Genomic DNA, 48,771 nt, shown 5'->3' with positions numbered 1-48,771 from the left:
GAACGCCGAGCTGGCCGCTGCCGCCGAAGCGGCGCAGAAAAAGCAGGATGAGACCACCCGTGCGCTGTCGGCGCAGATTGCCGCGCTGAACAAGCAGCGCGCGGAAAGAGAAGGCCAGCAGAAAACCGCGCTTGATGCGCTGACCAAAAAGAACGCCGAGCTGGCCGCCGCCGCCGCAACCGCGCAGAAAGAATATGATGTTTCAGTCGCTGCTTTAAACGATAAAAATAAAAAATTACAGTCTACGCTCGATAGCCTGGCTATCAAGCAAAGTGATTTAAGCCTTGCGGATAAAAGTCATAAAAATGCCTATGCGCTCGGCGTTTTCTACCTTACCCAGGCGCTATCCGATGTGAATAAAATGGCCGACAATAATGTCAAGCTGGCGCCTTCAGCGTTGGTTTCCGGGTTTAACGACGCTTATAATAAAAAACTCAAAATTAAAGAAAATGAAATAGAAAGTATCGTTAACATGCTTAACGAACAACTATCGTCTAAGTACGTCGATATTGAAAAAAGAATCATGGCTAAAATCAAAAACAAGAAATATGAGATTTTGCCTAATGGTGTCTATTTTGTGGTTGATAAAAAAGGAAAGGAGTCGTACAAGTCGAATGAGACTTTGTCTATGAATATCCTTGAGAAGAAGCTTGATGGTACGCCGATACTCAATACGATGAATTCAAAGATGGTTTACGATAAGCAAATCGATCCGCTAATGGCCAAAGTACTATCATCCGGATTAAAAGGCGGAACGGTCACGCTATATGGACAGGCCGGCTCGCTGTATAGCAGCACGCCAGCGGACCTGAACCCGGATACCTTAATCTCCATTACCTTCGAACTCATTCCCTGAGCGATCGATAGCGGCTCCCCGCCGACTTGCGTATCCGCAAAGCCATCGCCCGCATACCAGGGGGGGGGCAGTCAGATGTCCGGGACGGACATCATGGCTGCAACTATCGCCTGGCGGGCAGAATATTGCCCATCGCGCTTTCAACCGATCGCTTCCGGCAGCAGCCAATCCAGCTGCATGAGGTTTGACTCAAAGGCGGTGACGCCCGAGGCCTCCCCCGGCGTAATGCGCCGCTTCGTCATACGGGGCGAGGTGTGAAAAGCAGCATATTACCATTCTCAACGAGTATGAAGACGTAACTGCGATCCTGTCCCTTTCCCAATGAATCCCGAATTGATATCTGCCAGATATTATTTGTGAATTTTATATTAATCTTGCCAGTCATTAATTATAACCATATTAATACCCAGAGCTGGGCGGCTTACAGCCTGTAAACCATAAAAAAATAATTTATTTCACACTTCGCCATTCGCGATTTTTTCAGTGTCAGGAGTGATCTTTATTTCCGCTGCACATTGATTTGCATCAATCAACTCTGTCTATTCAGATATGAATTTAATTCATATTCCTCTGCCAGGTATACACTCAGCCTTTATTGTAAGCAAAAGGTTGTTATTACATACCGGCTTTGTTTGTCTGATGCGTTTCATTTTTACATTTGCCTTAAGATGTCTGAGGAAAGTCTTATAATGGACTTTGGGGCCGGCAGGTTGATATTTTTTGGCGCTTTGCTCTACTATATCCTGGTCATCACACGCCGTTATCTTTAACACATTATTCCTCACGGGAAGGGACCCCTATGGCTGATACGTTCCAGAATGAGGTGCCCAGGGCACGCATTTTCAGAAAAGAGTTCGAAAAAATCCTGAAAGACCCGGCGCTGACGCAGGAATTACGCGACGAAATCAGCGCGCTGGCCCCGAAATAAACGGCGTGCGTTATTTAATGGATTAACCGGGAATATGCTGGACGCGCAGGTGGCTGATTCCGTGGCCCGAATGGCGCTGGCAGCCGGCCCCGCGCTGACCGGAGAGGAGATGTACTGATGGCCAATGTTTATACTCTGATTTCAGTCTGTCAGGCCGCTGCTGATGCGCTGGCGGTACAAACGCAACAACGTCTGCTGTTGTGGAATAACTGGCTGCAGCCGCTGTCAGCCGATAAACCCGCGGGGGACGATCCCGGCTACGATGATGATTTCCAGCAGATGCGCGAAGAGGTGAACAAGATCACCGGTGCGGATAGCGATCTGATTTGTAGGTTGGCCGAAAAACTGCTCACCACCGTGACCAAAGATATTCGCGTTGCCTCATATTACGCGTGGGCGCGGCTGCACCGGGATGGCGAAAGCGGTCTGGCGGACGGACTGGAACTGCTGGCCGGGCTGATGCAGGGTTTTGGCGAGCAGCTGCACCCGCTGCGGGAGCGCAGCCGAAGGGCCGCATTTGACTGGCTCGCCGGACAGCGGATGCTTGACAGCCTGTCGCTGTACCCCGAGGCCGGCAGTACTGATGCCTTGCGTATCAGCGGCGCATTATTGCTGATGGAGCAGGCGCAGGAGGGGACTGTCCCCGATGCGCTGTGCGGCGTCCTCGAGACCCGTCTGTTGAAGTCGGGCGGGCCGGATGCCGTCGTGCCGCAGAATGTCAGCGATGTTTCGCCCTCTCAGGCAAACAACTATACGCCGGCGCTGAGCCCTATCACCTCCGGCCAGGAACTGCTGACGCAGGCGCGTATCCTGGCGAAATATCTCGGTGACCAGCCGGAGGGCTGGCTGGCCGCTCACCATCTGATGAAAAGCATCCGCCACGACACGCTATATCAGCTGCCGCCGCTATCAGCAGAAGGCAGAACCCGTATTGAACCGCCGAAGCCGGACCAGCGGGCATTGCTGAAGCGGTTGTATCTCCAGCAGAGTTGGACAGAACTGCTGGAACAGGCTGACGGGATGTTTTCTCGTGGCGCGAATCATCTGTGGCTGGACCTGCAGTGGTATATCCACCAGGCTCTGCTGAAGGCAGGGCGGGAAGCGGAAGCCGCTATTATTCAGAACGACCTGAAAGGGCTGCTGTCCCGGCTGACGGGGCTGGAAGGACTGGCATTTAACGACGGCACGCCGTTTGCCGATGAGGTCACGCTGAACTGGATACAACAGCAGGTGCTGGAGAACGCCGCAGGCTGGCGGGATGATACTGCCGCCAGCGCCGCTACCGCATCCGGCGATGACGATATTCTGCTGCTGGAGCCGGAGGCCCTCGCGGTTGCCGACAGCGACGGCCCGGAGGCGGCGCTGGCCTGGCTGCAGAACCGCCCGGGTATCACCAGCGTGCGCAGCCGCTGGCTGCTGCGCCTGCTGATGGCGCGTATTGCCGAGCAGACCGGCAAAAATGAGCTGGCGCAACACCTGCTGGCGGAACTGGGCGCGGATGCTGCCGGAATTCCGCTGGCACAATGGGAGACAGGTCTGCTGTTCGAAGTCAAAGCCCGCCACCTCAGGCTGCTACGCCTGAAGGCCGGGCGCAGTGAAACCGACAAAAACCGCCAGCAGTCTGCTATGGACCGCCTGCTTGCCGAGCTGATTGCCATCGATCCCGCCCGTGCCGCAGTGCTGTGCGCTTAATCTGTTTACGAAAAATAAGGTGGCGGGAGCGGCGATGAAAAAAAAGAGAATGCCGCTCAGCGCATATCTCACAACGTATTAAAAGTTAACGGGGGCGATAACGTGTCGGCCAGAGAACGTTTTTTTAAGAAAGTGCAGCAGAACTCCGATAGCACACCGCCCGGCAATAAATCCGCTGAGGCGGAAATTCAGGCATTCCGCCGCCGGATGGATGCGCTGGTGCAGCAAATCAGCCAGTGGTTTGCGGGGTCCGGCATTGAGGTCATTCTATCAACAAAGCATATTCATGATCTGAGCACGATCGGCTATAGCCTGAACAGCGGTATATGCCGTTATGACATCACCACAATCCGGCTACAGAACGGCGATCGTCACGTCAGCATAGTACCTGAACAGCTCTGTCGAGGTGTGGAAACGGGCTGCATGACAATGCGGGTTAATGCTCCTGGAATCACTCAGCTGTTTTACCTGAGCATGGCGCCGGAAACGGGCTGGTTTATCCGCCGCGAACATCAGAGCGAAAAAGAGAATGCCATCATGACGGAAGAGCTCTTTTTCCATGCCGTTGATTGCCTTGCCTGAATAGTCGCAGCGGTTTCTCATATTGTGCAGGCAACCGTTGCCTGACCCATTACAGATATTCGGGCTGTCTGCTCTGAAGGCTTCATGCTTGTGCTTTCAGCCGCAATGAGCCTCTTAATGAGTTTTACCATTTTAGGACCCGCGTTTTTTGGCTCTTTCTCCTGGAGCCCAAAAAGGCACCACAAGGCTGCGGTCCTCAGTCATTCCCGCCAGACCGATATAGACACAAAAAAGCCCGCAGGGCTTGCGCCGTGCGGGCTCTTAGGACTTCATCGGATGACTCTGGTAATCACCGATGGAGAATTTTGGTGGGCTGGCGGAATCTGAATTGGTTTTTTAATCCATTGAATTTACTTTGGTAACTACTAGTTCAACTTTTTGCTGGTGCCTATTTGGGTGCCTAAAAGTTTTTCTCCCTTTGATGAGAAAAATGAGACGAGATAGTGACTGTGCGTGATGATATCTAGTTGAGTCGTCACACTGAAAAACAGACTTGACCTGCTCACCGTTGTGTAACAGACCACAACTTAAGTTGACCCTCAACTGTTGTGACAACGACTGTGATTTCCTCTCCTCGATAAGAGCGGACCAGCCAACCCCAACTCTAGCCGCTATGTGCCAAAAGTAGACATTGATAACATTGGGATATGTTAATTGATAGGGAGCAGGCCAATAGCGATTTCTGATGACTTATTCCCTTGTGGGCTGGATTCGTGAGCCGTTCTCGCCAGCCTTATTTGCCTGGAGGGAGAGGCTGGAAGATCAGGCGCGTCGCCCGGGCCCTCACAGGTTTGAACCTGAATGCGCTCCAACGTATTGATTTAACATTGGGCAACTGCGAATCCCGCAAGGATCTGCCAGCCACGCGCCTGAAATTCCTGAAACTAACGCTTAAGTACATTCCCCTCTGATTCAGCAGGCCGCAGCAAGTGTTTTTTTGAATCCGGATCTCATCCATTCGGGATAGCCCTGCCAGGCATCAAAACATGGCGTGCGGTAAATACCTGTTACTGATGGCGATGAAATTCTTAGCATCTCAGGTTTTGCGCCCGACTCAATTGGGAGTAAAGTGTCTTAAAATGATACAAAAAATATTGACTACCTTGTCTGAGGGATGGTGAATGGACGCCTGTATTCGCATTTACAGCGCTGAAGACGATGTTCGGGAGAGAGCGCTGGCTCACGACAACGCTCGGGATATTTATGCTCATGACTGCGGACAGTTGCCTTTTGGCACGCTTGACCCCAGAGCATTCGAATTAATCGTCCGGGATTTATTTGATGAGAAAAAGGTTGAGGCGACCTGGGACTGGTATGACACGGCCTTTCGGATAAATGATGGATCCGATAACGGCATCGACGTTCAACTGATGAAAGACCGAGTGATTGTGGGCATCGTGCAATGTAAACGTTACAGTTCGAAAGCGTTTACCATGCCAGAAGTTCGCGATGAGTGGATAAAAATCTGCCTTCGCAGTCTGTTGATAAGAGATTTGCTTCCTCCTGACGGTCTGCCATTTCGCTATATTCTCGTAGTTTCTGATAACGTTAATGGCGAAACACAGCAGTATTTCCAGCAAAACCCTACTGCGCTGGCCGATTTTATCGGCCGAAAAACGGATTACCTCAAAGCACTGGTTGCCGTCCGGAACAAATATGCGTTGCTCAGAAAATCCCCGCTACTTAAGGAAAAAACTGGACAGGCATTATATGACATGGTGCATCCGCAGTTTGAGCGACTGAATATTGAGCTTTACACCCGTGAATCGCTCTCGCCACTTGTGCGTGCGTCCGACAACCTCATGGGCATTTATTTTCGCCGTGAAGTGTATTTTTCTCAAAAGAGCGTTCTGGATTTTTTCCGGGAAGTGTATCCGGAGGGCGCTACCGCGTCGGATGTACGCGCAATGCATGCGGAAAACGTTTATACCCATTATGGAAATGAAAACCTGTTATCTGCAGGGCGGTTAAACGCATTTATTTTTCCGGCGGGCGAAAGACTTCCTGTGCGTATGTTGGGGGATTTCCTAAAAGAGAAAATGCCCGAGGTGGCCGGAAACTATCCGATCATGCTGGTCTGCCCCGCGAATGCTTTTGACCCTGCTGACCAGTACTCCATTGATGCGCTTATCAGTGACTGTCAGGGCACCGTTATCTTACAGGCAGGCTGTGGCATCGTGCCCGGTACTGTGCTAAACACCTGGAAAAACGACGGCTGGCTTTGTGCTGACAGCGTGGGTCTTTTCCCGGAAAGGGCTCAGTATCAGGCGGGCTGGTGCTGGGTAAGGTCCGGAGCGGGCGATATTCACCGCTATATTTTACTTGAAACCTGCGACTGCGATGACACGCTGAGATATGCAGGGCGCGCGCTCCGCCTAGCTTTTAATGATGTCAATCTCTGGCCCGTGCTGAACACCGATTATTACATTCCGGCCGGTTCTTCCGGCACGGTACTTGATGACCGTCTATCTCTGAGCATTGCTGATGACGGTCGCCAGCGGCCCAACGTTCTTCTGGTCTCATCATCCTGTGCGCTGACGCAGGAGCGTTTTAATGCACAAATCCGTCGTTTTGAGAACCTGCGTCAGAAGCGTTTTCTGGGGGTCATTCTCTGCCATCAGTCACAGGTAGAGATTACGGATGGCATACGTAATGCCTCCGGCATTTATCCTGCCAGTGCATGTAGTGATCTTTTGCACGCCGATAACGGGCCGATACCAGCCCTGTTAATTCGGGATAAGGGCGTGACCTGTGCAATGTTCTGCCTTCGGCTTAATTCGGCGGGCGATGAATTTATCGCGACATCCTGTTACCTATGGCAATGGCACAAAGGGTGTTTTTACGAGGTAGAGGATGGTATACAACTTGAGCTTCAGCGAGTGCTGCTGGATCCGTTCACCGATCCCCCTCAATGCCTTGTGCAGGAGGGGGTGAATGCATTTCGCCACGCGCTGGTGACCTGTAACCCTCCTTATGCCGGCTATTTTGTTCATTATGCACTGAGCGGGCCTAAGTCCTATGTCTATCCGCAGGTGAACACATTTCTTCAGCAGCGCCGGGGCATGCGTAAAGTGATCAGAGCGCTCAGCTATCTTTCCATGCACCCCAGCGTCAGCTGGAATGGTAATCATGCCGTGACTGGTCATCTTTTATGGAACAGTGAGGGGACAACACCTGAGTCCGTGATGGGATGGTTGCCTGATGAAATGAGTGACACGCAGGTTGATGCCATACTGACCCGATGGATACAGGATGGGGGGCAGCATTGCGATCTGAGCGTGTTTGCTGATGTGGAAGATGACCTGCCTTCATACGGTCGTTCAATTCGACAGGACCTGACCCGTGCCAATATTGCTGAACCCTCGGCGGAGGCGGACTCCTTCGCTGTGCCACGTTCTACGCGTAGAGCTTGGCTTTTCCCTCTTAATCCTCTACTCAGCCGGACGCGAAATGACGATCCGGCTGAGCTTGAGCGCTATCTGAGCAATTTATGGACGGTAAAAAATGGATAGTCTAATTGCTGAATTTGAAACAAAAGCAGCCTTTGCCGGATTCTTCAGGAAAACACTGCCAGCAGAATACCTTGATGGTTTGTCTGAAGGCAGTCTTTACTGGGAATCCGAATATGCATGTATGCTGCTGTGGCCTTTGAACGCGAAACCTGACCAGATGCAAAGAGAATTGATCGTCAGCGAAAGGATTGCGGACGCTATGGCCCGGACTCGTGAAGGCACGGGTAGGGTCATTGATGCAAGCGTGATATATGCGATGCCGTCAGTTCACTGTGTCCCTGACGGCATGATTACAGATATTGAGCAGAATACCCGTCTGGTCAGAAAGCATTTCGTGTGGATGGAAAACGGGGAGTGGAAACGCACCGGTCGTGTCACCATGCTGGGTCTTGCCCCACTGGAGCAGCGGAGGTTATCTACCGAAGATCTGAGAGTTACCAGCAGCACGCAGGCTCTTCTGGCTGAGTTTGAGTCAGGAAATTCTCCGCGAGCTATCGCCCTGAACCATGGACGTCAGTGGGAGAGTGGCGATGTATAATCTTCAGATATTAAACGTGACGATTAGCCGGTTTCGGGGCATACCCGGAGAGGTGACTATTCCGCTTCACACGGGGCTGACCGTTATTTATGCCGCAAATGGTACGGGAAAAAGCACGCTTTGTCAGGCGGTGGAGTGGTTACTGACGGGCACATTACCGGACGTTTCAGAAAGTTCGCTGACCTGTAAGTGGGGGGATGGAGAAACCTTTGTTGCCGCAGACTGCATTATCAGTGGTCAGCAGTACCGGCTAAAGCGCTCGCTGAAGGGACTGGAGAAGTCCGACGGACAGGTCATCACTCAATGCAACGATCTGTCTCTTCTTAAGCTGCTCTCTCCGGAGGAAATTGGTGCGGGCAAAAACCGTCCCCAGTCGGTCCTGACAAAGCAGACCTGGCTTCGCAATAGCCGGTGGCTTTATTCAAATGCTTTATCCCTGCTGGTGGATGAATCGCAAGCCGATCAGCGTTCACAGGTCTTTGCCAACATACTGGGTTACGGACATCTCATACCGCTACAGCAGTCCATCAGCAGTTATCTCCAGTATCTGCCCGGTGTCAGCCAACTGACACAGCGGCTGGACCGTCTCCGGGAAGAGCTCCGCGCCGTCAATGAGGCTGAAAAAGCAAATGAACCTGCGTCAGATGCGGCTGAGCTGATTTCGCAGCTTGCAGTCAGCCTGGATTCCGGGCAGGACAGGTCAAATCATGAAACTTTCCTTCAACGTGCGCAAACGGATATAGCGAAATACAGACGTGAGGCGGAAAATTATGGAGCCATCTGTCTTGATGTGTCAGCCCGGTGGGAAGCCTTTGAGCATGCATCAGGAGAGGAGCAGCAGTTACGCACCCTAATCCTTGAGCATCGCACCGCATGGCAGGATGCCAACCAGAAGCATCAGCGTGCCGGGGAGCAAAAGCTGCGTGACGACGGTCAGGTTCGGGAACTGGAAACGCGACTAAAATGGATAGCTGCGCAAGGCTCTCCGGCGCAGGATTATGCTCAGATAATGCAGCAGGCGGGCGTCAGCGCAAATCTCCGTTTCACAGATATGCAGCTGCTTGAAAACTATTTTGAAAAGGGTATCCCGTCAGGCGCGTTACAGAGCTATCACGAAGAACTGAGTCGCTACCTGGAGGTGGCGCGCAGCGTGTATGTTTCAGGACAGGCTCGTGAGGAATGGCAGTCTCGTATCAGGCGCGTGTCGAGGGATGAGGTGGTTGCTTTACGTGTTAAAGCACAACAGGCAGCGGATGAACTTAAGCGGATGACATCCTCGGTCAGGGCGTTGGATGATCAGACTGCTGAACTGCACGCACTGGGATTGCAGCTTGTCAGTCAGGTACAGGGGAGCTGTTGCCCGCTCTGCACGCATGACTGGGTTAAAAATGAACGTTTATTAACTGCGTTAAGTACTGCCCGCGACAGGCTTTCCCCTGAAGCACAGGCGCTGAATGTGCAGCTTGAGAAAATGCGCAGTGATTATGCGGGCATGGAAGAGACGCTCAGGGAAAAGGAAGGCTTATTGCGTGATGCAGACGCCTTTTCAGCATCCCTTGCCGCAGCGGAGAGCAAGCTCAGTGAGGCATTCAGGGCGCATTGCAATGTTGTCTTTTTTGAGGAGAGCGGAATAACCTCATCGTCACCCGAACAGTTATCTCAGTTTATCGCTCACTTGGACCTGTCAGCACGTTATGCGGCATTCAGGGAGAGGCTACTTGCCGCGGAAGCATTTCTAAAGACGGATACAGACGCAGTGGTCGAATTATCCGTCTACGACCGGTGCCAGTCTATGCAGTCTTCGCTGGCGAAGATGAAGGATGATACTAACATCGCCCTCCGGACGGCGCGGCTGGCGCAGCAGGTATCCGAAATGAGGCTGAAGCAGACTGGGGAAGACGTCTCTAAAAGCCTGCAACAAATAACGGCCACAGAAGAGCAGCTTGTTGCCGTTCTTGCTAAGCTTCAGTTCATCCAGACTCAGTGGAGAAAAATCAGTGATGCAGACCTGACAAAAGCGAATCTGCTCCAGTGTGAAGAGGTGCATGCAGGCATGCAGAACCGCCTGAATCACTTGGAGATGCTATATGCACTGGCTCAGACGGCCGTGGATCGGCACAGGACTATTACTCGCGCGGGAACGCTTCGCACCAGCATTGAGACGCTTGAGCGCAGGCTAGGCGAACACACACGCAGAAAACGGGAAGGTGAGCAGGCCCGTGATGAGCTAGCATCCGAAATCGAACGTCTGACCAGCCTCAGCCTTAAGAATCTCATCGAACCTGCTTCGGAGATGTTTTCACGAATGCATGCCAATGAAGTTTACGACGGACTGAAGGTGGCAAAGGATGGCAAGCTGAGATGGCGGGCTCTGACAGGTGACAAAGCGGATGATGAACTTATTACGCAGGATTATTTCAGTCAGGGGCAGCGGCAGGATCTTGCACTGTCCCTGTATCTTGCCAGAGCAAGGACCCTTGGCGGCACCTTCTTTCTTGATGAGCCTGTCGCTCACCTGGATGATATGAACCGGGTGGCCATGACGGATATTTTCAGGATGCTGACGATGCAGGAGAAGGGCCTTGGGTTAGTGCTGACGACGGCAAGCGACCCGCTGAGGCGCCATTTGAGACAAAAATTCTCGGCCCTCTCAGGCGATCGTGCATTGCTGACCATTATCACCATGAACGGTAACCCTCGTCAGGGCGTCTCCTTTGACATTGAGCAGTATTAACACTGAGCGTAAACGTCTGGCCTGTGAGGTGCAGGGGGAATGACCGGCAGGCGGTCCGGGCGCATTTTCTTGCGCGGATAGCCTTTCGCCATCTGGAACCCTGCGTGAGCAACCTGAGCGATGTCTTTTTCCTCCTGAAGCTGCTCCGCAATATTTATCTGCCTGGTGCCTCAATACTCCGGCAGCCGTTTCGCAGGTACGGCGTTAATCCATGGATATCTCAACGCTTCTGGCAAGATCATGGCAAACTGCGTCAACGGGTAATGAATCCGTTCGCTCTGCGAGGGATACCGCCATCTTAGCGAACATCTGTTTCAACTAATGGAGAACTGATAAAAGCGCCAGTCTTTGTACTAGTACCTGAGGGGCTGATCGCTGACGGTGTTGGCGTCAACGATCAGGGCTAACGTCATTATTTCCCTCCGCTGAATCTGCCACCTGTGATGTCAGTAACGGTTTTATATCCCTTGCGGGTCATCAGCCCGGTAGCCTTCCGGGCTCGGAGCATATCAAGGCTGCCGATAAACGGAGACTGCTCTGTCACGCTGAAGCCGTGACGGTCAGTACGCACCAGGTCGTACTTTTCCACGATAAAATTTACAGCGTCACACAGTGAGATTCCCGCATCAATGTGTTTCTGGATCACACTGTCGTTGCCAAACGGTGTGTCGTTGAGGGTAAGGCCGTAGTGTTGCTTCAGCAGATACTCCAGTATTTTTTGCCAGATTTCGACTGATGACAGACGTGACGATGCCGCCCGTTGAGGGGACAGGGGTTGTATTTGCATGGTTTGCGCTCTTTGTTGGCTGGTTTGACTAAGGAAAAGCGTTTGGGATTTATGCGGTTAGTGCAGATTTCGGATAAATTACGATGTACAGATAGCCACAGGAGCCGAGCGTATCAGCCTCACATATCAGCCCTTTTGCGTGGAGCGTGATGCAGCGCTGAATGTGGGGCGTGAGTTCGCTGCTGGCCAGCATGAGTTCCATCTGCTTCATCAGTACCGGAAATGCCTGGTCCAGATGGCGTAAATCTGCGTCATTAAATGTCCCGGTAATGCTGGCGCGGTCAGCAAGGTAATGCAGGTGGTTACCCTCCTGTACCAGCCGGGCACCCAAACACGGCGTGATGTTGCGTCTGAGGCCCCACCAGGGTTCCGCGATATTATGGTTGATTACACGGGTTGCTTTCTGCATGTAAGTACTCCTTAACGGTGAGTTAATTCAGGGTGACGCTGCGCAGGATCACATACGGACCGTTGCGGTCCTGTCGGCGTTCAGCAAACACGGCCAGCACACCCCGGATATCCTGCACTTCCCTGCCGTGGTAATGGCAGATACTGCCGGACCATTTATATTTCCCGGTACAGAAGCGAAACAGCCGGGACTCAGAATGCTGGCGGTATATCGCCATTGCCTGACGTTTACTGATGATTTTCATCGTTATTCTCTCCCTAAAGCCAGCCACGCTCGGCAAACGAGACGATGTCCATGTCTCCCACGACAAGGTGGTCCAGCAGGCAGATATCCACGAGTCTAAGTGCCTGTTTCAGATGGTCAGTGATAAGTCGGTCAGCATGGCCGGGTTCCGCATAACCTGACGGGTGATTGTGTGAAAGCACGATGGCAGCCGCGTTGTATTTCAGTGCTGCCTTTATCACTTCACGGGGATGTACCTGTGTATGGTTGATGGTGCCGGTAAAGAGCGTTTCATGAGCAATAAGACGATGCTGGTTATCGAGGAAGAGCGCCATGAAGACTTCACGCTCCAGCGTGGTGAGCTGCAGACGGAGCCAGTCGCGGACCACCTGGCTGGAGGTGAATGCCTCGCCGGGTTCGCGTAACTGGCGTTCCAGCAGGGTCAGTGCGCGTCTGATGGTGCGCTGTGCGGCGGGAGATATTCCTCCGCGGTCAGGGGGACACGTGGTGGTATTCATTTGCTTTTCCTGTCTGTTGACGTATCCGGGACGGATGTGTTGTACAGCTTCACGGCAACGACGAACTCGTCGTTCAGGGATTCAAACCATGACCAGATATGGAAGAGAGGGGTACCCTTCGGGAAATGCAGGAAGGGTTCGTCGGTCACAAGGTTACCGTCCTCATCCCTGACCGTTGTTTTCCCCAGCGCATCCCACAGGGCATTCAGGTGAGACAGTTCATACGGCATGGCGGGACGCTCAGTCGATAATGCGCATGATGGCATTACATTCCGGGTGATGCAGTGCATAGTCACGCAGACGCCAGTAATGTTCCGTCATGGCGTCGCATTCTGTGCGGCACGCGTGATGACTGTAAGCGATAAGACAAACTGCAATCCCGGCGGCTTCGGCGCTCATATCTGCGGCGTTGTCATTCCTGGTGTTGAACAGCGACCAGAAGGCATCGCTGTCCGTTTCCGGAGCCATGAAAGCCCCGCCGTTGCTGAGAGTATAAAAATTCCAGATACCGCCGCTGTAGTCAGCGCAGAACCGGTCCATCCACGCAAAGACCTGCGGTTCAAGGGTTATCCACTGCGGGATATTGCCAAAGTGCTGCGGCCAGAATTCCACTCGTTGTTCGTCCGGTACGGGCGTGGCTGTCAGTGCCGGTTCAGAACCATCATCGCCAGCCTGCAGAGGTCGCTGATTGTCATCGTTAATATTAATAATGTCGGTCATGTTAATTTTCCTTATGCATGGAGATGTCGAATGGAGGTCCCGGGCCGGGGATTGATTTCGGTGGCGGGGCACGTGTGATTACCTGCCCAACAGATTCAGCATGTTCTCCGCCATCACCCAGAGCGCGCGGTTTAATTTAACGTCGCCATCAATCCCGTTTACTGCGCGGGTGTGGGTACGTTTACCCTGCGCGGTACGGCCACTTAGCCCGCCTTTCAGCAGGTTTTCCTGAATGCGCTGGTAAGTGGTCCACAGGTCATCGCTCTCGTCCTGCCAGCGGCGGGGTGCAAGGATTTGCGATTCAGTCACTGGCTGGAACTCTTCCCCAAAACGGTATGTCAGCGCCGCTGTAGCCAGTGCATGTTGTGCGGGTGACGGGAGTTGCAGGGCCTGCATGGCGTCACGTTTTTCTTCCACCCGGTCAAAGACGCTGAGAACCTCATAGGCCCCCTCAATCACCTTCCCGACAACATCGCCCCTGTGTGGCACGCGGATCTCGCCAAACGACTGTCCGCAGACGAGAGAATTGGTGCAGACACTCCGGAATATTCCCGGCAGCAACTGAAAACTCGATGCGCCATCGTGAGAATTCAGAATGATGATTTCCGGCACCTGCTGGCCGTTTATCTGACCGGCACGACGCAGGCGCAGCATATGCTTTGTATGTTCCCGTCGGCTCTGGTCGCGCACTCGTGACTGACAGGCAAAGAATGGCTGGAACCCTTCGCGTTTAAGGTTCTCCAGCAGGGTGATTGTGGGTATGTAGGTGTACTTTTCGCTTCTGGAGTCGTGCTTGTCTTCCCCGAAGACGCTGGGGACATGCTGCATCAGTTCTTCGCGGGTTAAGGGACGGTCGCGGCGAATCTGGTTCACCCGGCCAAAACGGCTGGCTAATCGCATAGTTGATTCCTCATCTGATTAATCTGAAGGCATAAAAGCAAAAGTCCCTGCTCCGTGAGGAGGCAGGGGCTGGATGTGTTGTTCTCAATGAACGGATCGGTCGGGCGGGACTACAGCGTATCCAGAATCTTCAGTATCTGCGCCATCAGGGCGGTGATAAGTGCAGTGACCAGCAACGTGACCGCTTCCCGGGCTGTATCAATACTGCTGTCATCGTATCCTGCCTGACGCAGGCGAATTTCAATAAACTGCCGGGCCTGATGGCCGCCGCACCAGGTCAGTGCCTGGGCCAGGGCCATCACCAGCATTTTCAGAAAGGTCATAGGGTTTGCTCCGGACTGCCTGGCGGCAGCCCTCTGGTGGAGTGAAGATTTATTTGAGGAAGCTGATACAGGAAAGTGGCTCAGTGGTAGGTGTAACGCCATCCCCCCTTGTCAGTGGTGACGACGACTTCTGAAGCAACGCAGTTATTATAAAAATTTACTTTGACGGACTCCCCGTAGCGCAAGGAGGCGGGCAGAATAGTTTCCTTATTGCTGGAATATAGGTACTTCTGGTTATCAATACGACAGTTACCCCGGTTCACATCTATCTTTTCAACTTTGATACTATCATCCAGCGAGGTGACCACGACCGTAACATAGCGTGTTCCGGCAGGGTGGACCTGGTTACTGGTCTCCACTTTGATGGTCGGCGCTGGCTCTGCCAGCGTATGAGCTGAGAGTGCAAGCAGTGCGGGTACCAGCATGTATTTAAATTTCATAATCTGTTCCTTTTAAAAATAACGTAATCAACAGGCGTTAAATTCAGATGCAGGCTACAGTGCATCTTTACCCACGCAGCCGTGGGTTCCGAATGCCGGTAGTACCTTAGCCGCCCCGGCCAGCGTGAATGTGGCAGTCTTAACACCGTCTCCGGTTACTGAGACCTGTTTACCATTACGTAACTGAGCCCAGGCCAGTGCCAGGTTATTACCGCCCACGCGACTGCCAGATTCGCTGATATCGATGGGGGTTCCACCGTCGATACTGACCTGAAGGCTTTTATCTTCATCCATACTGACCTGATGCCCGCTGGCGTCAGTAAATATGACCGTGGCCGGTTGCGAGCCATAATCCTCGCAACTCAGAGACAGTTGTGACTGACCTTTTCCTTTGATAACAAACTCTGATACACCCTGTCCCCAACCCCGGGTCCAGGTCCCCTGACTGCCAGATGCCAGCGCCATAACCGGCAGCAGACTGCCAGCCAATACCAGGATGCTGAGTGATACATTTTTCAAGACGAACTCCTTCTGTTAGTAAAACTGCGGTGCTGACGAATGAACATGCGGGTTCATTCCCGGATGAGCCTGCTGATGTACTGAAAATGCGGCAGGGCCTGAATAAATCGCGGGTCTTCAAAAATTCGCCGGATATGATTGTTTCTGGTGAAGCCCCCGATGGTCATAACCACATCGGTGATGGCTGAAAGGGTAAATACCTGAATCCGCTCGCCAGTTATTGCCGTCAGGTACCACTCGCCTTCCAGACAGATAAGCCGGTAAGGGGCAACGGCGGACTGATGGTGTCCGTGGTGCAGAAAATGAATGCGGCGACTGCTGATGATGGCTTGGATAATGACCTGAAAACCGCCAAACAACGCCGGAGCCTGACGGGGTGGCGTATTCCAGATAATGCAGGGGGAGTCTTGGCCGCTGTCGAGCAAGACCGACAACAATTTAGGGTCAAGTGCCGGAAAGTAATGTGCCACCTGGGTTATCTGGGCAAAGCGGATAATGTCGCAGTTAGTGCGAAAGGGGCCCCGTGCATCCCGCAGGCGAAAATTACCCCCGGAATATTGCGTGTCGATATAGCGCAGGCGTTCACGCAGGTCGCGCTGCACGGTACGCTCAGAGACGCCAAACTCCTGAGCAAGTTGCCTGACACTGAGCGTTTCTCCCATAAAGAGGCGGCTGACCAGTATGGCGAGACGGCTTGCCAGGCGGTCATAGCGTTGTTTCTGTTCAGACATGAGGGATGCTTCCTGCGCAAATAGCAGCCCTGTCGGGCTGGTGGTTAAGTAAAAAGATGTTAACGGGAAAGGTGCTGCTGTCTCAGCCAGGACACGATGATGCATGCGGGTATCGTGACCCGATAAGCCGGACCGGTGATGTCGGAAATCATCCACGCTGAACTCAGGGCGATGGCAAGAGGACCAGCCAGAACGGAAAGAGCACGTGAAGCGACCACAACAGTTCCCCAAGTGGCAATGCCGCCCAGGGAGGTGATGACACTAGCAGACAACATCGTTGCCAGCTCGAGCGCAGCCAGCGAGGAAGTCCGGATGGCGGCCTGAACGGCGATAAGAATGAGTTGTGGCGTGGGGTTTGTCAGATCCAGATGCATATTGTGGGAGAAAGCAGCCAGCTCTTCTGGTGACATCTGATCCAAGCTTTTTTCCAGAACCTTCATCAACAGAGCAAGCTCAATGGTTTCGGTAGTACTTTTCTGGTTGTAATTCACATCAAGCTTGTCACAGACATCAACGAGAATTTCCCGATAGGTCACGCCTTGCCCCAGCCGGACCAGACTCGCCAGGGTATTCGCGCCGTAACGCTGAAGCTCAGCGGCTATCAGTTGCCAGTAGCGGCGATGGTCTGGTGCCAGCAGACGAAACTCCGGGGTTCCGGTAAGACTCTCTGTCCAACGAGTGTCGCCGTCTCGTGGGTCAGTGGTCAGGATGGAAATCAGCAATTGCAGTTCTTCATTGCTGCATTGGCCCAGCAGATTCAAATCAGGGTCATTACGGTAGACAGCCATTATCTATCCTCAGTCAGTGTGATGTGAGGTCACACTGTAAAAGGGGCTATTGCACGGACGTGTCGTCAGAAATGGTTAATATATGCTCTATGGAAAGATATACGGACAGGGTGTGGCTGGAAAAATATGGGAGGAACCAAACAGCTATAACGATTTTTATCGTGCCTGAGTGTTATCAATATAACGATAATGGCTAGTGAGTTTGTTTTTTTTTGCTGCTTTAGGGTGATTATATATTTCCCAAATATTAATGAGCTTACATTTGTTTCTTTTGCTGCGTGTTGTTTCGTAGTATTAGGTAATCGATGCCTTCCACTTTGATGGCTAACGACAATTTTAATTTTAGTACTATAGTTTATTTATGGAGAAGTGATTGAAGTATAAAAGAGAGGTCTTGCTGAGTAAGGCTTCAGGAAGGTATCCGTTTGGAACGTAATAGGAAAGGTGGCAAAGTGTATGATGATGCCACCTTTCTAATATGTTAAATCTGACCTCTTTGTGTTAACAATAGGCCGGTTTTGTCCATTTTTCAGTTGAAAGAAAGCCGGATTTAGCTGACTTTAGCTGTCCCAGGTAAGGTGCCAGATGCTAGTACGCAACTTACCATTAGAAGTGATGTGGTATGATTAAAACCCCATGTTTGTCCAAAGGCGGCACTGTGAAAAATGAATTGTAAAATAAAATACATGACTCCTGATTGTGTAAGTCTATTTGGAAATAACGGGATACATACCGTTCCAGAATGTTTTGATAATAATCATGGTTTAATTTTTCTTTATTCCTAGCTCGTTCAATTATGTCTTCGTGCAGACTTGAAAATACCTCAATTAAGTCATCCTTATCCCCATTTAACATGGCATGAAAAGCAGCAGCAGCAAATAACTCATTTGCAGGACCTGCAGACAGCCAGTGACTGCTTTCAATAGAATTAATGGACTCCCTCAAACGCCAGAGACCCAAGCGCATTGCCTGATCGTTTAAAAGTTTCAGTAATGGTGGATAAGCATAAATGTCCGTACCAAACAGCCTGCGTGGTACACTCAGATCTGCAAAGGTCACATGTTTTACAGAGGCTAGCGCTTCCTGTATTTCATCCTGACCATATTGCATCGTGAGCGCCTTTAATAACGTCGATTTTACAGGCAGGGGAGAACCTGCCGCTTTTATGCCGCTGAACGTTCCTCGGGTTTTGCTCACGGGAATAGTGTCCTTCATCATTCTGTTAATCAACGCAGGGGCAATAATGATGTTATCCGCTGTATTGGCCCCCCCTTTGGAATTCGGATATATGTGACATAACTCCAGCTCCAGCCAGGGTATCAGGCGTTTAATAACCTGCCCCTGTGAATCAATAACCCTTTGCCCATTTAGAGTATTGTAAGCTTTCTGGTAGTCTGCTTTGCGCTGGTACAACCGGATGAGATCAGCAATGTCATCAGGGCTGGTGATACTTCCCAGCCCGAGGGGATTATTCTTTAGCTTGGACTCCACGTTGATCCAGTAAGAATGTTTTACCAGACTGACAATGGCATCGTCATCTATGAGCCTTCTATCTTTATTACGATGCCCAATACAACAATACCGTTGATTGCGAGTACCAGACAGGCTAATACCACAGGGCGGGTACTGACACGTCAGATTCCACCTTTGCGCTCTTTTAGCTGCATTAGAAAGCTTACCCTGATAATGTACAGAACATAAGCGGAATTTACGCTCATCAGGTAATTCACCAATTGAGAGCGTACAGTTATTTCTTTTACAAATAGCCATAATAAGACTCTTATCACAGTTAATCATGTTGCATGATAAATAAATAGCCACTCATTAATCATGATCATAATTGATGGTATTTTTTAATATATCGTTAGTAATTAAGATGTTTATGTCTCAAATGAATCTGAAATATACTAGTGGTTTAATAATAAATTAATTGTTAGTGCTCTTTTTATCACGTGGCATTGCTAAGTGGGCAGCAGATAATGCTGCATTTATGGTTGTTCGGCAATAGTAGTTGATGATGCCAGATGACGTTTCAGCAACCACTCATCCAGTTCAGACTCAAGCCAGCCGACAGATTGCATGCCTAGGCGACGTTGTTTAGGGAATGTGGCGTCATATCGTGGTGACTTGGGGTTAATCCAGTCGTAGATGGTAGAACGGGCTACGCCTATCTTGTTGACAACACTAGACATACGCAGGATTTTAATGTGTTGAGTGTTCATACCGATTTGTTCCTTGTTGGCCCTGTATGGATGGGGCTAACTTTACCGAGAGGGCAAAATGGGATCCAGATATGTACCAAAAGTAAAAAAAAACTGTGGAATGTGACGTTTTAAGAGAGGTTGGGATGACAGACGATAGTGTTCTGGATGGCATTTTTGATTCAGTAAAGAGCGAAGCTGAGCGTTTTATATCGTGCTACAGCGGTAGTGATGATGTCAGTAGTTACAATGAACTCCGTGACCGGTGCGAGAGTAAAGCAAAAGAAAAAATTAATAAATTCAAGGAGGAAGGCTGCCACATCCTGGATGATGATTTTGAATGCATGCTTTACGATGCTAATTTTTCTGCACAATGGAATGGAAAGTTTGGAACGTATCTTGCCATTGCATTCTTCTTTTACCACTGGGGGCAGTATTGTTATTCCTCTGGGCACCGGCGTGAAGGATTGCTATTTATGGCAAGAGCAGCTGGTTGTGGTGGAGTTTGGCAGGGGGCTGGGCTATACGCTGACCGTGTAGAGACTGCTGAATTGGCGTTAAAGAAAAAGCAAGATCATGGAAAGAAGGGAGGAGAGGCTACTGGCTTGGCTTTAGCACCCGCACGGGATGAGTTGAAGCGGTTGCTTAAAATAAACTGCCCGGCAGAAGGATGGAAAACTAAAACTGCAGCAATCGGTGCCGTTGTAGATCAACTTGAGGTTTTTGTTAAAAAACACAAAATAAATTTGAAAACCGATAATCTTGATAATGCCATATTAACATGGTGTAAGAGATATGATGATTTACGAGACGTATTGGAGAGTTCTTTAAAAAAGAACATGAAAAATAACCGCGTGGATTGATTTTACCCATATGGACATTGGCATTGTGGTGAAGGAGTACATTTAAACAGCCGAAACCGGTAAGTATCCACCTATAAGCAACTCGCTTTTAAAGATGGAATCAATGCCGCCTTCACAGAAGGCGGCATTTTAACTAAACTATAACTTAACATCATCGTATGTTTTCTACCCAACGAGCCGCATTCCTTTTATCCCCACCTCAATGATAGTTCCGCGATCTGCAGCCATCACGAAGTCAGCCCACCATTGCATCATAGGTCGCCGCTGTTCCAGATAATCGCTGCGATTATAAGCGCGACGAACCTCATTCTTATCTACGTGGGCCAGTGCAGCTTCAATAACATCAGGCGGAAAGCCTTGCTCGTTGAGGGCTGTACTGGCAATAGATCTAAGACCGTGTGAAACGAGCACCCCACCAAAACCTGCGCGTTTCAGCGATGCGTTAACTGTCTGGCTGTTCATCGGCTGGTTTGGCTTGATGCGGCTAGGAAAGATAAATTCTCGATTTCCACTCAACGGCTTCATCATCTCCAGTATTGCAATTGCTTCATCTGACAATGGAACAGTATGGTCGCGGTTCATTTTCATGCGTGCTGCAGGAATCTTCCACTCCCGCGCTTCTATGTCTACTTCTTCCCAGCGAGCTTCAGCCGCTTCGGCAGGGCGGGTAATAGTAAGAAGTTGCCACATGAACAGGCTGCGTGTGGAAAGGCTAATGCTGGCTGTTCGCATTGTCTGCATCAGTTGAGGTAGCTGATCCGGTCGAATACTGGGCATGTTCTTTTTCTGAGGCTTCTCGAAGGCTTTACCGATATTAACGCTGGGAACAGCATCAATCAGCCCTGTGTTTTGTGCATAGATCATGACCTCATTAATGCGTTGGCACAGGCGACGAACGGTTTCCAGTGCTCCTCTGGCCTGAACCGGTTGGACGGCCTGAACCAGCGTGTGAGCTTTAATATCTGTAACGCTAACGTCGCCAATTGCAGGAAAGACATCTCTTTCAAGAGAGCGCCAGATATCGTCGGCATAGTCCTCGGTTACGCTGGCTTTCTTCACATTCCACCATCGTTCAGCTACGAGCTGGAAAGTATTGGTTTTGGCTTCCAGCGAACTGCGAAGTTGTTCTTGCTGATGCTCCTGAGGATCGATTTGTTTTGCCAGGAGAGAGCGGGATTCTGCTCGATAGCTTCGAGCATCTGCAAGCGTAACTGCCGGGTAGGGGCCTATGCTCTTCTTCGCACGCTTCTTGGTGACAGGGCGAATGTAGCGAAATTGCCAGATTTTACTTCCGCTGGATTTGATCAGTAGCTCAAGGCCATCGCCATCATAGAGCACATAGTCCGCGTCCTTGGGTTTGGCAGATTCGATTTCCTTAACGGAGAGAGGTTTGGTTTGTCTTGCCATTGCCGGGTTTCCATAGTTTTAGGCACCTCAAAAACAATAAAGCTTTATGAGGTGCCTAACAAGGTGCCTAAAAGGTTCGGATTTAATTAGTTGGCTTCAGACTTCGCGGGACAAATTGAGGGCACAAAAAAGCCCGCAGGGCTTGCGCCGTGCGGGCTCTTAGGACTTCATCGGATGACTCTGGTAATCACCGATGGAGAATTTTGGTGGAGCTGGCGGGAGTTGAACCCGCGTCCGAAATTCCTACATCCTCGGTACTACATGCTTAGTCTGTCTTTACATTCGCCTGGCACCTGCGGACGGACACGCCACTACCAGACTAGCCTGATTAGTTTTAACGCTTCAACCCCAGGCAGGGCTTCCACGCGATCTCTTTTGGGTTTGACCTCTCTTTGATCCCCGTCTTAAGAGCGGAAGCTAGGGAGAGAGGGCTCAGAGCAGGTTATTAAGCTGCTAAAGCGTAGTTTTCGTCGTTTGCGACTATTTTTTTGCGGCTTTTTACGAGGCCAACCGCCCCTCGGCATGCACCTTGGGTTTCGCAAATCCCGTCGAATCCAGAATCAGCCCCAATGTGTACGGTGAGTATAACAGATTTATGAATGTGCTTACCAGTCCTCGTTTTGAGGATTATGGCGTCAGGTTGGGTGAAAAATCAGCATCAACAACGATATAGCATCAGGGCCAGCAAAACTGACCCTGACAGGAAGGGGAATTAACGACCGGCGTGTTTCATAATTCGGGCTTTATCTACCGCCCACTCGCGGTCTTTGATATCGGTACGCTTGTCGTGCTGTTTCTTACCTTTCGCTACGCCGATTTTGACTTTGCACCAGGCATTCTTCCAGTACAGAGAAAGAGCAACCACGGTGTAACCTTCGCGGTTGATGCGCCCGTACAGGGTATCCAGTTCGCGCTGGTTGAGCAGAAGCTTACGGGTACGCGTCGGGTCGCAAACGTAATGAGTGGAAGCAACGGCCATTGGCGTAAAGTTGGCGCCAAACAGATAGGCTTCGCCATCTTTTAAAATGACATAGCTATCGCCAATGTTGGCTTTACCTGCGCGGAGAGATTTTACTTCCCATCCCTGCAGGGCAAGACCAGCCTCGTATTCATCTTCGATAAAGTATTCATGACGAGCGCGTTTATTCAGCGCAATGGTGGCTGATCCAGGTTTGTGGGCTTTTTTCTTAGTCATAGTATCCTGAAGTCATCGTCTTAAAACAGTCGTACCTCAATCTTCCCGCGAGGCGTAATGGGCTATCTTAGCACGAGTTGCGGTACAGCGTTTTTTTTAGCAGCAGATAAATGATATTATTTACACCGTGTTTATATGTGGAACCTGCTATGCCTCAGATTAGCCGTACCGCCCTGGTGCCGTTCAGTGCGGAACAGATGTACCAACTGGTAAATGATGTGAAGTCCTACCCTGATTTTCTGCCGGGCTGCACCGGTAGCCGGGTTCTGGAGCTCGGTCCGACGCAAATGACCGCGGCGGTTGACGTCTCCAAAGCGGGTATCAGCAAGACCTTCACAACGCGAAATACGCTGACCAGTAACCAAAGTATTCTGATGAGTCTGGTCGATGGTCCGTTCAAAAAGCTGATTGGCGGCTGGAAGTTTATTCCCTTAAGCCCGGAAGCGTGCAAAATTGAGTTCCATCTCGATTTTGAATTCACTAATAAGCTGATTGAAATGGCCTTTGGTCGCATTTTCAAAGAGCTGGCCATGAATATGGTGCAGGCGTTCACGACCCGCGCTAAAGAGGTCTACAGTGTCGGCTAAAATCGTGGTTGAAGTGGCCTACGCATTGCCGGAAAAGCAGTATCTGCAAAGCGTTAAGCTGGAGGAGGGCGCGACGGTCGAGCAGGCGATCGTGGCCAGCGGCCTTCTGGCGCTGCGTGATGATATCGATCTGACGAAGAACAAAGTGGGGATTTATAGCCGCCCGGCTAAGCTTCACGATCGGGTCCACGATGGCGATCGGGTAGAAATCTATCGGCCGCTGATTGCTGACCCAAAAGAGCTGCGTCGCCAGCGGGCAGAGAAAAGCGCCGGAAAGTAACCGTTTCGCACGAAGATGCAGATATAAAAAAAGCGCTCATTGAGCGCTTTTTGCGTATTGATAGCTTTACTCCGCCGTCAGGGCAGGTTTGTTATCAATGTTGGTCAGCACACCGCTGCTGTTGAAGGTCAGGGTAAGCGTCTGCTGGGTAACTTTCTCATGCCCAGGCTGCTGACGGAAAACGTAGAACCAGGTATTGGTGCCAAACGGATCCGACATCATCGGGGTACCAAGAGCATAGGCAACCTGTTGTTGCGTCATGCCGACGCGGATTTTTGCTACATCGGTTGGTGCCAGATAGTTACCTTGGTTGATGTCAGGACGGTAAACCACTCGTTCCAGAGTGGAACAGCCTGCGGTCAACATAAGAAGAACCGCTGCGGCAGCAGTCAGCATTTTACAGCGCATAGTGATTTGATTCCTTTTTGGGCCCGAGCAGTACGTGGCTCATCTGTAATATGCCGATGATAATAGACCTTTGCCCGGTTGGGAACCTTCGGCTGCAGGTCTGTCGGCAATTTGCTGTTCACTATGACTCTGTGAAAATCAAAAAGTTTACGCGGCGAGCAACTCTTTCGCGTTTGCCAGGGTGTTACGAGTGACTTCACTACCGCCCAGCAGTCGGGCCAGTTCCTGCAAACGAGCGCGTTTATCCAGAGGGTGCATATGCGTCTCGGTCATTTCACCGTCGGTTTCCTTGCAGACGAAGAAATGGTGATGTCCGCAACCGGCAACCTGCGGTAAGTGGGTAACGCACATCACCTGGGTTGATTCACCCAATTGACGCAGCAGCTTACCGACGACCGCCGCCGTAGGGCCGCTGATGCCGACGTCCACTTCATCGAAAATCAGCGCCGGAGTTTCCATCTTACGCGCGGTGATGACCTGAATCGCCAGCGCAATACGAGACAGCTCGCCGCCGGAGGCAACTTTAGCAATCGGCTGCAGCGGTTGACCCGGGTTAGTGGTGACGCGGAATTCGATATGGTCTGCGCCTTCAGCCGTAAGATGGCGCTCATCAAACGCGACATCAATGGAGAACACCCCATGCGGCATCGAAAGTGAGTGCATACTCTCCGTAATGAGCTGAGTCAGCTCATCGGCGCTATTTTGGCGTAAGGCATGCAGCTGTTTCGCTGTATCCAGCGCCAGCTGATGATGCTCCACAACCCTCTGGCTGAGTGATTCCAGAGAACCCGCGCTATCATCCAGCATACGCTGTTCTTCCAGCAGTGACTGGTAAAGGTCAGGAAGCTCTTCGGGCGTAATTTGATGCTTCCGCGCGAGGGCAATTTGCCGGGAGATACGCTGTTCCAGCTCAAACAGGCGGTTCGGATCGAGATCGAGGCGGTCATGATAATGGCGCAGTTCGTCCGTGGCTTCGCTAAGCTGAATAGACGCTTCTTCGAGCATATCGAGTACTCCGGAGAGCTTACTGTCCATACCAACCAGCTCACTGACCAGCTGCTTCGCGGCGTAGAGTTGGCTTTGCAGGTTGGATTCTTCGCCGTCTGCCAGCACCGTCAGCGCATGCTGGCAGGTGGTCAGCAACTGACCGCTGTTAGCAAGGCGTTTGTACTCTTCATCAATTTGCTCAAATTCGCCCGACAGCGGGTTGAACTCGTTTAGCTCTTTTAACTGATATTGCAGCAGGTCCGCACGCGCTGCGCGCTCCTGGCTTTGCTGCTGATGCTGCGCCAGATCGCGACAGCTTTTATGCCACTGACGATAGCGCTCTGCCATAAGCTGAGTAAGCGCATACTCACCGGTATAGCCATCAAGCAGCGTTTTCTGGTGTTCGGGTTTAGTCAGTAACTGGTGGGCATGTTGGCCGTGGATCTGGATTAGCAGCTGACCGAGCTCACGAAGCTGGGATAAAGGGACTGCCGTACCGTTAATAAACCCGCGAGAACGGCCGTCTGCGCTGATGACGCGACGAAGTAAACACTCACGCCCGCTTTCAAGCTGGTTCTGTTCCAGCCAGCGCTGCGCGGCAGGCGTGTCCTTCAGGGAGAAACGGGCGCACAAATCAGCCCGGCTGGCGCCTCTGCGCACCATGTCGGCTTCCGCCCGACCACCGAGGCACAGCCCCAGCGCGTCGATAGCGATCGATTTACCGGCGCCGGTCTCGCCGGTAATGGCGGTCATCCCACTGTGAAAATCGATTTCCAGCTCACGAACGATAGCAAAATTACTGATAGTGAGTTGTGCCAACATAGCTGCCTTCCTGTATGAAAAACCATTACTGTGTTTTCGTACAGTATAATATGGTTTTTTATCCAGTAAAGGGGCTGGCTATAAAATCAGAACAATTTTTTCGACCAGCCAAGCTTGGTGCTTAATGTATTGAAATAGCTGTAATCTTTTGGATGAATGAGATTGAGGTGATAGTCACAGCGGCGGATCAGCACATCTTCACCATCCTGAATCGGCAGCGCTATCTGGCTATCGCAGCTAATCTCGAGGTCGCTACAGCGTTGAGAAAAGCGCAGGCGAATCGTGCTGTCACCGTTGATCACCAGCGGGCGTGCCGACAGCGTATGCGGAAACATGGGGACCAGAGTGATAGCATCCAGCGAAGGCGTGAGGATCGGCCCGCCGGCGGAGAGGGAATAAGCCGTGGAGCCGGTTGGCGTGGAGATAATCAGGCCATCGGAGCGCTGAGAGAAAGCAAACACCTCATCAATGTAGACTTCAAACTCGATCATATGCGCCACTTTGCCAGGGTGCAGGACGACTTCGTTAATCGCCGTGCTGATGCGCTTCTGGCAATCCTGCTGACATACCTGCGCTTCCAGCAGGAAGCGTTTTTCGGCGATATAGTGGCCTTCGAGTACATCGGCGAGCTGCTGTAGCGCGTTATCCGGGTCGAGGTCGGTCAGAAAACCGAGGTTACCGCGGTTAATCCCAATAACGTTAATGTCGTAGCGGGCCAGCGTCCGCGCTGCGCCGAGCATATTGCCATCACCGCCCACCACGACGGCCAGGTCTGCCTGCTGGCCGATTTCCGCCAGCGTCCCGGTCTTCACATTGCTGAGCTGCAGTTCATGAGCAATTTGCTGCTCAACCAGCACTTCATAACCTTTGCCGGACAGCCAGCGCCAGAGCATTTCATGTGTGGTCAGCGCGGTTGGGTGACGAGGGTGTCCCACAATGCCTATACACTTGAAGTGGTTCTTCATGATCTGGATGTCCTTGCGTTAAATGAATAGTGACAATCTGGCTGCGTTCCCTTGAAACCAGGAAACTGATCCCCATAATAAGCGAAGTTAGCGAGATGAATGCGAAAAAAAACGCGGAGAAATTCATGAGTAGTAAAGAACAGAAAACGCCTGAGGGGCAAGCCCCGGAAGAAATTATCACGGAGCAGCACGACGACGTTGAGGCGGTAGAGCCTGAGGTTTCGGCTGAGCAGGTGGATCCGCGCGATGAAAAAATTGCGAATCTGGAAGCTCAGCTTGCTGAAGCGCAGAAGCGCGAACGTGAAGTATTGCTGCGTGCGAAAGCCGATGAAGATAACCTGCGCCGCCGCACCGAGCTGGATATCGAAAAAGCGCATAAGTTTGCGCTGGAGAAGTTCGTTAACGAGCTGCTGCCGGTTATTGACAGCCTGGATCGCGCGCTGGAAGTCGCTGATAAAGCTAACCCGGATATGGCGCCGATGGTTGAAGGCATCGAACTGACGCTGAAGTCCATGCTCGACGTGGTGCGCAAGTTCGGCGTAGAAGTGATTGGCGATACTAACGTGCCGCTGGATCCGAACGTACATCAGGCCATTGCGATGGTTGAGTCTGAAGACGTTGCGGCAGGTAACGTTCTGGGCGTGATGCAAAAGGGTTATACCCTGAACGGCCGTACTATTCGCGCGGCGATGGTCACCGTGGCGAAAGCGAAGTAAATAAGCGAAACGGCTACCGCGAGGTAGCCGTTTTTCTATTCCCCTCAGCCAGGTCCCAGGGTTGCTATGACTCGGCCACGCTTTCGCGAATGGGTTTTACCGGCATCACTTTCACCCTTTTAATCATATTCTCCTGAACATCAAGAATATCGATATCATACTGTTCGATGCGTACGCGGGTGCCCGGGGCGGGGATCTCTTCAAGTGCTTCCAGGATAATACCGTTAATGGTTCGCGCTTCATCTTCCGGCAGATGCCAGTTAAAAGCCTTGTTGATTTCACGTACGTTGGCGGTACCGTCGATAATCACTGAACCGTCGTTAAGCGGCGTCACCTCTTCAGCAAGCGTAGGCGACATTGACGTCGTAAAATCGCCAACGATCTCTTCGAGGATATCCTCAACCGTGACCAGACCCTGAATGTCTCCATATTCATCAACAACCAGGCCCACTTTCTTCTTATTGCGCTGGAATTTCACCAGTTGCGTACTGAGCGGCGTACCTTCCGGCACGAAGTAAATTTCATCGGCGGCGCGCAGCATGACTTCTTTCGTGAACTCTTTTTTCTCCGTCATCAGGCGATAAGCTTCGCGAACCCGCAGCATGCTGATGGCATCGTCCAGCGAGTCGCGGTACAGCACAATGCGTCCGTGCGGAGAGTGGGTCAGCTGGCGGACAATGGATTTCCAGTCATCGTTAATATTGATACCGACAATATCGTTGCGCGGGACCATGATGTCGTCAACGCTGACTTTCTCGAGGTCAAGAACGGAGAGCAGCATGTCCTGATTGCGGCGGGAGATTTGCGAGCGTGATTCATTAACGATAGTGCGCAGTTCATCTTTGCTTAAGGCCCCGCTCACGACGATATCGGTTTTTATACCCATCATGCGCATCAGAATGCGAGTAATGGTGTTGAGCAACCACACCAGCGGCATCATCAGGATTTGCAGCGGCGCGAGCAGCAGGCTGCTGGGATAGGCGACCTTTTCCGGATAGAGCGCGGCAATGGTTTTTGGCAGCACTTCGGCAAACACCAGCACCACAAACGTCAGGACGCCGGTGGCAATGGCGACGCCGGCATCCCCGTACAGGCGCATACCGACAATGGTGCCCAGCGCCGAGGCAAGAATGTTGACGAGGTTATTGCCAATAAGGACCAGACTAATGAGACGGTCAGGTTTGCGCAGCAGCTTTTCGACACGTTTTGCCTGACGATTGCCCTGCTTGGCCATATGACGCAGGCGATAGCGGTTCAGCGTCATCATGCCGGTTTCAGAACCGGAGAAATAGGCGGAGATGACCACCATGACGATCAGCGTCACGATCAGCGTGGTGGTGGAGATATGTTCCACTTGGGATTCCTTAAAGACTTAGCTCATGAACTGTTGCAATACGCGGCTACCAAAGTAGGCCAGCGTCAGCAGCCCCGCGCCAGTCACGTTAAACCAGACGACCCGGCGTCCGCGCCACCCTTCATGATAGTGGCCCCAAAGCAGGACGATATAAACGAACCACGCAACGATAGACAGCACTGCTTTATCAATGTTTTCCGCACTAAATAGGTTGTGCATGTAAAACAGCCCGGTACACAGCGTCAGGGTTAACAGAACCACGCCTATCTGGGTGATATGAAACATTTTACGTTCAATGCTCATCAGCGGCGGCATTTCGCTACTGAAGGTCAACTTTTTATTCTTCAGCTGATAGTCAATCCACGCCAGCTGCAGCGCGTAAAGCGCAGCGATAATCAGCGTAGCATAAGAGAAGAGCGACAGGCCGATATGGACCAGCATCCCCGGCGTGGTTTCCAGATGCGTGATGTACTCGTTCGGCATAAAGGTAGCGAACGCGAGGTTGATTAAGGCGAAGGTGTAGACAATGGGTAGCAATAGCCAGCCGCGATTACGCGAGGCGACGATGGTCATCACCGTACAGATCATCAGGCTGACCAGCGATCCCACGTTTAATAGACTGAGATTTTGCCCGCTTTCGCCGCCGGGAAAAATGCGTGACTCCAGCGCGAAGGCGTGACAAATCAACGCAATAGTTGCGGAAAGAATCGCCATCCGCCGCCAGCTGCTGTTTTTTTGCAGCAGGCCAGGGACGATCAGCGCGAGGCTGATGGAGTAGGCGACAAGGGCGAGTAGAGCAAAAACAGGCATAGGGGTGTCGACTGTTGACTAAATAGTAAAGAGAAGCAGTATAGCGTCACGCGACTCTGGCTCCAACCGTTGCAGCACATTCGCGTTTATGTCGTGTTATACTGCGCCCATTCCGTTTTTGTGTCGCTGCGGCGACCGACCGTTTCCACCTCAGGCGAGAGACAATGTTTGATAATTTAACCGATCGTTTGTCGCGTACGCTGCGCAACATTAGCGGCCGCGGACGCCTTACTGAAGACAATATTAAAGATACCCTGCGCGAAGTGCGTATGGCGCTGCTGGAGGCGGACGTTGCTCTGCCTGTGGTACGTGATTTCATCAACCGTGTAAAAGAAAGCGCGGTAGGTCATGAAGTCAACAAAAGCCTGACCCCGGGCCAGGAGTTCGTCAAAATCGTGCGCAACGAACTGGTTGCCGCGATGGGCGAAGAGAACCAGGCGCTGGATTTAGCGGCGCAGCCGCCAGCCGTGGTGCTGATGGCCGGTTTGCAGGGGGCGGGTAAAACCACCAGCGTCGCTAAGCTGGGTAAATTCCTGCGTGAAAAGCACAAGAAGAAAGTCCTTGTCGTTTCCGCTGACGTCTATCGCCCTGCGGCGATCAAACAGCTGGAAACGCTGGCCGAGCAGGTTAGCGTTGATTTCTTCCCGTCTGACGTGGGTCAGAAGCCGGTTGATATCGTTAATGCCGCGCTGAAAGAAGCGAAGCTCAAATTCTACGACGTGCTGCTGGTGGATACCGCCGGTCGTCTGCACGTTGATGAAGCGATGATGGATGAGATTAAGCAGGTCCATGCGTCTCTCAATCCAGTAGAAACCCTGTTTGTTGTCGATGCGATGACCGGCCAGGATGCGGCGAACACGGCGAAGGCCTTTAACGAAGCCCTGCCGCTGACCGGGGTCGTGCTGACCAAAGTGGACGGCGACGCCCGCGGCGGTGCGGCGCTGTCGATTCGTCATATCACCGGCAAGCCGATTAAGTTCCTCGGCGTTGGCGAGAAAACCGAAGCGCTGGAGCCGTTCCATCCGGATCGTATCGCTTCCCGTATTCTCGGCATGGGCGACGTCCTGTCGTTGATCGAAGATATCGAAAGTAAGGTCGACCGCGCGCAGGCTGAAAAGCTGGCCTCTAAGCTGAAAAAAGGCGACGGTTTTGACCTGACCGATTTCCTTGAACAGCTGCGGCAGATGAAAAACATGGGCGGTATGGCCAGCCTGATGGGCAAGCTGCCGGGCATGGGGCAGATACCGGACAACGTTAAATCGCAGATGGATGATAAAGTTCTGGTGCGTATGGAAGCCATCATCAACTCGATGACGCTGAAAGAGCGCGCTAAACCGGAAATTATTAAAGGTTCGCGCAAACGCCGCATCGCCGCAGGCTGCGGAATGCAGGTGCAGGATGTGAACCGTCTGCTCAAGCAGTTTGACGATATGCAGCGCATGATGAAGAAGATGAAGTCGAAAGGCGGCATGATGAAGATGATGCGCGGAATGAAAGGAATGATGCCGCCAGGGTTCCCCGGAGGCCGATAGGCTGGTCGCCATTTCTGCCGGGGCGCGCTTCTTTTCTGACACATGGTTGGCGCATTCTGGCTATGACTTATACTCCGGTACCCAATTTAAGGGTACCGGAGTCGCCCTTCCACAGCAGAGTTTATAACTGCTGATTGCAATTTCCCCAGAAATCAGTAAAATTTTCGGGCTTTTAATATGACACCGGGCTCCGTTCCTCGATGGGGCCCGGTGTTTTATTCACACAAGAGGATGTTATGGTTACTATTCGTTTAGCACGTCACGGCGCGAAAAAGCGTCCGTTCTACCAGGTTGTTGTTACCGACAGCCGTAATGCACGCAACGGTCGCTTCATTGAGCGCGTTGGTTTCTTCAACCCGATCGCTTCTGCGACCGAAGAAGGAACTCGTCTGGATCTGGATCGTATCGCTCACTGGGTTGGCCTGGGCGCTACTGTTTCCGATCGCGTAGCTGCGCTGATCAAAGCCGCTAACAAAGCAGCTTAATCTGTCACGGTGGTCATGATGAGCAAGCAACACACCGCACAAGCACCTGTTGAACCGATTGTATTGGGCAAGATGGGTTCTTCCTACGGTATCCGTGGTTGGCTCAGAGTGTTTTCCTCCACCGAAGACGCCGAAAGCATTTTTGACTATCAGCCCTGGTTTATCCAGAAGGCGGGTCAGTGGCAGGTTGTTGAGCTGGAAAGCTGGCGCCACCACAATCAGGATATCGTCATTAAGCTGAAAGGCATTGACGATCGCGATGCAGCGAATCTGTTGACTAATTGCGAAATTGTCGTGGATTCATCGCAGCTGCCTGCGCTTGAAGAGGGTGACTACTACTGGAAAGACCTGATGGGCTGCCAGGTAGTGACCACGGAAGGCTATAGCCTCGGCAAAGTCATCGACATGATGGAAACCGGGTCTAATGACGTTCTCGTCATCAAGGCAAACCTGAAAGATGCATTTGGTATCAAGGAGCGGCTGGTTCCGTTCCTCGATGGGCAGGTTATCAAGAAAGTCGATCTCGCTACTCGTACCATCGAAGTAGACTGGGATCCTGGTTTTTAAATTCTCCGAATAAACGGTAAAAAACGGCACTATGGGGATTGGCTTGTGTTTATAGGTATCGTTAGCCTGTTTCCTGAAATGTTCCGCGCAATTACCGATTACGGGGTAACTGGCCGGGCAGTAAAAAATGGCCTGCTGAGCATCCAGAGCTGGAGTCCTCGCGATTTCGCTCATGACCGGCACCGTACCGTGGACGATCGTCCTTACGGCGGCGGACCGGGGATGTTAATGATGGTGCAACCTTTACGGGATGCCATTCATGCAGCAAAAGCCGCGGCAGGTGAAGGCGCAAAGGTGATTTATCTTTCACCTCAGGGACGCAAGCTTGATCAAGCGGGCGTCAGCGAACTGGCAACAAATCAGAAGCTGATTTTGGTGTGCGGTCGCTATGAAGGCGTAGATGAGCGCGTAATTCAGACCGAGATTGATGAAGAATGGTCAATTGGCGATTACGTTCTCAGCGGTGGTGAGCTACCGGCAATGACGCTGATTGACTCCGTTTCCCGGTTTATTCCGGGGGTGCTGGGCCATGAAGCTTCAGCAATCGAAGATTCGTTTGCTGAAGGATTGCTGGATTGCCCGCACTATACGCGTCCTGAAGTGTTAGAAGGTATGGAAGTACCGCCGGTATTGCTGTCGGGAAACCATGCTGAGATACGTCGCTGGCGTCTGAAGCAGTCGCTGGGCCGTACCTGGCTTAGAAGACCTGAACTTTTGGAAAACCTGGCTCTGACTGAAGAGCAAGCAAGGTTGCTGGCAGAGTTCAAAAAGGAACTCGCGCAACAGCAACATAAACATGATGGGATGGCGTAAGCCCCCAATATCAGTTTACCCAGGATAAGAGATTAAATTATGAGCAACATTATTAAGCAACTTGAACAAGAACAGATGAAGCAGGACGTACCTTCCTTCCGTCCGGGTGATACCGTGGAAGTGAAAGTATGGGTTGTTGAAGGTTCCAAAAAACGTCTGCAGGCATTCGAGGGCGTGGTTATCGCTATTCGTAACCGCGGTCTGCACTCTGCATTCACTGTTCGCAAAATTTCCAACGGCGAAGGCGTTGAGCGTGTCTTCCAGACTCACTCTCCGGTAGTTGACAGCATTTCTGTCAAACGTCGTGGTGCTGTGCGTAAAGCTAAACTGTACTACCTGCGTGAGCGTACCGGTAAGTCTGCTCGTATCAAAGAGCGTCTTAACTAAGATTCGCTTTCGCGACATCCTGAATGAGAGGGCTGGCCTGATGGGCCGGCCCTTTTTTTATCTTTATTTTAACCATTCCATTGCGAATCATTTACAATACGTCCCTCATGGGGAGGGACGGTGGTCAGCAATATTTTTCATCACTCAGCATTACAACGGCGGGCCGTATGGCTGGCGCTGTTTGCGATCCTGCTGATCGTGGTGGCGCCGTTGATCTCCATCTCCCTGCAAAAAGATCCGATGAATGGCATGCACCACGCAATGATGGGGATGCCGGAAGGTATGCCATCACATCAGATGTCCATGACGCATACCGATGCCTCGATGCCGGAACACGCGCACAGCGTGCCGCTCGATCATGCTGAAGCCTGTGGCTACTGCGTACTGTTAGCTCATGTTCCGGGCCTGATTTTCGCGCTGGTGCTGCTGCTCAGCCTGATGCTTCGACGCCAGCGAGCCCCGGTTTCACGCCCGGAGAGGAAACGCTGGCATGACTTTACCTGGCTTTATCCCCACACCCGCGCGCCACCGCGCCCGTCTGCTTTCTCCCTTACATAAAAAATAATGTGCGCACTGCGCAACGTTCTCTTTTGCTTTAAAAAAAGGAAAAGTATGACTACCTGCACCTCGCGCGCGGCATGGCTGAACCTGCTGCGTCGTCTTCATTTCTATATCGGATTGTTTATCGGGCCGTTTATTTTTGTGGCGGCCCTGACCGGTACGCTATATGTCGCCACCCCTCAGCTGGAAAACTGGCTCTATCGTGATGCTCTGTACGGTACGTTGACTGGGGAAAAACAGCCGCTAAGCGCGCAAATTACCGTAGCGACGGAGGCCATTCAGGGAAACCTCCGCCTGCATGCGGTTCGGCCGGGGATAATGGCTGGCGATACGACCCGAGTGATGTTTATTGACCCGACCCTTGGCGAGTCGGAAACGCGGGCAATTTTTGTCGATCCGGTGACGCTACGGGTGACAGGCGATATGCCGGTTTACGGCACCAGCGGTATTTTGCCCCTGCGTCAGTGGATTGATTATGCCCATCGCTCTTTGCTGCTGGGTAACTTCGGCCGACTGTACAGCGAGCTGGCAGCCTCCTGGATGTGGGTTGCCGCTCTGGGCGGGATCGCGCTGTGGTCGATGACCCGGCCGCGTCGTCGCATAAATAACAGCGTGCAGAATAACCGCCGCCTGCACGTTTCTCTCGGCTGGGTGCTGCTGGTCGGTATGTTGTTATTCTCTGCGACCGGTTTAACCTGGTCGCAATGGGCCGGTAGTCACGTCGATAGGATGCGTGCCGCCTTTGGCTGGCTGACGCCGCAGGTGAATACCCAGCTGGAAAGTGCCGCTCCGGCCGCTCACGATCCGCATGCCGAACATCATGTGGGACATGGAGCGATGGGGGAGATGACGGCGCAGTTGCGCGTAGAGGATTTTGACCCGGTTCTGCTGGCTGCCCGCGCGGCGGGGCTGGATGCCGGCAAGCTGGAGATTCGACCGCCGTCGGGTGCCGGGCGCGCGTGGACGGTAAATGAAATCGACAGAAGCTGGCCAACCCGGGTTGATGCTGTCGCGATCGATGGTGCAACGATGCAAATCGTGGACCGCACTCATTTTTCCGACTTTCCGCTCATGGCTAAGCTGACCCGCTGGGGCGTTGATTTCCATATGGGAATTTTGTTCGGTCTTGCTAACCAGCTACTGCTTATCGCGTTCGGAACCGCACTCTGCGTGATGATAGCGGTGGGGTACCGGCTGTGGTGGATCCGTCGCCCGGCGCGCGCGGCGTTTAACCCGGCCAATACGTTGATACAGGCGTGGTTTGGCTTAGTGTGGCCTGCTCGTCTGCTGACTGCTGTTATTGCGGTGTTGTTGGGCCTGGCGCTGCCGCTCATAGGAAGCAGCCTCGCGCTATGTCTCGCCGTTGATTATCTGCGCTGGCGCTCAGCAACGGCGGTGATAGCGGCTAAACCAGTCGAATAGGTGTTTAAGGCGTGCTGATAACCACCGTGACGCGGCGGTTTTCAGCGCGCCCTTTCGCGGTATCGTTGCTGGCTATAGGATACTTTTTCCCGAGTCCGCGAGTGGTCAAGTTTGCGCGCGGAATATTCGCCCCTTCGGCCCAGGCATCCGCCACGCTGTTAGCCCGCTTAAGCGATAGCATTTCGTTGTAGCTGTCTTCGCCGTAATTATCAGTATGACCTTCAAGGCGACTATGGGTAATACCGGTACTCGCCAGACGTGAAGCCATTGTGCGAATTTGCTGTTTGCTTTCGGCACGCAGATGATAGTCGTTTTTATCAAACAGGATGGTATCAGATATTCCTAATAACCAGTCGCCGTTGGTTTCAGTAAAGCCATATGACTTCATTGCTGCAATTTGTTCTGCCGAGAATTTTCCTTGCGGAGCCTGGCAGCCGCTAAGAAAAAGTGCGGCCAGTAAAGCAGGAGCAAAATATTTTCCGATCATGGTGATTCCTTTTATTTTTGCGTTTGCTGTAAGCGCTGGTGTTTCATCCGATACATATTTTGATCGGCAAGCTCTTGCAGATTTTCCGCTGAGGTATGTTCCCAGGTTAAAGCGTAACCAATGCTCAGTGACAGGCTGGCGGTGTGGCCATTGTGTAGATTAAACGGTGGGATAAACTGTTCGGACAACGCGCTGCACAGTGCCCGAACTTCGGTTTCTGAATGAACATCCCGTAGCAGAATGGCAAATTCATCGCCGCCGAGACGCCATGCCTGATGCTGTTTACCGACAAAGGCCATCAGGCGGCTCGCGACCTCAATTAACACTTTATCGCCGGCTGCGTGGCCCCAGTTGTCGTTAATAAGCTTGAAGTTATCGCCATCAAGAAATAACAGCGCAGAATGACTTTGGGCGGTTTCATCCTTCATCAGATCATTAATCACATTCCGGAAAGCCGCTCTGTTAGCCAGCCCGGTTAGCGGGTCGTGTAATGAACTGCGCAGGAGCTGGGCGTTTTTAGCCTGAAGCTGCCGCTGCCAGTCCTCCATTTCACCCAGCAGGCTATTGAAGTCCTGGGCGAACAGGTGGAATTCTTCAATGCGCTCTTCGGGCACCCGGCGGGAGAAATGGCGATTTTCGCGGATGTCATGTACCACCTCGGTAATGCTCTGTAACGCAGCCACAATGCCGCGATGCAGCGAGTGGGTAAGGAGCAAGGCGATGCAGGAAGCCAGAAAAATGCTGCTGGTGAGCACAATAATAGAGATACCAAGAAAATAGCTTATCAATCTGTCCAGCGCGGTCAGACGGAGTTCACCGATAATTTTTCCCTGGTGCAGGATAGTTTGCACCGTGGGTTTCGGGAAGAGCCATTTGCTGATGACGTCGCTGATTTTATCCTGACTGACCAGACCATCGTTATGCCATGAGGCGAAGGGTCTTTGCCGGCCATCGACCAGAATTGCTTGAGAAAATTGCCCCTGTCTGCCCAGAGTGGCCAGCGTGTCTTCAGCCGCTGCGCTATCGCCAAAAACGAGCGCTGCTTCCAGGCTACGGCCCATGGTGGCAGCGGTAAGTTCCAGGTTTTTTTGGGCGTATTGCTTGAGTGTAAATATGGAAGCGGTGCAGAGTAACAGCCAGACCAGTGTCATAGAGATCACCACGCTTATCATGCTGATACGGCGCAGCGCTCTTTTAAATGTGGGGCGCGGGGCCTGAGAAAAATCCTTATTCATGTGATGTTTTCCGGGCAAGCATCAGCACCTCGGGATTAACCCGAACGCCGCTGTGCGTCAGTACATCCAGATTTACGGAAAATCTGACTCTCTCATTGTTGATGAGCAGGCAAAAAGCGCTGCCAATAGAGCAATCGGTGTTTTGTTCCGCAATAAGTAATAGGGGCCGGTTTCCATATTTGGCCGTAAATTCAGACTGTTGGGTCGGCGATTCACTGCCAAAATAAAAACCATCGCAGGTCGTCTGTAAGGCTTCTTGTGTATTACGAACAATCACGGGTTTATAAGGCAATATTTCCGGAGCGTCTTCGGCCAGGCTATGGATATATCGTGATGTTGAAAAAATACAGAGCCTTGGAGGACCGGATAATTGCGGCCAGCGAGTATAAGTCACGATCCCCGAAACGATTGTCCGAACATTTTCAGACGGTCCGGAGGCAACAGCAGAGATACCCACGAGTGATAGTACTAAAGTCAAAAAGAGACGGTGAAGAACAGTCATTACGGTTCCGTCAGATTGTCATAGCGTGGGGGATGCAGATTGCTGAAACCCGGGCGAAGAATAGCATTGTTGAGGAAAATCGTCATTAGCCAGCCTCGCCGCTTTGAGATAATTCTTACCAGGATTTTTCGTAAAAGAAATTCGTGGAAGCAGGGAAAAACTGGCGTTTAATGACTCACTGTAAATAATTTGATACGCATTGAATGAAATACAGCGCGATTTAATTTCTATGTGTAAAGTAAAATTTACGGAATATGGATTGAAATCTTTACTTTGTGTGGTATCGTTACGTCATCCTCGCTGAGGCAATAACTATCGCAAACGAGCTATACAGGATCGCAATCATGCAAAAAGACGCGCTGAACAACGTACACATTACCGACGAACAGGTTTTGATCACTCCGGATCAGTTGAAGGCTGAATTCCCTCTGAGCGTTGAGCAGGAGGCGCAGATCGCGCAGTCTCGCCAGACCATCTCCAACATCATCGCCGGCCGCGATCCGCGTCTGCTGGTGGTATGTGGCCCTTGTTCGATCCACGATCCTGAAACCGCCATTGAGTACGCTCGTCGTTTTAAAGCCCTTGCCGAAGAGGTCAGCGATAGCCTCTATCTGGTCATGCGCGTCTATTTTGAAAAACCCCGCACCACCGTTGGCTGGAAAGGGCTGATTAACGATCCGCATATGGATGGTTCGTTTGATGTGGAAGGCGGCCTGAAGATTGCGCGCCGTCTGCTGGTTGAACTGGTCAATATGGGGCTACCGTTGGCGACGGAAGCGTTGGATCCAAACAGTCCTCAGTATCTCGGCGATCTGTTTAGCTGGTCTGCTATCGGCGCGCGTACGACCGAATCCCAGACTCACCGTGAGATGGCTTCTGGCCTGTCGATGCCGGTAGGGTTTAAAAACGGCACCGATGGCAGCCTTGCCACGGCAATTAACGCAATGCGCGCTGCCGCGATGCCGCACCGTTTCGTCGGCATCAACCAGGCCGGACAGGTGTGCCTGCTGCAAACGCAGGGCAACCCGAACGGTCACGTCATTCTGCGCGGCGGGAAAGCGCCAAACTACGGCCCGGAAGATGTTGCGAAGTGTGAAAAAGAGATGACTCAGGCGGGACTGAAGCCCTCTCTGATGGTAGATTGCAGCCATGGGAATTCTAATAAAGACTACCGCCGTCAGCCTGCGGTTGCGGAATCCGTGGTCGCGCAGATTAAAGATGGTAACCGTTCCATTATTGGTCTGATGATTGAGAGCAATATCCACGAAGGTAACCAGTCCTCTGAGCAGCCGCGTTGCGATATGAAATACGGCGTCTCAGTGACCGATGCCTGCATTAGTTGGGAAACCACCGATGCGCTGCTCCGCGAACTTGATAAGGATCTGCGAGGCCATCTGGCGGCTCGTCTGGCGTAAGAGGATGATATGGTTGCTGAACTGACCGCATTGCGCGATCAAATTGATGAAGTCGATAAGGCGCTGCTGGAACTGCTGGCTAAGCGCCTGGAGCTGGTAGCGGAAGTCGGAGAGGTTAAAAGCCAATACGGCCTGCCCATTTACGTTCCTGAGCGTGAATCGGCGATGCTGGCGTCCCGGCGCGAGGAGGCTGCTGCGCTTGGGGTCCCGCCGGATCTTATCGAAGATGTTTTGCGTCGCGTCATGCGGGAGTCTTATTCCAGCGAAAACGATAAAGGTTTTAAAACGCTTTATCCGAACCTGCGTCCGGTGGTGATTGTTGGCGGCGGCGGGCAAATGGGGCGTCTGTTTGAGAAAATGCTGACGCTTTCCGGATATCAGGTTCGTATCCTTGAAAAAGACGACTGGTCGCGGGCGGAAGAGATTGTCGCCGATGCCGGTATGGTTATCGTCAGCGTGCCGATTCATATCACGGCGGCAACGATTGCTCAGCTGCCACCGCTGCCGGCGGACTGCATCCTGGTCGATTTGGCCTCGGTGAAAGCGGAACCGCTGCAGGCGATGCTGGCCGCGCACAAAGGTCCGGTATTGGGGTTACACCCCATGTTTGGGCCGGACAGCGGCAGCCTGGCGAAGCAGGTGGTGGTGTACTGCGATGGCCGCCAGCCCGAAGCGTATCAGTGGTTCCTGGAGCAAATTCAGGTCTGGGGCGCGCGGCTCCATCGTATCAGCGCCGTCGAGCACGATCAGAATATGGCCTTTATTCAGGCGTTGCGCCACTTTGCGACCTTCGCTTACGGCCTGCACTTGGCCGAAGAGAATGTGCGTCTTGAGCAACTTCTGGCGCTGTCGTCGCCTATTTATCGTCTGGAACTGGCGATGGTTGGCCGGCTGTTTGCCCAGGATCCGCAGCTCTATGCTGACATTATTATGTCCTCGGAAAATAATCTGGCGCTGATTAAGCGATACTACCAGCGCTTCGGTGAAGCTATCGGCCTGCTGGAGCAGGGGGATAAACAGGCGTTCATCGATAGCTTCCGTAAGGTTGAGCACTGGTTCGGTGACTATGCCCAGCGCTTCCAGAGCGAAAGCCGGACGTTGCTGCGCCAGGCAAATGATAATCGGCAGTAAGTCGTCAAACACGTATACAATAAAGCCAGAGGGGTGACCCGCTGGCTTTTTTTATAGGGATGAAAACGATGGCTGAACCACAACCGCTGTTTGATTACACCGGGCATTTACCGGAATGTCCGACCTGGAGCGAAGCCGAACAGGCATTGTACTGGGCCGATATTATGGAATGCGAGATTCATCGCTACGACGTGCAGACGGGTGAACATCAGGTTCTGCAATTTCCCGAGGAGCCCGGCTGTTTTGCCCTGCGCGAGAAGGGCGGTTTTATCGTCGCTTTACGCAGCGGTATCTGGCTCACTGATGCGCATGGTCTTCTACAGCGCAAAGTCTGCGATAACCCCAGCAACCCGCAATTAGCGCGCTTTAATGATGGTGGAACCGATCGTGACGGCCGCTTTTATGCCGGGACTTTCTGGGGGCCGGGAGATTTTAATGGCGCGCTCTTAGTGCGCATCGATAACGATCTCTCCCCGCAGGTTATCCAGTGCGATATTCACGGCGCTAACGGTCTGGCGTTTAGCGAAGACAAACGTTGGATGTATACCTCGGATACGCCAAATGCCGTTATCTATCGAACACCTCTCGATGAGCGGGGCGAGGCGGGTAAACGTGAGGTCTTCCTGCGCTTTCAGCCGGGAGAGGGGATTCCAGACGGCGCGGCCATCGATGCTGAAGGTTGCTACTGGAGCGCGATGTTTGACGGCTGGCGTATTGCGCGCTTCTCGCCGACGGGCGAGCAGCTGGAGGAGCATCGTCTACCGGTGCGTTGCCCGACGATGGTCTGTTTTGGCGGAGCGGATATGAAGACGCTCTACATTACCACCACGCGGGAGAATATGGATGCCGAAGAAGTGGCGAAATATCCGCTTTCCGGCGCGATCTTCACCCTGCCAGTTGCCGTGGCAGGGATGAAGAAATTGCCGTTTATCGAACGTTAAACCGGGTCGACCGGTACCACGTTTTCGCTGGCATAGCAGCCCAGCACTTTCATTGAACGCGTTATCTCGGCCAGCTCTTTTAATGCCTTGCGCATTGGCAGTGATTCCAGGTTGGCCTGGATATCCAGATAAAACATCTCTTCCCACGGATTACCGTGAATGGGGCGTGATTCCAGCTTGGTCATGATCAGATTATGGTTTCGCAGCACCAGCAGCGCTTCAACCAGGGCCCCGGCTTGCTGGCCGGTGGCCATCAACAGCGTGGTTTTCGCAGGGACCTGATCGGAGACTTCCACCGCTTTACGCGCCAGAACCAGGAAGCGGGTGATGTTTTGCGTCTGGTTCGCCTGACAATGTTCCAGGACCTGCAAACCGTGCAGCGCTCCGCCTGCTTCGCTGCCCAGGGCGGCAACGGTCGGCGATTTAGCCTGAGCGACTTTTTCCATCGCTGAGGAGGTGCTGTCGGTATATTCAATGTTCCAGTGCGGATAGCGGCTCAGATACTGGCTGCACTGCTGAAACGGCTGCGGATGGCTGTAGACCGTCGTAATCTGTTGCGCATCGGTGGACGTTGAGACCAGCACGCAGTGATCGATAGGCAGCGTCAGCTCGCCCACGATGGATAAGCTGGTGTGCTGCAGAAGATCGTAAACATCATTGATGCCGCCGGAACTGGTATTTTCAATAGGAACGACGGCATAGTCAGCCTGGCCGGTCTCCACTTGCTCAAAGATATCGGCGAACTTCGCGCAGCCGCTTTCGATAAACTGTTCAAAGTGGCGGGCGGCATACTGACGAGCCGCAAGGTGCGAATATGAACCTTTAGGTCCGAGGAATGCCACCCGCGCGGAGTGCGGATTAATTTTATTCAGGTGCTGTTGCAGCAGCGTTTGTTGGGTAAGGACCGAGTCTTCAATGATCAGCTGGAACAGGCGCGTGATGTAATGGGCATCAAGATGGTGTTTTTTCCCCAGCGTCATCAGGCGTTCCAGCAGGTCCCGCTCGCGGTCGATATCCCGCACCGGCCGGTGCGATGCCAGCTTGGCTTTGCCGACCTCGACGGCCAGGCCGCGGCGCTCAGCCAGCAGCGCAAGCAGTTTCTCATCCAGAGCGCTGATCTTATCGCGTAGGGCCAGTAATGGGTTTTCCTCGGTCATATGTGTTGCCTTTCTTGTTATTGATTATCAATAAAAAAGGCCTCCCGTTTGGGAGGCCTTGTTGTTCGTCTTCGCATTCTTTATCACACGACGAATTGCCTCCCATTCAGGGGAAGGTAAAAAAGAATGCGAAGAAAAACGGGATCAGTTTCACGATGAATTCCTTGAGTTAGTGGGGATTACAGTACCTGTACTGTTTTCACTCTGTCAATAAAAAACGCGCCCGAAGGCGCGTGGCATGACACAAGCTTAAGTTAAGGATTACTCTTCTTCTTCCACAAAGCCTGCCTCTTTCACCGACGTTGCGGCGCGGCGGGCTTCCCCTTTGTGTTGCACTTTATTGAGCTGCCGTTCCAGCTTGTTGATCAATTCGTTAATTGCGGCATACATGTCTTCGTGCCGTGCGCTGGCGACCAGGTGCCCGTTTGGCGTATTGATGGTTGCGTCAGCGACAAAACCCTGCGGCTCCTTAGAGAGGATGATGTGCGGGTTAATTAAGTGGGTTTGCCATTTATCCAGTTTGGCGAGACGGTCTGCGACGTGCTGGCGGATTGCCGGAGTAATTTCCATTTGTTTACTGGTAATGTTCATTGTCATAAATTTTACCTCTTGTCTTTCCCGTCTTGGTAAACTCAGCATACCTCGCCCAATGTCAAAATGCGTGATTTAAATCACATTTTATTGTCACTTTTTGTCAACAAATCTGTTTTGTGAGACAGGACAGGAACAGGTGAGATTTTACTTGTGGAATGGAAGAAAGAGAGCCATATTTGATGAGTTAACTCGGCACTAAACCGCTTCAGCTTAACAATTTAACGAATAAAAAAACGGCAGCCACTCGGCTGCCGTTTTGCTTATCTAAGGGCTATCAGGTGTTCTTGCTGTTAGCCGCGATGATTTTCGCAACCTTGTCAGCCTGCGCGTTCATCTGCATCTGACGGTAGGCGTTTTCCATTTTCGGAAGCGCGTCGCGGGTGGCCTGCGTATCCGGATAGTTACGCAGCATGCCGTCTACGCGGTTAACGACCGCAACCCATGCGCCACGATCGGTATAGTAATCCACGACCGACAGCTCGTACTTCGCCAGACGATCTTTCAGGAACACCATACGCTTGTAGGCGTCAGTAGCGTACTGGCTGTTAGGATAGCCACGAACCAGTTTGGAGAAGTCGTTAAAGGCATCGCGCGCGTGTTGTGGATCGCGGTCAGAACGATCGACACCGAAGAAGCCCTGCAGCGCACTGTCATCCAACGCCATATTTGTCAGACCACGCATATAAATGACGTAATCAATGTTAGGATGGGTAGGGTTCAGGCGCACAAAGCGATCGATAGCTGCCTGAGCCAACGGCAGATCGGCGTTTTTGTAGTACGCATAAATCAGATCCAACTGTACCTGTTGGGAATAAGGACCAAAGGGATAACGGTTATCCAACGCTTCCAGTTGCGTTATTGCCTGTTTCCAGTTACCGTCCTGCAGCTTTTGCTGAGCGGTCGCGTAGATCTCATTCGGCGGATTATCGGGCACCTCCTCCTTTGAGCCAGAGCAACCCACCAAAGCCAGGCTCAGTGTGGCTGCTGCCACCAGGTATTTCATGCGCGTCATGACGTTTTGACTTCCTCAAAATGTTTATGCGGGAGAATCTCTGTTCCTGCTCCCGATTAAGACCAGCTACAATAGCACACTATATTAAACGGCAAAGCCGTAAAACCCAACGTTAAAACGAAGAAGCTGTATATGGCACAACGAGTACAACTCAACGCAACGGTGTCCGAAAATCAACTCGGACAACGCTTAGATCAGGCTTTGGCCGAATTGTTCCCGGATTATTCGCGTTCGCGCATAAAAGAATGGATCCTTGACCAGAGAGTGCTGGTAAACGGCAGCGTCAGCGACAAGCCGAAAGAGAAAGTGCTGGGGGGAGAAACGATTGCTATCGATGTTGAAATCGAAGAAGAAGTCCGTTTCCAACCACAGGATATTCCGCTCAATATCGTTTATGAAGATGATGACATCCTCGTAATTAATAAACCGCGCGATTTAGTTGTGCACCCTGGCGCGGGCAACCCTGACGGTACTGTGCTGAATGCGCTGTTGCACTACTATCCGGCCATTGCTGACGTGCCGCGTGCGGGGATCGTGCACCGTCTTGATAAAGACACCACCGGCTTGATGGTGGTCGCGAAGACCATTCCGGCGCAAACCCGCCTGGTGGAATCCCTGCAGCTGCGCGAAATCACCCGCGAGTATGAAGCGGTGGCGATTGGTCACATGACCGCTGGCGGAACGGTGGAAGAACCGATTAGCCGCCACCCGACCAAGCGTACGCATATGGCGGTACATCCTATGGGAAAACCGGCGGTGACGCACTATCGGATCATGGAGCATTTTCGCATTCATACTCGTCTGCGTTTGCGCCTGGAGACCGGCCGTACGCATCAGATTCGCGTACACATGGCGCACATCACTCACCCGCTGGTGGGCGATCAGGTCTATGGCGGGCGCCCGCGTCCGCCTAAAGGCGCATCGGAAGAGTTCATCACCGCTCTGCGTAAGTTCGATCGCCAGGCCCTGCATGCCACCATGCTGCGTTTATACCATCCGATCAGCGGCATTGAGATGGAATGGCATGCGCCAATTCCACAGGATATGGTTGATTTGATTGATGCCATGCGCGCTGATTTTGAAACCCATAAAGACGATATTGACTGGCTATGACTAAACTGATTGTACCGCAATGGCCAATGCCGGAAGGCGTGGCAGCCTGTAGTTCCACGCGCGCTGGTGGGGTGAGTTTGTCGCCATACGATTCACTTAACCTCGGAGCCCATTGCGGAGACAATCTGCAGCACGTAGAAGAGAACCGTCGGCGCATGTTCGCCGCTGGCGGTCTTCCGTCATACCCGGTGTGGCTGGAGCAGGTTCACGGTACGGCAGTGTTAAAGCTCGATGGCGGGCCGTACCCGTCAAAGCGCGCTGATGCTTCATACTGCAATGTGCCGGGTACGGTATGCGCGGTGATGACCGCTGATTGCCTGCCGGTGCTTTTTTGCAACCGCGCGGGAACGGAAGTTGCGGCTGCTCATGCCGGCTGGCGGGGCCTTTGTGAAGGCGTGCTGGAAGAAACCGTGGCCTGTTTTGCCGATAAACCGGAAAACATCATGGCCTGGCTTGGGCCCGCCATTGGGCCGGACGCGTTTGAGGTTGGTCCGGAGGTGCGTGAGGCCTTTATGGCAAAAGATACTCAGGCGGAGCGCGCATTTCGTCCTGCAGGTGAAAAGTATTTTGCTGATATCTATCAGCTTGCGCGTCAGCGGCTGGCGAGCGTTGGCGTTGAGCAGATTTTTGGCGGTGACCGCTGTACCCTCAGCGAAAAAGATGATTTTTTCTCTTATCGTCGCGACAAGACGACGGGTCGTATGGCAAGTTTCATCTGGCTGATATAACCTCCCGAACTAAGACGATCCAGAAGGCAAACTTATTTTTGCATAGTTCAGGTCTTTAACCTTGAATAATTGAGGGATGACCTCATTTAATCTCCAGTAGCAAATTTGACCTGTTATGGGAGGAGTTATGCGTCTGGATCGTCTTACCAATAAATTCCAGCTTGCTCTTGCCGATGCCCAGTCCCTTGCACTCGGGCACGACAACCAATTCATCGAACCTCTTCATCTTATGAGCGCCTTGCTGAATCAGGAAGGGGGATCGATACGTCCTTTATTAACTTCGGCGGGCATCAATGCCGGAGAGTTGCGCACCAATATTGAACAGGCGTTGAGCCGATTGCCGCAGGTGGAAGGTACCGGCGGCGATGTTCAACCGTCCCAGGATTTAGTGCGTATCCTGAACCTTTGCGACAAGCTGGCGCAAAAGAGAAAGGACAACTTTATTTCGTCAGAGCTGTTCGTTCTGGCAGCGCTTGAATCACGCGGCACGCTGACCGACCTTTTAAAATCCGCCGGGGCCACAACCGCCAACGTGAGTCAGGCGATCGAACAAATGCGCGGAGGTGAAAGCGTGAACGATCAGGGAGCCGAAGACCAACGTCAGGCCTTGAAAAAATTTACCGTCGATCTGACTGAACGTGCCGAGCAGGGCAAGCTTGACCCGGTGATTGGCCGCGATGAAGAAATTCGTCGTACGATTCAGGTTCTGCAGCGCCGTACCAAAAACAACCCGGTGCTGATTGGTGAACCCGGTGTAGGTAAAACGGCCATTGTTGAAGGACTGGCGCAGCGGATCGTCAACGGTGAAGTGCCGGAAGGTCTGAAGGGGCGCCGGGTGCTGGCGCTCGATATGGGCGCGCTGGTGGCGGGTGCCAAATACCGCGGTGAGTTTGAAGAGCGCTTAAAAGGCGTTCTGAATGACCTCGCCAAGCAGGAAGGCAACGTCATCCTGTTTATCGATGAGCTGCACACCATGGTGGGTGCGGGTAAAGCGGACGGCGCAATGGACGCCGGTAACATGCTGAAACCGGCGCTGGCGCGCGGTGAGCTGCACTGCGTGGGCGCTACGACGCTGGATGAATATCGCCAGTACATTGAGAAAGACGCCGCGCTGGAACGTCGTTTCCAGAAAGTATTCGTGGCGGAGCCGACCGTTGAAGATACCATTGCGATTTTGCGTGGTCTGAAAGAACGTTATGAACTGCACCACCACGTGCAGATCACCGACCCGGCGATCGTTGCGGCAGCCACGCTGTCTCATCGCTATATCGCCGACCGACAGCTGCCGGATAAAGCTATCGACCTGATCGATGAAGCCGCATCCAGCATTCGGATGCAGATTGACTCAAAACCGGAAGAGCTGGACAGACTCGACCGTCGCATCATTCAGCTCAAGCTGGAACAGCAGGCGCTGAAGAAAGAGTCTGATGAAGCCAGCATTAAGCGGCTGGATATGCTGAATGAGGAGCTGGCCGATAAAGAACGTCAATATTCAGTCTTAGAAGAAGAGTGGAAGGCTGAAAAAGCATCGCTCTCCGGAACCCAGACGATTAAGGCTGAGCTGGAACAGGCGAAAATCGCGATTGAGCAGGCGCGTCGCGTCGGCGATCTGGCGCGGATGTCCGAGCTGCAGTACGGCAAAATCCCGGAGCTGGAAAAACAGCTGGCGGCGGCAACGCAATCCGAAGGCAAGACGATGCGTCTGTTGCGTAATAAAGTCACGGATGCGGAAATCGCGGAAGTGTTGGCTCGCTGGACGGGTATCCCGGTGGCCAGAATGCTGGAAGGCGAGCGTGAGAAGCTGCTGCGTATGGAGCAGGAGCTGCATAGTCGCGTCATTGGTCAGAATGAAGCGGTTGAAGCGGTATCGAATGCAATCCGCCGTAGCCGTGCCGGATTATCCGATCCTAATCGTCCAATCGGCTCGTTCCTGTTCCTGGGCCCTACCGGTGTAGGTAAAACAGAACTCTGTAAAGCGCTGGCCAACTTTATGTTTGATAGCGACGATGCGATGGTACGTATCGACATGTCAGAGTTTATGGAGAAACACTCCGTTTCACGTCTGGTTGGGGCGCCTCCGGGATACGTCGGTTATGAAGAAGGCGGCTATCTCACTGAAGCGGTCCGCCGTCGTCCTTATTCCGTCATCCTGCTGGATGAAGTGGAAAAAGCGCATCCGGATGTCTTTAACATTCTGCTGCAGGTACTGGACGATGGACGTTTGACTGACGGGCAGGGGAGAACGGTCGACTTCCGCAATACGGTCGTCATCATGACCTCTAACCTCGGTTCGGATCTCATTCAGGAACGTTTTGGGGCTCTGGACTATAGCCACATGAAAGAGCTGGTTCTGGGCGTGGTTAGCCAAAGCTTCCGGCCGGAGTTTATCAACCGTATTGATGAAGTGGTGGTATTCCACCCGTTAGGTGAAAAACACATTGCTTCTATTGCGCAGATTCAGCTGCAGCGGTTGTATAAACGACTTGAGGAACGCGGCTATGAAGTTCACCTCTCTGATGAGGCACTGAAGCTGCTGAGCGAAAACGGTTACGATCCGGTTTATGGCGCACGTCCTCTGAAACGTGCTATCCAGCAGCAGATCGAAAACCCGCTGGCGCAGCAGATTCTCTCTGGAGAGCTGATACCGGGTAAAGAAGTGCAGCTGGTTGTGAAAAACGACCGGATAGTGGCAGTGCAGTAAATCACAAAACAGCAAAAACGGGCCCGCTGGGCTCGTTTTTGTTTAAAAACCAGGCGATAATGTATTCTCAGCTGCAGCTTTGGTTGAAAAATAAGCGGGTGGAGTTTTTTTTTGAAATTCCTCTTGCCACTTCAGAATTACTCCCTATAATGCGCCTCCACTGACACGGAACAACGGCTTACAGCCCGCCGGGT

51 protein-coding genes, 1 other RNA gene, 1 pseudogene and 1 other annotated feature are annotated in these 48,771 nt (G+C 52.3%); of the genes and pseudogenes, 24 read left to right on the top strand and 29 right to left on the bottom strand.

The genetic code is table 11. The annotated features are described in order from the left end of the window. From ABLU88_RS28165 to ABLU88_RS28135, 7 genes and pseudogenes are all read left to right on the top strand, one after another. On the top strand, positions 1 to 856 hold an 856-nt coding region (locus ABLU88_RS28165), incomplete at its 5' end, for an FKBP-type peptidyl-prolyl cis-trans isomerase N-terminal domain-containing protein (RefSeq protein WP_348838813.1). 841 nt (positions 857 to 1,697) lie between these two features. After that, positions 1,698 to 1,784: pseudogene (locus ABLU88_RS28160) on the top strand (type VI secretion system contractile sheath small subunit); the annotation flags it as partial. A 117-nt stretch (positions 1,785 to 1,901) separates the two neighbouring features. After that, positions 1,902 to 3,476, top strand: a complete 1,575-nt coding sequence (tssA, locus tag ABLU88_RS28155) for a type VI secretion system protein TssA (protein ID WP_348838811.1) — start codon at positions 1,902 to 1,904, stop codon at positions 3,474 to 3,476. A 102-nt stretch (positions 3,477 to 3,578) separates the two neighbouring features. Next, positions 3,579 to 4,058 carry a hypothetical protein gene (locus tag ABLU88_RS28150; protein WP_049083325.1) on the top strand — a complete coding sequence of 160 codons (480 nt, stop codon included), beginning with the start codon at positions 3,579 to 3,581 and terminating at the stop codon, positions 4,056 to 4,058. 1,121 nt (positions 4,059 to 5,179) lie between these two features. Then, positions 5,180 to 7,570 (top strand): ABC-three component system protein, encoded by a 2,391-nt coding sequence (locus tag ABLU88_RS28145; RefSeq protein WP_045357309.1) that lies wholly within the window; start codon positions 5,180 to 5,182, stop codon positions 7,568 to 7,570. Next, entirely contained in the window at positions 7,563 to 8,108 is a 546-nt protein-coding gene (locus ABLU88_RS28140) for a hypothetical protein (protein ID WP_045357307.1), read from the top strand. Before ABLU88_RS28145 ends, ABLU88_RS28140 begins: the two co-directional genes overlap by 8 nt. Beyond that, the gene (locus ABLU88_RS28135; protein WP_233445166.1) at positions 8,101 to 10,842 is read left to right on the top strand and encodes an AAA family ATPase; all 2,742 of its coding nucleotides are present in this window, start codon (positions 8,101 to 8,103) and stop codon (positions 10,840 to 10,842) included. Before ABLU88_RS28140 ends, ABLU88_RS28135 begins: the two co-directional genes overlap by 8 nt. Positions 10,843 to 11,254: 412 nt before the next feature. Here the strand turns inward: ABLU88_RS28135 and ABLU88_RS28130 are convergent, their stop codons facing one another. The 14 genes from ABLU88_RS28130 to ABLU88_RS28065 form a co-directional block, all read right to left on the bottom strand. Further along, positions 11,255 to 11,629, bottom strand: coding sequence for a TA system toxin CbtA family protein (locus ABLU88_RS28130; protein ID WP_045357304.1), 375 nt, complete (start codon positions 11,627 to 11,629; stop codon positions 11,255 to 11,257). A 49-nt stretch (positions 11,630 to 11,678) separates the two neighbouring features. Further along, positions 11,679 to 12,038, bottom strand: a complete 360-nt coding sequence (locus tag ABLU88_RS28125; protein WP_045357303.1) for a type IV toxin-antitoxin system YeeU family antitoxin — start codon at positions 12,036 to 12,038, stop codon at positions 11,679 to 11,681. Between the two features lie 22 nt (positions 12,039 to 12,060). Continuing rightward, positions 12,061 to 12,282, bottom strand: coding sequence for a DUF987 domain-containing protein (locus ABLU88_RS28120; protein WP_004114632.1), 222 nt, complete (start codon positions 12,280 to 12,282; stop codon positions 12,061 to 12,063). A 13-nt stretch (positions 12,283 to 12,295) separates the two neighbouring features. Continuing rightward, positions 12,296 to 12,778, bottom strand: a complete 483-nt coding sequence (radC, locus tag ABLU88_RS28115; protein WP_045357297.1) for a DNA repair protein RadC — start codon at positions 12,776 to 12,778, stop codon at positions 12,296 to 12,298. Beyond that, entirely contained in the window at positions 12,775 to 13,008 is a 234-nt protein-coding gene (locus ABLU88_RS28110) for a hypothetical protein (RefSeq protein WP_115698589.1), read from the bottom strand. The genes radC and ABLU88_RS28110 overlap by 4 nt, the downstream gene beginning before the upstream one ends. A 10-nt stretch (positions 13,009 to 13,018) precedes the next feature. Further along, entirely contained in the window at positions 13,019 to 13,498 is a 480-nt protein-coding gene (locus ABLU88_RS28105) for an antirestriction protein (RefSeq protein WP_045357294.1), read from the bottom strand. Between the two features lie 78 nt (positions 13,499 to 13,576). Continuing rightward, the gene (locus ABLU88_RS28100; protein ID WP_115698588.1) at positions 13,577 to 14,398 is read right to left on the bottom strand and encodes a DUF932 domain-containing protein; all 822 of its coding nucleotides are present in this window, start codon (positions 14,396 to 14,398) and stop codon (positions 13,577 to 13,579) included. Positions 14,399 to 14,508: 110 nt separating this feature from the next. Then, a complete protein-coding gene (locus tag ABLU88_RS28095; RefSeq protein ID WP_045357291.1) occupies positions 14,509 to 14,721 on the bottom strand; it encodes a hypothetical protein in 213 nt (70 codons plus the stop codon). An 80-nt stretch (positions 14,722 to 14,801) separates the two neighbouring features. Beyond that, positions 14,802 to 15,161, bottom strand: coding sequence for a hypothetical protein (locus ABLU88_RS28090; RefSeq protein WP_045357288.1), 360 nt, complete (start codon positions 15,159 to 15,161; stop codon positions 14,802 to 14,804). Positions 15,162 to 15,215: 54 nt separating this feature from the next. Beyond that, the gene (locus ABLU88_RS28085) at positions 15,216 to 15,626 is read right to left on the bottom strand and encodes a hypothetical protein (RefSeq protein ID WP_115698594.1); all 411 of its coding nucleotides are present in this window, start codon (positions 15,624 to 15,626) and stop codon (positions 15,216 to 15,218) included. A 107-nt stretch (positions 15,627 to 15,733) separates the two neighbouring features. Then, positions 15,734 to 16,411: a WYL domain-containing protein gene (locus tag ABLU88_RS28080; RefSeq protein ID WP_045357285.1), complete on the bottom strand. Its 678-nt coding sequence runs from the start codon at positions 16,409 to 16,411 to the stop codon at positions 15,734 to 15,736. Between the two features lie 59 nt (positions 16,412 to 16,470). Next, positions 16,471 to 17,199 (bottom strand): DUF3944 domain-containing protein, encoded by a 729-nt coding sequence (locus ABLU88_RS28075; protein WP_040198486.1) that lies wholly within the window; start codon positions 17,197 to 17,199, stop codon positions 16,471 to 16,473. Between the two features lie 606 nt (positions 17,200 to 17,805). Continuing rightward, on the bottom strand, positions 17,806 to 19,020 hold the full coding sequence (locus ABLU88_RS28070) for a hypothetical protein (RefSeq protein ID WP_224226473.1): 1,215 nt from the start codon (positions 19,018 to 19,020) through the stop codon (positions 17,806 to 17,808). Between the two features lie 167 nt (positions 19,021 to 19,187). Further along, the gene (locus tag ABLU88_RS28065) at positions 19,188 to 19,421 is read right to left on the bottom strand and encodes an AlpA family phage regulatory protein (protein WP_040198485.1); all 234 of its coding nucleotides are present in this window, start codon (positions 19,419 to 19,421) and stop codon (positions 19,188 to 19,190) included. Positions 19,422 to 19,546: 125 nt separating this feature from the next. On the opposite strand from ABLU88_RS28065, the gene ABLU88_RS28060 reads away from it, so the two are divergent. Then, positions 19,547 to 20,263, top strand: coding sequence for a hypothetical protein (locus ABLU88_RS28060; protein ID WP_045357277.1), 717 nt, complete (start codon positions 19,547 to 19,549; stop codon positions 20,261 to 20,263). Between the two features lie 165 nt (positions 20,264 to 20,428). On the opposite strand, the gene ABLU88_RS28055 is transcribed toward ABLU88_RS28060, so the two are convergent. The 3 genes from ABLU88_RS28055 to smpB all read right to left on the bottom strand — a co-directional run bounded on the left by ABLU88_RS28055 (position 20,429) and on the right by smpB (position 22,865). After that, positions 20,429 to 21,670 carry an integrase gene (locus tag ABLU88_RS28055; RefSeq protein WP_045357274.1) on the bottom strand — a complete coding sequence of 414 codons (1,242 nt, stop codon included), beginning with the start codon at positions 21,668 to 21,670 and terminating at the stop codon, positions 20,429 to 20,431. A gap of 204 nt (positions 21,671 to 21,874) precedes the next feature. After that, positions 21,875 to 22,238: a transfer-messenger RNA gene (ssrA, locus tag ABLU88_RS28050) on the bottom strand. A gap of 144 nt (positions 22,239 to 22,382) precedes the next feature. Further along, a complete protein-coding gene (gene smpB, locus ABLU88_RS28045) occupies positions 22,383 to 22,865 on the bottom strand; it encodes an SsrA-binding protein SmpB (RefSeq protein ID WP_004104655.1) in 483 nt (160 codons plus the stop codon). A gap of 149 nt (positions 22,866 to 23,014) precedes the next feature. Here smpB and ABLU88_RS28040 point away from each other — a divergent pair, with 149 nt between their 5' ends. Continuing rightward, the gene (locus tag ABLU88_RS28040) at positions 23,015 to 23,452 is read left to right on the top strand and encodes a type II toxin-antitoxin system RatA family toxin (RefSeq protein ID WP_004123817.1); all 438 of its coding nucleotides are present in this window, start codon (positions 23,015 to 23,017) and stop codon (positions 23,450 to 23,452) included. Beyond that, positions 23,442 to 23,732 (top strand): RnfH family protein, encoded by a 291-nt coding sequence (locus ABLU88_RS28035; RefSeq protein WP_025107350.1) that lies wholly within the window; start codon positions 23,442 to 23,444, stop codon positions 23,730 to 23,732. The genes ABLU88_RS28040 and ABLU88_RS28035 overlap by 11 nt, the downstream gene beginning before the upstream one ends. A gap of 66 nt (positions 23,733 to 23,798) precedes the next feature. Here ABLU88_RS28035 and bamE read toward each other — a convergent pair whose 3' ends face one another. The 3 genes from bamE to nadK form a co-directional block, all read right to left on the bottom strand. Further along, positions 23,799 to 24,140 carry an outer membrane protein assembly factor BamE gene (bamE, locus tag ABLU88_RS28030; RefSeq protein ID WP_004123807.1) on the bottom strand — a complete coding sequence of 114 codons (342 nt, stop codon included), beginning with the start codon at positions 24,138 to 24,140 and terminating at the stop codon, positions 23,799 to 23,801. Positions 24,141 to 24,287: 147 nt separating this feature from the next. Beyond that, entirely contained in the window at positions 24,288 to 25,949 is a 1,662-nt protein-coding gene (gene recN, locus ABLU88_RS28025; protein WP_148851929.1) for a DNA repair protein RecN, read from the bottom strand. A gap of 86 nt (positions 25,950 to 26,035) precedes the next feature. Then, the gene (gene nadK, locus ABLU88_RS28020) at positions 26,036 to 26,914 is read right to left on the bottom strand and encodes an NAD(+) kinase (protein WP_004123797.1); all 879 of its coding nucleotides are present in this window, start codon (positions 26,912 to 26,914) and stop codon (positions 26,036 to 26,038) included. A gap of 125 nt (positions 26,915 to 27,039) precedes the next feature. Between nadK and grpE the strand changes: the two genes are divergently transcribed. Then, positions 27,040 to 27,630 (top strand): nucleotide exchange factor GrpE, encoded by a 591-nt coding sequence (grpE, locus tag ABLU88_RS28015; protein ID WP_004853330.1) that lies wholly within the window; start codon positions 27,040 to 27,042, stop codon positions 27,628 to 27,630. Positions 27,631 to 27,694: 64 nt separating this feature from the next. On the opposite strand, the gene ABLU88_RS28010 is transcribed toward grpE, so the two are convergent. Together ABLU88_RS28010 and ABLU88_RS28005 are read right to left on the bottom strand one after the other, a co-directional pair. After that, positions 27,695 to 28,984: an HlyC/CorC family transporter gene (locus tag ABLU88_RS28010; protein ID WP_025107352.1), complete on the bottom strand. Its 1,290-nt coding sequence runs from the start codon at positions 28,982 to 28,984 to the stop codon at positions 27,695 to 27,697. Between the two features lie 18 nt (positions 28,985 to 29,002). Next, positions 29,003 to 29,794 carry an inner membrane protein YpjD gene (locus tag ABLU88_RS28005; protein WP_004853326.1) on the bottom strand — a complete coding sequence of 264 codons (792 nt, stop codon included), beginning with the start codon at positions 29,792 to 29,794 and terminating at the stop codon, positions 29,003 to 29,005. Between the two features lie 164 nt (positions 29,795 to 29,958). Here ABLU88_RS28005 and ffh point away from each other — a divergent pair, with 164 nt between their 5' ends. The 7 genes from ffh (at position 29,959) to ABLU88_RS27970 (ending at position 35,561) form a co-directional block, all read left to right on the top strand. Next, positions 29,959 to 31,326 (top strand): signal recognition particle protein, encoded by a 1,368-nt coding sequence (gene ffh, locus ABLU88_RS28000; protein WP_004123779.1) that lies wholly within the window; start codon positions 29,959 to 29,961, stop codon positions 31,324 to 31,326. Positions 31,327 to 31,562: 236 nt separating this feature from the next. Then, on the top strand, positions 31,563 to 31,811 hold the full coding sequence (gene rpsP / locus ABLU88_RS27995; RefSeq protein WP_004123777.1) for a 30S ribosomal protein S16: 249 nt from the start codon (positions 31,563 to 31,565) through the stop codon (positions 31,809 to 31,811). Between the two features lie 18 nt (positions 31,812 to 31,829). Then, complete coding sequence (rimM, locus tag ABLU88_RS27990) at positions 31,830 to 32,378, top strand: ribosome maturation factor RimM (protein WP_014226441.1); 549 nt, start codon at positions 31,830 to 31,832, stop codon at positions 32,376 to 32,378. A 45-nt stretch (positions 32,379 to 32,423) separates the two neighbouring features. Continuing rightward, positions 32,424 to 33,191: a tRNA (guanosine(37)-N1)-methyltransferase TrmD gene (gene trmD, locus ABLU88_RS27985; protein ID WP_004104636.1), complete on the top strand. Its 768-nt coding sequence runs from the start codon at positions 32,424 to 32,426 to the stop codon at positions 33,189 to 33,191. Between the two features lie 39 nt (positions 33,192 to 33,230). Beyond that, on the top strand, positions 33,231 to 33,578 hold the full coding sequence (gene rplS, locus ABLU88_RS27980) for a 50S ribosomal protein L19 (protein ID WP_004104634.1): 348 nt from the start codon (positions 33,231 to 33,233) through the stop codon (positions 33,576 to 33,578). A 120-nt stretch (positions 33,579 to 33,698) separates the two neighbouring features. Next, entirely contained in the window at positions 33,699 to 34,136 is a 438-nt protein-coding gene (locus tag ABLU88_RS27975) for a DUF2946 domain-containing protein (protein ID WP_049080042.1), read from the top strand. A 54-nt stretch (positions 34,137 to 34,190) separates the two neighbouring features. Continuing rightward, positions 34,191 to 35,561, top strand: a complete 1,371-nt coding sequence (locus tag ABLU88_RS27970) for a PepSY-associated TM helix domain-containing protein (protein ID WP_186006741.1) — start codon at positions 34,191 to 34,193, stop codon at positions 35,559 to 35,561. A gap of 4 nt (positions 35,562 to 35,565) precedes the next feature. On the opposite strand, the gene ABLU88_RS27965 is transcribed toward ABLU88_RS27970, so the two are convergent. Genes ABLU88_RS27965 through ABLU88_RS27955 form a run of 3 tightly spaced genes read right to left on the bottom strand, consistent with a single transcriptional unit; the run spans position 35,566 to position 37,785 of the window. Further along, entirely contained in the window at positions 35,566 to 36,048 is a 483-nt protein-coding gene (locus ABLU88_RS27965; RefSeq protein ID WP_014226437.1) for an OmpA family protein, read from the bottom strand. Between the two features lie 11 nt (positions 36,049 to 36,059). Then, on the bottom strand, positions 36,060 to 37,283 hold the full coding sequence (dgcN, locus tag ABLU88_RS27960; RefSeq protein ID WP_025107355.1) for a diguanylate cyclase DgcN: 1,224 nt from the start codon (positions 37,281 to 37,283) through the stop codon (positions 36,060 to 36,062). Further along, positions 37,276 to 37,785 (bottom strand): YfiR family protein, encoded by a 510-nt coding sequence (locus tag ABLU88_RS27955; protein WP_004853313.1) that lies wholly within the window; start codon positions 37,783 to 37,785, stop codon positions 37,276 to 37,278. The genes dgcN and ABLU88_RS27955 overlap by 8 nt, the downstream gene beginning before the upstream one ends. A gap of 344 nt (positions 37,786 to 38,129) precedes the next feature. Here ABLU88_RS27955 and aroF point away from each other — a divergent pair, with 344 nt between their 5' ends. The 3 genes from aroF (at position 38,130) to ABLU88_RS27940 (ending at position 41,272) form a co-directional block, all read left to right on the top strand. Further along, positions 38,130 to 39,200 carry a 3-deoxy-7-phosphoheptulonate synthase AroF gene (gene aroF / locus ABLU88_RS27950; RefSeq protein ID WP_014226435.1) on the top strand — a complete coding sequence of 357 codons (1,071 nt, stop codon included), beginning with the start codon at positions 38,130 to 38,132 and terminating at the stop codon, positions 39,198 to 39,200. A gap of 9 nt (positions 39,201 to 39,209) precedes the next feature. After that, positions 39,210 to 40,331 carry a bifunctional chorismate mutase/prephenate dehydrogenase gene (gene tyrA, locus ABLU88_RS27945; protein ID WP_014226434.1) on the top strand — a complete coding sequence of 374 codons (1,122 nt, stop codon included), beginning with the start codon at positions 39,210 to 39,212 and terminating at the stop codon, positions 40,329 to 40,331. A gap of 68 nt (positions 40,332 to 40,399) precedes the next feature. Then, positions 40,400 to 41,272, top strand: a complete 873-nt coding sequence (locus ABLU88_RS27940) for an SMP-30/gluconolactonase/LRE family protein (protein WP_032751928.1) — start codon at positions 40,400 to 40,402, stop codon at positions 41,270 to 41,272. On the opposite strand, the gene pheA is transcribed toward ABLU88_RS27940, so the two are convergent. The 4 genes from pheA to bamD form a co-directional block, all read right to left on the bottom strand. Further along, positions 41,269 to 42,429: a bifunctional chorismate mutase/prephenate dehydratase gene (gene pheA / locus ABLU88_RS27935; protein ID WP_004853306.1), complete on the bottom strand. Its 1,161-nt coding sequence runs from the start codon at positions 42,427 to 42,429 to the stop codon at positions 41,269 to 41,271. The two genes, ABLU88_RS27940 and pheA, sit on opposite strands and share 4 nt — an antisense overlap. Positions 42,430 to 42,459: 30 nt before the next feature. Further along, positions 42,460 to 42,584, bottom strand: a sequence feature (Phe leader region). Next, complete coding sequence (gene pheL / locus ABLU88_RS27930) at positions 42,536 to 42,583, bottom strand: pheA operon leader peptide PheL (RefSeq protein WP_101706155.1); 48 nt, start codon at positions 42,581 to 42,583, stop codon at positions 42,536 to 42,538. It overlaps the preceding feature by 48 nt. A gap of 106 nt (positions 42,585 to 42,690) precedes the next feature. Next, positions 42,691 to 43,026 (bottom strand): ribosome-associated translation inhibitor RaiA, encoded by a 336-nt coding sequence (gene raiA, locus ABLU88_RS27925; RefSeq protein WP_004104616.1) that lies wholly within the window; start codon positions 43,024 to 43,026, stop codon positions 42,691 to 42,693. 271 nt (positions 43,027 to 43,297) lie between these two features. Next, complete coding sequence (gene bamD / locus ABLU88_RS27920; RefSeq protein WP_004853303.1) at positions 43,298 to 44,035, bottom strand: outer membrane protein assembly factor BamD; 738 nt, start codon at positions 44,033 to 44,035, stop codon at positions 43,298 to 43,300. 132 nt (positions 44,036 to 44,167) lie between these two features. Between bamD and rluD the strand changes: the two genes are divergently transcribed. From rluD to clpB, 3 genes are all read left to right on the top strand, one after another. Continuing rightward, the gene (rluD, locus tag ABLU88_RS27915; protein WP_004853302.1) at positions 44,168 to 45,148 is read left to right on the top strand and encodes a 23S rRNA pseudouridine(1911/1915/1917) synthase RluD; all 981 of its coding nucleotides are present in this window, start codon (positions 44,168 to 44,170) and stop codon (positions 45,146 to 45,148) included. Then, positions 45,145 to 45,876 carry a purine nucleoside phosphorylase YfiH gene (gene yfiH / locus ABLU88_RS27910; RefSeq protein WP_025107359.1) on the top strand — a complete coding sequence of 244 codons (732 nt, stop codon included), beginning with the start codon at positions 45,145 to 45,147 and terminating at the stop codon, positions 45,874 to 45,876. The genes rluD and yfiH overlap by 4 nt, the downstream gene beginning before the upstream one ends. A gap of 127 nt (positions 45,877 to 46,003) precedes the next feature. Then, entirely contained in the window at positions 46,004 to 48,577 is a 2,574-nt protein-coding gene (clpB, locus tag ABLU88_RS27905) for an ATP-dependent chaperone ClpB (RefSeq protein WP_014226431.1), read from the top strand. Positions 48,578 to 48,771 lie beyond the last annotated feature (194 nt).

It is taken from the genome of Klebsiella sp. GW_Kp182, assembly GCF_040062275.1.
GTDB classification, from domain to species: domain Bacteria; phylum Pseudomonadota; class Gammaproteobacteria; order Enterobacterales; family Enterobacteriaceae; genus Klebsiella; species Klebsiella michiganensis.
The sequence above is the reverse complement of the archived record's forward strand: the minus strand, read 5'-3'. Positions and strand labels throughout refer to the sequence as shown.

What these genes read in the sequence shown, in the direction of transcription:
- bamE (WP_004123807.1), bottom strand. Translation starts at nt 24,140, where the DNA reads ATGCGCTGTAAAATGCTGACTGCTGCCGCAGCGGTTCTTCTTATGTTG.
- yfiH (WP_025107359.1), top strand. Translation starts at nt 45,145, where the DNA reads ATGACTAAACTGATTGTACCGCAATGGCCAATGCCGGAAGGCGTGGCA.
- bamD (WP_004853303.1), bottom strand. Translation starts at nt 44,035, where the DNA reads ATGACGCGCATGAAATACCTGGTGGCAGCAGCCACACTGAGCCTGGCT.
- ABLU88_RS28145 (WP_045357309.1), top strand. Translation starts at nt 5,180, where the DNA reads ATGGACGCCTGTATTCGCATTTACAGCGCTGAAGACGATGTTCGGGAG.
- tssA (WP_348838811.1), top strand. Translation starts at nt 1,902, where the DNA reads ATGGCCAATGTTTATACTCTGATTTCAGTCTGTCAGGCCGCTGCTGAT.
- ABLU88_RS28075 (WP_040198486.1), bottom strand. Translation starts at nt 17,199, where the DNA reads ATGGCTGTCTACCGTAATGACCCTGATTTGAATCTGCTGGGCCAATGC.
- rimM (WP_014226441.1), top strand. Translation starts at nt 31,830, where the DNA reads ATGAGCAAGCAACACACCGCACAAGCACCTGTTGAACCGATTGTATTG.
- ABLU88_RS28135 (WP_233445166.1), top strand. Translation starts at nt 8,101, where the DNA reads ATGTATAATCTTCAGATATTAAACGTGACGATTAGCCGGTTTCGGGGC.
- smpB (WP_004104655.1), bottom strand. Translation starts at nt 22,865, where the DNA reads ATGACTAAGAAAAAAGCCCACAAACCTGGATCAGCCACCATTGCGCTG.
- ABLU88_RS28130 (WP_045357304.1), bottom strand. Translation starts at nt 11,629, where the DNA reads ATGCAAATACAACCCCTGTCCCCTCAACGGGCGGCATCGTCACGTCTG.
- ABLU88_RS27940 (WP_032751928.1), top strand. Translation starts at nt 40,400, where the DNA reads ATGGCTGAACCACAACCGCTGTTTGATTACACCGGGCATTTACCGGAA.
- ABLU88_RS28065 (WP_040198485.1), bottom strand. Translation starts at nt 19,421, where the DNA reads ATGAACACTCAACACATTAAAATCCTGCGTATGTCTAGTGTTGTCAAC.
- ABLU88_RS28140 (WP_045357307.1), top strand. Translation starts at nt 7,563, where the DNA reads ATGGATAGTCTAATTGCTGAATTTGAAACAAAAGCAGCCTTTGCCGGA.
- ABLU88_RS28105 (WP_045357294.1), bottom strand. Translation starts at nt 13,498, where the DNA reads ATGACCGACATTATTAATATTAACGATGACAATCAGCGACCTCTGCAG.
- ABLU88_RS28100 (WP_115698588.1), bottom strand. Translation starts at nt 14,398, where the DNA reads ATGCGATTAGCCAGCCGTTTTGGCCGGGTGAACCAGATTCGCCGCGAC.
- rplS (WP_004104634.1), top strand. Translation starts at nt 33,231, where the DNA reads ATGAGCAACATTATTAAGCAACTTGAACAAGAACAGATGAAGCAGGAC.
- ABLU88_RS28005 (WP_004853326.1), bottom strand. Translation starts at nt 29,794, where the DNA reads ATGCCTGTTTTTGCTCTACTCGCCCTTGTCGCCTACTCCATCAGCCTC.
- ABLU88_RS28090 (WP_045357288.1), bottom strand. Translation starts at nt 15,161, where the DNA reads ATGAAATTTAAATACATGCTGGTACCCGCACTGCTTGCACTCTCAGCT.
- ABLU88_RS28095 (WP_045357291.1), bottom strand. Translation starts at nt 14,721, where the DNA reads ATGACCTTTCTGAAAATGCTGGTGATGGCCCTGGCCCAGGCACTGACC.
- dgcN (WP_025107355.1), bottom strand. Translation starts at nt 37,283, where the DNA reads ATGAATAAGGATTTTTCTCAGGCCCCGCGCCCCACATTTAAAAGAGCG.
- ABLU88_RS27965 (WP_014226437.1), bottom strand. Translation starts at nt 36,048, where the DNA reads ATGATCGGAAAATATTTTGCTCCTGCTTTACTGGCCGCACTTTTTCTT.
- ABLU88_RS27955 (WP_004853313.1), bottom strand. Translation starts at nt 37,785, where the DNA reads ATGACTGTTCTTCACCGTCTCTTTTTGACTTTAGTACTATCACTCGTG.
- ABLU88_RS28125 (WP_045357303.1), bottom strand. Translation starts at nt 12,038, where the DNA reads ATGCAGAAAGCAACCCGTGTAATCAACCATAATATCGCGGAACCCTGG.
- ABLU88_RS28085 (WP_115698594.1), bottom strand. Translation starts at nt 15,626, where the DNA reads ATGGCGCTGGCATCTGGCAGTCAGGGGACCTGGACCCGGGGTTGGGGA.
- pheA (WP_004853306.1), bottom strand. Translation starts at nt 42,429, where the DNA reads ATGACCGAGGAAAACCCATTACTGGCCCTACGCGATAAGATCAGCGCT.
- tyrA (WP_014226434.1), top strand. Translation starts at nt 39,210, where the DNA reads ATGGTTGCTGAACTGACCGCATTGCGCGATCAAATTGATGAAGTCGAT.
- grpE (WP_004853330.1), top strand. Translation starts at nt 27,040, where the DNA reads ATGAGTAGTAAAGAACAGAAAACGCCTGAGGGGCAAGCCCCGGAAGAA.
- ABLU88_RS28080 (WP_045357285.1), bottom strand. Translation starts at nt 16,411, where the DNA reads ATGTCTGAACAGAAACAACGCTATGACCGCCTGGCAAGCCGTCTCGCC.
- raiA (WP_004104616.1), bottom strand. Translation starts at nt 43,026, where the DNA reads ATGACAATGAACATTACCAGTAAACAAATGGAAATTACTCCGGCAATC.
- ABLU88_RS28060 (WP_045357277.1), top strand. Translation starts at nt 19,547, where the DNA reads ATGACAGACGATAGTGTTCTGGATGGCATTTTTGATTCAGTAAAGAGC.
- ABLU88_RS28055 (WP_045357274.1), bottom strand. Translation starts at nt 21,670, where the DNA reads ATGGCAAGACAAACCAAACCTCTCTCCGTTAAGGAAATCGAATCTGCC.
- rluD (WP_004853302.1), top strand. Translation starts at nt 44,168, where the DNA reads ATGGCACAACGAGTACAACTCAACGCAACGGTGTCCGAAAATCAACTC.
- clpB (WP_014226431.1), top strand. Translation starts at nt 46,004, where the DNA reads ATGCGTCTGGATCGTCTTACCAATAAATTCCAGCTTGCTCTTGCCGAT.
- ABLU88_RS28120 (WP_004114632.1), bottom strand. Translation starts at nt 12,282, where the DNA reads ATGAAAATCATCAGTAAACGTCAGGCAATGGCGATATACCGCCAGCAT.
- aroF (WP_014226435.1), top strand. Translation starts at nt 38,130, where the DNA reads ATGCAAAAAGACGCGCTGAACAACGTACACATTACCGACGAACAGGTT.
- nadK (WP_004123797.1), bottom strand. Translation starts at nt 26,914, where the DNA reads ATGAAGAACCACTTCAAGTGTATAGGCATTGTGGGACACCCTCGTCAC.
- ABLU88_RS28110 (WP_115698589.1), bottom strand. Translation starts at nt 13,008, where the DNA reads ATGCCGTATGAACTGTCTCACCTGAATGCCCTGTGGGATGCGCTGGGG.
- radC (WP_045357297.1), bottom strand. Translation starts at nt 12,778, where the DNA reads ATGAATACCACCACGTGTCCCCCTGACCGCGGAGGAATATCTCCCGCC.
- ABLU88_RS27970 (WP_186006741.1), top strand. Translation starts at nt 34,191, where the DNA reads ATGACTACCTGCACCTCGCGCGCGGCATGGCTGAACCTGCTGCGTCGT.
- recN (WP_148851929.1), bottom strand. Translation starts at nt 25,949, where the DNA reads ATGTTGGCACAACTCACTATCAGTAATTTTGCTATCGTTCGTGAGCTG.
- rpsP (WP_004123777.1), top strand. Translation starts at nt 31,563, where the DNA reads ATGGTTACTATTCGTTTAGCACGTCACGGCGCGAAAAAGCGTCCGTTC.
- ffh (WP_004123779.1), top strand. Translation starts at nt 29,959, where the DNA reads ATGTTTGATAATTTAACCGATCGTTTGTCGCGTACGCTGCGCAACATT.
- ABLU88_RS28040 (WP_004123817.1), top strand. Translation starts at nt 23,015, where the DNA reads ATGCCTCAGATTAGCCGTACCGCCCTGGTGCCGTTCAGTGCGGAACAG.